The 57,671-nt window shown below is 49.5% G+C and carries 47 protein-coding genes and 1 pseudogene (2 of these 48 running past the window's edge); 24 read left to right on the top strand and 24 right to left on the bottom strand.

Annotated elements, in window-relative coordinates; genetic code table 11:
* The 3 genes in view from OO017_RS05320 to OO017_RS05310 are tightly spaced (at most 17 nt apart) and all read left to right on the top strand, a layout consistent with a single transcriptional unit that may run on beyond the window.
* A protein-coding gene (locus OO017_RS05320) for an RNA polymerase sigma factor (protein ID WP_266051419.1) crosses the window boundary here: on the top strand, positions 1-204 show its 3' end. 330 nt of this gene lie to the left of the window's left edge; the window shows 204 of its 534 coding nt (coding positions 331-534); the start codon falls outside the window, past its left edge; the stop codon is at positions 202-204.
* Between the two features lie 17 nt (positions 205-221).
* Positions 222-1,139, top strand: a complete 918-nt coding sequence (locus OO017_RS05315; RefSeq protein ID WP_266051418.1) for a hypothetical protein — start codon at positions 222-224, stop codon at positions 1,137-1,139.
* A gap of 10 nt (positions 1,140-1,149) precedes the next feature.
* Positions 1,150-2,283, top strand: a complete 1,134-nt coding sequence (locus OO017_RS05310) for an outer membrane beta-barrel protein (protein ID WP_266051417.1) — start codon at positions 1,150-1,152, stop codon at positions 2,281-2,283.
* 57 nt (positions 2,284-2,340) lie between these two features.
* Here the strand turns inward: OO017_RS05310 and OO017_RS05305 are convergent, their stop codons facing one another.
* A complete protein-coding gene (locus tag OO017_RS05305; RefSeq protein WP_266051416.1) occupies positions 2,341-3,087 on the bottom strand; it encodes a TrmH family RNA methyltransferase in 747 nt (248 codons plus the stop codon).
* A gap of 14 nt (positions 3,088-3,101) precedes the next feature.
* Here OO017_RS05305 and tamL point away from each other — a divergent pair, with 14 nt between their 5' ends.
* Positions 3,102-5,543 (top strand): translocation and assembly module lipoprotein TamL, encoded by a 2,442-nt coding sequence (tamL, locus tag OO017_RS05300; RefSeq protein WP_266051415.1) that lies wholly within the window; start codon positions 3,102-3,104, stop codon positions 5,541-5,543.
* A gap of 172 nt (positions 5,544-5,715) precedes the next feature.
* On the opposite strand, the gene OO017_RS05295 is transcribed toward tamL, so the two are convergent.
* Complete coding sequence (locus OO017_RS05295; protein WP_266051414.1) at positions 5,716-7,794, bottom strand: alpha-ketoacid dehydrogenase subunit alpha/beta; 2,079 nt, start codon at positions 7,792-7,794, stop codon at positions 5,716-5,718.
* Positions 7,795-8,084: 290 nt separating this feature from the next.
* On the opposite strand from OO017_RS05295, the gene hemF reads away from it, so the two are divergent.
* From hemF to OO017_RS05275, 4 genes are read left to right on the top strand one after another with little or no spacing between them, the layout of a single operon-like run.
* Complete coding sequence (hemF, locus tag OO017_RS05290) at positions 8,085-8,987, top strand: oxygen-dependent coproporphyrinogen oxidase (protein ID WP_266051413.1); 903 nt, start codon at positions 8,085-8,087, stop codon at positions 8,985-8,987.
* Complete coding sequence (locus OO017_RS05285; protein WP_266051412.1) at positions 8,987-9,562, top strand: phosphatase PAP2 family protein; 576 nt, start codon at positions 8,987-8,989, stop codon at positions 9,560-9,562. The genes hemF and OO017_RS05285 overlap by 1 nt, the downstream gene beginning before the upstream one ends.
* Before the next feature lie 48 nt (positions 9,563-9,610).
* Positions 9,611-11,983: a TonB-dependent receptor gene (locus OO017_RS05280; RefSeq protein ID WP_266051411.1), complete on the top strand. Its 2,373-nt coding sequence runs from the start codon at positions 9,611-9,613 to the stop codon at positions 11,981-11,983.
* Positions 11,984-11,985: 2 nt separating this feature from the next.
* Positions 11,986-12,924: a DUF4249 domain-containing protein gene (locus OO017_RS05275; RefSeq protein WP_266051410.1), complete on the top strand. Its 939-nt coding sequence runs from the start codon at positions 11,986-11,988 to the stop codon at positions 12,922-12,924.
* Here OO017_RS05275 and OO017_RS05270 read toward each other — a convergent pair.
* The 16 genes from OO017_RS05270 to OO017_RS05195 form a co-directional block, all read right to left on the bottom strand.
* Positions 12,914-13,747 carry an ion transporter gene (locus OO017_RS05270; RefSeq protein ID WP_266051409.1) on the bottom strand — a complete coding sequence of 278 codons (834 nt, stop codon included), beginning with the start codon at positions 13,745-13,747 and terminating at the stop codon, positions 12,914-12,916. The genes OO017_RS05275 and OO017_RS05270 overlap by 11 nt on opposite strands.
* 103 nt (positions 13,748-13,850) lie before the next feature.
* Positions 13,851-15,266: a TIGR00341 family protein gene (locus tag OO017_RS05265; protein WP_266051408.1), complete on the bottom strand. Its 1,416-nt coding sequence runs from the start codon at positions 15,264-15,266 to the stop codon at positions 13,851-13,853.
* A gap of 48 nt (positions 15,267-15,314) precedes the next feature.
* Entirely contained in the window at positions 15,315-16,655 is a 1,341-nt protein-coding gene (locus tag OO017_RS05260; protein WP_266051407.1) for a DUF2254 domain-containing protein, read from the bottom strand.
* Between the two features lie 130 nt (positions 16,656-16,785).
* Positions 16,786-17,151: a cyclic nucleotide-binding domain-containing protein gene (locus OO017_RS05255; RefSeq protein ID WP_266051406.1), complete on the bottom strand. Its 366-nt coding sequence runs from the start codon at positions 17,149-17,151 to the stop codon at positions 16,786-16,788.
* Between the two features lie 56 nt (positions 17,152-17,207).
* Entirely contained in the window at positions 17,208-18,140 is a 933-nt protein-coding gene (locus tag OO017_RS05250) for a universal stress protein (protein WP_266051405.1), read from the bottom strand.
* Between the two features lie 85 nt (positions 18,141-18,225).
* Positions 18,226-18,957, bottom strand: coding sequence for a sulfite exporter TauE/SafE family protein (locus tag OO017_RS05245; protein ID WP_266051404.1), 732 nt, complete (start codon positions 18,955-18,957; stop codon positions 18,226-18,228).
* A gap of 2 nt (positions 18,958-18,959) precedes the next feature.
* The gene (locus OO017_RS05240) at positions 18,960-19,430 is read right to left on the bottom strand and encodes a FixH family protein (protein ID WP_266051403.1); all 471 of its coding nucleotides are present in this window, start codon (positions 19,428-19,430) and stop codon (positions 18,960-18,962) included.
* A gap of 107 nt (positions 19,431-19,537) precedes the next feature.
* Positions 19,538-20,944, bottom strand: a complete 1,407-nt coding sequence (gene ccoG / locus OO017_RS05235) for a cytochrome c oxidase accessory protein CcoG (RefSeq protein WP_266051402.1) — start codon at positions 20,942-20,944, stop codon at positions 19,538-19,540.
* A gap of 263 nt (positions 20,945-21,207) precedes the next feature.
* A complete protein-coding gene (locus OO017_RS05230) occupies positions 21,208-22,398 on the bottom strand; it encodes a c-type cytochrome (RefSeq protein WP_266051400.1) in 1,191 nt (396 codons plus the stop codon).
* Between the two features lie 11 nt (positions 22,399-22,409).
* Positions 22,410-22,604, bottom strand: a complete 195-nt coding sequence (locus OO017_RS05225; RefSeq protein WP_266051399.1) for a hypothetical protein — start codon at positions 22,602-22,604, stop codon at positions 22,410-22,412.
* Between the two features lie 96 nt (positions 22,605-22,700).
* Positions 22,701-24,878, bottom strand: coding sequence for a cytochrome-c oxidase, cbb3-type subunit I (gene ccoN, locus OO017_RS05220; protein WP_266051398.1), 2,178 nt, complete (start codon positions 24,876-24,878; stop codon positions 22,701-22,703).
* 308 nt (positions 24,879-25,186) lie between these two features.
* On the bottom strand, positions 25,187-25,363 hold the full coding sequence (gene ccoS / locus OO017_RS05215; RefSeq protein WP_266051397.1) for a cbb3-type cytochrome oxidase assembly protein CcoS: 177 nt from the start codon (positions 25,361-25,363) through the stop codon (positions 25,187-25,189).
* Between the two features lie 55 nt (positions 25,364-25,418).
* Positions 25,419-27,830: a heavy metal translocating P-type ATPase gene (locus OO017_RS05210; RefSeq protein ID WP_266051396.1), complete on the bottom strand. Its 2,412-nt coding sequence runs from the start codon at positions 27,828-27,830 to the stop codon at positions 25,419-25,421.
* A gap of 447 nt (positions 27,831-28,277) precedes the next feature.
* Positions 28,278-28,949: a Crp/Fnr family transcriptional regulator gene (locus OO017_RS05205; RefSeq protein ID WP_266051395.1), complete on the bottom strand. Its 672-nt coding sequence runs from the start codon at positions 28,947-28,949 to the stop codon at positions 28,278-28,280.
* A 170-nt stretch (positions 28,950-29,119) separates the two neighbouring features.
* A complete protein-coding gene (locus OO017_RS05200) occupies positions 29,120-29,659 on the bottom strand; it encodes a plastocyanin/azurin family copper-binding protein (protein ID WP_266051394.1) in 540 nt (179 codons plus the stop codon).
* A gap of 52 nt (positions 29,660-29,711) precedes the next feature.
* Entirely contained in the window at positions 29,712-31,457 is a 1,746-nt protein-coding gene (locus OO017_RS05195; protein ID WP_266051393.1) for a L,D-transpeptidase family protein, read from the bottom strand.
* A gap of 340 nt (positions 31,458-31,797) precedes the next feature.
* Between OO017_RS05195 and OO017_RS05190 the strand changes: the two genes are divergently transcribed.
* Complete coding sequence (locus OO017_RS05190; protein ID WP_266051392.1) at positions 31,798-33,696, top strand: M1 family metallopeptidase; 1,899 nt, start codon at positions 31,798-31,800, stop codon at positions 33,694-33,696.
* 151 nt (positions 33,697-33,847) lie between these two features.
* Here the strand turns inward: OO017_RS05190 and OO017_RS05185 are convergent, their stop codons facing one another.
* Positions 33,848-34,339, bottom strand: a complete 492-nt coding sequence (locus tag OO017_RS05185; protein WP_266051391.1) for a YciE/YciF ferroxidase family protein — start codon at positions 34,337-34,339, stop codon at positions 33,848-33,850.
* Positions 34,340-34,664: 325 nt separating this feature from the next.
* Between OO017_RS05185 and OO017_RS05180 the strand changes: the two genes are divergently transcribed.
* Positions 34,665-35,558, top strand: a complete 894-nt coding sequence (locus OO017_RS05180) for a cyanophycinase (protein WP_266051390.1) — start codon at positions 34,665-34,667, stop codon at positions 35,556-35,558.
* A 77-nt stretch (positions 35,559-35,635) separates the two neighbouring features.
* A complete protein-coding gene (locus OO017_RS05175) occupies positions 35,636-36,268 on the top strand; it encodes an HAD family hydrolase (protein ID WP_266051388.1) in 633 nt (210 codons plus the stop codon).
* 10 nt (positions 36,269-36,278) lie between these two features.
* Here OO017_RS05175 and OO017_RS05170 read toward each other — a convergent pair whose 3' ends face one another.
* Complete coding sequence (locus tag OO017_RS05170; RefSeq protein ID WP_266051387.1) at positions 36,279-37,211, bottom strand: isoaspartyl peptidase/L-asparaginase family protein; 933 nt, start codon at positions 37,209-37,211, stop codon at positions 36,279-36,281.
* A 176-nt stretch (positions 37,212-37,387) separates the two neighbouring features.
* Between OO017_RS05170 and OO017_RS05165 the strand changes: the two genes are divergently transcribed.
* Together OO017_RS05165 and OO017_RS05160 are read left to right on the top strand one after the other, a co-directional pair.
* Complete coding sequence (locus tag OO017_RS05165) at positions 37,388-37,759, top strand: DUF3127 domain-containing protein (protein ID WP_266051386.1); 372 nt, start codon at positions 37,388-37,390, stop codon at positions 37,757-37,759.
* 200 nt (positions 37,760-37,959) lie between these two features.
* The gene (locus OO017_RS05160; protein ID WP_266051385.1) at positions 37,960-38,580 is read left to right on the top strand and encodes an AlbA family DNA-binding domain-containing protein; all 621 of its coding nucleotides are present in this window, start codon (positions 37,960-37,962) and stop codon (positions 38,578-38,580) included.
* Here the strand turns inward: OO017_RS05160 and OO017_RS05155 are convergent.
* On the bottom strand, positions 38,577-39,083 hold the full coding sequence (locus OO017_RS05155; RefSeq protein ID WP_266051384.1) for a toxin-antitoxin system YwqK family antitoxin: 507 nt from the start codon (positions 39,081-39,083) through the stop codon (positions 38,577-38,579). The two genes, OO017_RS05160 and OO017_RS05155, sit on opposite strands and share 4 nt — an antisense overlap.
* Positions 39,084-39,354: 271 nt before the next feature.
* On the opposite strand from OO017_RS05155, the gene OO017_RS05150 reads away from it, so the two are divergent.
* Positions 39,355-40,797: a PhoH family protein gene (locus OO017_RS05150; RefSeq protein WP_266051383.1), complete on the top strand. Its 1,443-nt coding sequence runs from the start codon at positions 39,355-39,357 to the stop codon at positions 40,795-40,797.
* A gap of 121 nt (positions 40,798-40,918) precedes the next feature.
* Here the strand turns inward: OO017_RS05150 and OO017_RS05145 are convergent, their stop codons facing one another.
* Positions 40,919-41,464 carry an SRPBCC family protein gene (locus OO017_RS05145; protein WP_266051382.1) on the bottom strand — a complete coding sequence of 182 codons (546 nt, stop codon included), beginning with the start codon at positions 41,462-41,464 and terminating at the stop codon, positions 40,919-40,921.
* A gap of 300 nt (positions 41,465-41,764) precedes the next feature.
* Here OO017_RS05145 and OO017_RS05140 point away from each other — a divergent pair, with 300 nt between their 5' ends.
* The 10 genes and pseudogenes from OO017_RS05140 (at position 41,765) to OO017_RS05095 (ending at position 54,896) form a co-directional block, all read left to right on the top strand.
* Positions 41,765-42,115, top strand: a complete 351-nt coding sequence (locus tag OO017_RS05140) for a YkvA family protein (protein ID WP_266051381.1) — start codon at positions 41,765-41,767, stop codon at positions 42,113-42,115.
* A gap of 229 nt (positions 42,116-42,344) precedes the next feature.
* A complete protein-coding gene (locus tag OO017_RS05135; RefSeq protein WP_266051380.1) occupies positions 42,345-44,624 on the top strand; it encodes a S46 family peptidase in 2,280 nt (759 codons plus the stop codon).
* A 104-nt stretch (positions 44,625-44,728) separates the two neighbouring features.
* Positions 44,729-45,535 (top strand): alpha/beta fold hydrolase, encoded by an 807-nt coding sequence (locus OO017_RS05130; protein ID WP_266051379.1) that lies wholly within the window; start codon positions 44,729-44,731, stop codon positions 45,533-45,535.
* 104 nt (positions 45,536-45,639) lie between these two features.
* Positions 45,640-46,827: a dipeptidase gene (locus OO017_RS05125; protein ID WP_266051378.1), complete on the top strand. Its 1,188-nt coding sequence runs from the start codon at positions 45,640-45,642 to the stop codon at positions 46,825-46,827.
* 25 nt (positions 46,828-46,852) lie between these two features.
* Complete coding sequence (locus tag OO017_RS05120; protein ID WP_266051377.1) at positions 46,853-47,590, top strand: class I SAM-dependent methyltransferase; 738 nt, start codon at positions 46,853-46,855, stop codon at positions 47,588-47,590.
* Positions 47,591-47,811: 221 nt separating this feature from the next.
* Positions 47,812-48,252, top strand: coding sequence for a hypothetical protein (locus tag OO017_RS05115; protein ID WP_266051376.1), 441 nt, complete (start codon positions 47,812-47,814; stop codon positions 48,250-48,252).
* A gap of 153 nt (positions 48,253-48,405) precedes the next feature.
* Positions 48,406-48,978 (top strand): TetR/AcrR family transcriptional regulator, encoded by a 573-nt coding sequence (locus tag OO017_RS05110; protein WP_266051375.1) that lies wholly within the window; start codon positions 48,406-48,408, stop codon positions 48,976-48,978.
* Between the two features lie 209 nt (positions 48,979-49,187).
* A complete protein-coding gene (locus OO017_RS05105; RefSeq protein WP_266051374.1) occupies positions 49,188-50,489 on the top strand; it encodes a TolC family protein in 1,302 nt (433 codons plus the stop codon).
* Positions 50,490-50,511: 22 nt separating this feature from the next.
* Entirely contained in the window at positions 50,512-51,657 is a 1,146-nt protein-coding gene (locus OO017_RS05100; protein WP_266051373.1) for an efflux RND transporter periplasmic adaptor subunit, read from the top strand.
* Between the two features lie 37 nt (positions 51,658-51,694).
* A pseudogene (locus tag OO017_RS05095) lies at positions 51,695-54,896 on the top strand (efflux RND transporter permease subunit).
* A 335-nt stretch (positions 54,897-55,231) separates the two neighbouring features.
* Here the strand turns inward: OO017_RS05095 and OO017_RS05090 are convergent.
* Together OO017_RS05090 and OO017_RS05085 are read right to left on the bottom strand one after the other, a co-directional pair.
* Positions 55,232-56,638, bottom strand: a complete 1,407-nt coding sequence (locus tag OO017_RS05090; protein ID WP_266051372.1) for a S8 family peptidase — start codon at positions 56,636-56,638, stop codon at positions 55,232-55,234.
* Between the two features lie 298 nt (positions 56,639-56,936).
* Positions 56,937-57,671 carry the 3' portion of an SDR family oxidoreductase gene (locus tag OO017_RS05085; RefSeq protein ID WP_266051371.1) on the bottom strand. The gene runs 141 nt beyond the window's last position, so 735 of the gene's 876 nt are visible here — the last part of the coding sequence; its start codon lies off the right edge, out of view; it ends in the stop codon at positions 56,937-56,939.

Here is a 57,671-nt window from a genome sequence, read left to right as displayed (position 1 = left end):
GCCGAAGGAGAGCTGCTGGAGCTGTTAAGAACTTTGCCCGCTGGCTACAGAGCGGTTTTTAACCTGTACGCCATTGAAGGATACGCACACAAGGAAATAGCCGAAATGCTCGGGATAACCGAGGGTACCTCAAAGTCGCAGTTGAGCAAGGCGCGCACTATGCTGCAACGCAGGCTGGAAGGACAAGAGGCTATAGCCCGTTAAAAATAGGAGGAAGAAAGATGAAACCAGAAGACATAGACAAGTTATTTAAGGAGCGGTTGGGCAACTCCTCTCCCACGCCTCCCGCTGACCTCTGGAGCCGCCTGCAGGAACGCATGGAGGAAGACCAGGAGAAGCCGCTCGTACTGCTGACGCCTGAGGCGGAGCAGAAGAAAGACGGGAAGCAGCGCTTTATGTGGATCTACTCCTCGGTGGCTGCTACGCTGTCGCTGCTGCTGGCTGTGGGAGTTGTATTTTACAACATTAACACTGGCACGCCGGAGGTTAGCGATACGCTCACAAAGTATGACAGCAAACTACCGCAGGAAATACCAGCCGTAGAGACTGTGCCCGAGGTAGAACAAGCGCCTGTTGCCACTGATCAAAGTATGATGGCGCAGACCGAAACACCGGAAGATATTTTACCCGCTGAAGAAAAAAATATTCCTACCCAGGCAACCGCCGAACCAAAGGCTGCATCTAACCTAACAAAGCAGCCAACAAAACAGAAGTTCATCGCCAAGGCAGAACCTAAAGCCTTACAGCAGGAAACCGCGGCTATAGCTACTGTAAGTAAAGCTACTAAAAAACCAGATGTGCAGACGGCCATCGCAGCTAACACAGCACCAGACGCGCCCGCCGTTGAGGTGGCACCGGTAACAAAGCCTGCAGCAGTTGCCGCCAATGCTAACCTGAACGCCGAGCCAGTGGAAATCACCATCAAGCGCGCCGTTGCCTCACAAACCGATGTGGCTATGGCAAGCAATGAGCCCACTGGCAACAGCAAAAAGCAGCTGGCCAAGAACATCTTTAAGCAGGTACGCAACCTGGCATCTGGAGATGGTGTGGAGCTGGAAGTACTGGGCATCCGTGCCGATCGGTTGGCCCTTGAAACACAGATCGGTAAGCAGAAAATCTCTAAAGTGATCAACCTCTAAACTCAACAACATGAAACGGATACTACTACTCGTCATGGCCATTTGCATGGCCGCCGCTACCGGTGTGTCTGCCAAAGGCGGCAACACCCTGAATGAGCGCTTACATTCTACCAGCCAGGATACCATTGTGGTGAAAATGGCCAACGGCGCCAAAATGATCCTGCACCTTGAGAACATTCAACAGCTGCAGGCTTTCCAGAACTACAGCCTCGACTCCCTGATGCGAGAATTGACTAAATACGTGGAGCGCGTAGACCAGATGGAAAACTCGAATCAGGAATCAAAGGAAATGACCGTGACTTTTAACAAGTCTGAAGCGCAGAATGGCAAAGCCGAGCAGGTGACCATTACAGTGGAGGAAGAAGACCCGCAGACCGGTGAAGTGAGGAAGGAGACGCACGAGGTAGTCATCAACAAGAAGTTTAAGATTAAAGTGGATGTGGAGGAAGATGGCGAAAACACCAAAGTGAACGTGGATGTGCCGTCTAAACATGAGCGTGACAGCATCCGCCATGCCAATGACATAAAAACGTATAAAGCTACGCGCACTGGTTTCGACATGGATCTTGGCTTTAACACCTTCACAGAGCAAGGGCAGCAAACGGCAGATCTAAGGCCATGGGGCTCCCGCTACGTTAGCCTTAACTTCCGCCTCAAGTCGCAGATTGGTGGCCAGAAAAGCCCTTTTCACCTGGTATCAGGGCTGGAGTTTGCCTTTAACAACTACATGTTTGAGGATGACATAGTGGTGCAGGACATCGATAACAGGACTTTTTTCACCGTGGATTCAGAAAGAAACTACGAAAAATCAAAGTTAACGCACTCTTCTATAAACCTGCCGCTGATGGCTACGCTGGAGTTTGAGCGCGAAAACGGAAAGGACGGTTTTAAGATAGGCGCTGGTCCGTTTGTAGGATACCGCCTGGGCAGCCATACCAAACTTAAGTATGAGGAAGATGGCAAAACAGAGAAAGACAAGACCCGCGACAGCTTTAACCTGAGCGATTTCCAGTACGGTGTGGAAGGTATAGTTGGCTACGGCGGCATAGACCTGTTTGCCAAGTATAACATGAACAACCTGTTCAAGAATAATCGTGGGCCGGAAGAAAACGTGCTGAGCTTTGGCTTCCGGTTTTTCTACTAAAGTATAAAGTGTTTGTTTAAGGTGAATAAAAAGAGGAGCTTAAGGGCTCCTCTTTTTTTAGCTGTTGCGCATAAAATTATCAATGATAATGGCCGTAGCCGTGGCTACATTCAGCGACTCAGCCCCTCCGAAAGCTGGGATCTTTATCAGTTGGTTTACCTGGTCCGCCACATTTGGCCGTATCCCATTTGCCTCGTTGCCTAGCACCACAATACCCTCTGGCTTCAGCTGCATGCGGTGCAGGTTCTCACCATTCAGGGCGGCGCCGTAAATTTTATACTTGCCCGTGTGCTGCTGCAGCCAGTTGGGCAGGTTAATATAGTATACATTGGTGCGCGTAAAGGAGCCCATTGTAGAAGAAATTACCTTCGGATTGTAAAAATCGGCGCAATTCTCGGAACAAACCACGTTCTTTATACCATACCAGTCGGCTATCCGGATAATGGTGCCCAAGTTACCGGGGTCGCGAATGTCATCAAGAGCGATAACCAGGTCGGTTGGCCGGACTTGCAGGGGCGGAAGTTGGCGCATACTGGCCACGGCCAGGGCGGCGTTATTGCTGGCAAAACTGCCTGCTTTTACCAGTTCTTCCTCCTTTACCACCTCGTATCTATAACCTTTGACAAGCATAGCGGTATGCTCACGCAGAAAGTCTTCGGTAACGAATAAGTGCTGCAACTGGAAATCGGACTGCAGTAATTCGAGCACACTTTTAGCTCCCTCCACCACAAAGGCTTGGTGTTGGTTGCGGTATTTTTTTACTTGCAATGATTTAATATACTTTACAACTGCTTTCGACAACATAGCTGGTTACACGTTTGAGATCACGATTATACATAGCCGCCCTGAGTTTTGCAATGCTGGGGCTGAACGCCTGCATCCCAACCCGCAACTTAGGCGAGAACGAGAAGCTGCTTGTAAGTATGGAACCCAAAGGGCTGGAATCGGTGGATCCCACTGCCATTCAGAACCTTTACCAGCAGGAGCCCAACCGCATGGTGCTTGGCTCCACCCCGTATCTGGCGCTCTACAATTTCGGCAAAAAGTTTTACGATCCGCAAAAGATTCAGCAACGGATAGAGAAACAGGAGAACCGGATGGCCCAAAAGATAACGCAGGCAGGCACTGACTCGGTTAAGATCAACAAGCTCCGGGAGAAGTATAACGACCGCATTGACCGCCTGGAAGCCAAGCTACAGGATGGAAACTTTGTAATGCAGCTCGGCGAGCCTCCGGCCATCTATGATTCCCTGCGCATGCAGGAAACCATGGACCAAATCGACATCTACTTAAACTCCAAAGGCTATTTTAACCACAGGGCGGCTTATACAAAAGAGGTTAAGAAGGACAAGCTTCTGTACATCGACGTTAACATTGAGGAAAATCAGCCTTACCTGTACTCTGAGCTAAGCTATGGCATTGCTGACCCGAGTGTCCTGCAGATAGTGAAAAGCACGGAGGCCCGGTCGTTGCTAAAGTTGCAGGAGCGATATGATGAGGAACAGCTTACGCAGGAGCGGGATCGATTGTACGAGTTGCTGAAGAACCGGGGCTATTACGATTTTGCCCGTGCATACATTGAGTTTGAGGTGGATACCAGCTATGCCAGGAACACTGTACGTGTCAAGACAATTATCGACAGCCCGGAGCAGGACTCCACACACAAAGTATATACCCTAAAGGATGTGTACTTTAAAACGGATGCTGATCGTTTTGGCATTCCCCGCGATACCATCACCTACAACGGCATCAAGTATGTGGCCTATGACCATAAGTACTCGCCGCTAATACTGGATAAGAAAGTAGATATTTACCCGGGGCAGCGTTACAGCCAGTTCCGTACCCTTACCACGCAGCGCAAACTGGCCGACCTGGATGTTTTCCAGTTTAATAACGTGTTCTATAACAAGGTGCAAAGCCCTACAGACTCAACCTATGAGTTAATAGCGCTTGTAAATGCCCTGCCGGCTAAGAAGTTCCAGGAAACGGCGGAGTTAGGTATGAACTTTACAGAGAAAAGGCCAGGCCCATTCTCCAGCCTGACGCTGCGGGTGAGAAACGTGTTCGGTGGTACCGAGAATCTGGACTTTGGGATCAGGGGTGGTATAGAATACCAGGCTAGTTTGTCCGACCCCGATGAGGCGGTTATGATCAGGGAGTTTGGGTTGAATACGTCTCTCTCTTTCCCGGTTATACTTTTGCCGTTCACAAACAAGAACCTGCTGTCGGAGTTTACCCCCCGCACGCGCTTTACTACCGGCTATAACAGCGAGAACCGGCAGGAGTACATCCGCTCTACCTACGAACTGGGCCTGGATTATATCTGGCAGCGTTCTCGCAACCCGTTGCAGCCGCCTGTTATGCAGTTTATACTTTCGCCAGTAAACTTTAATATTGTGCAGGGCGAGATAAAGGATGTTGGTTTCAGAAGCAGGTTGGAGAGCAACAGCACAGACAGCCGCTCGCTCTTGGGCAGTTTCGACGATGGTATCATCTCGTTCGTAGGCTTTAACTTCATCTACAACACCAACGACTTTACCCAGACTCGTAATGCCCGTTTTTTCAGGACCTTGGTAGAGGTAGGCGGATTATCTAAGGAGCTTGGCTTAAACATCAACATAAATAATTTGCGCACTTACCAGTATGCGCGTGTTAACCCGGATTACCGCCGGTATATACCTCTGGGCGGGCAGCGTTTTTTTGTGTACAGGTTTAACACGGGCGTGGCCTCTCCTATCCTGAGCGGTAATACGCTGCCTTATGATAAGTTTTTCTTCGGGGGCGGCGCCTCCAGTGTTCGGGCCTGGCAGTCCCGTAGGTTGGGCTTAGGTTCTTATGCCTCCCTTACGGTGCAGGAGGATGCCGAGGGCAATAAAATAATTGTGCGCGATTATAATATCGAGCAGCCGGGTGAGGTGTTAATAGAGGCGAATGTGGAATACCGCTTTAACATGTTCAGCTTTATAAACGGTGCTTTCTTTGTGGATGCAGGCAACGTGTGGCTTTTGGAGGCTGATGTCAACCGGCCAGGTGCTGATTTCCGGTTTAACCGGTTTTATAAAGAGCTGGCTGTGGGTACTGGCTTCGGACTGCGGTTTGATCTTTCGGTGTTAATTCTGCGGTTTGACTTCGCCACCAAAGTATACGACCCGGCTGTCTGGAAAGAAGACCGGTTTGTGTTGCCTAACTTTAACGTAACGGACTTTTTTACCCGCAACAACCAGAGCACACTGCAGATCGGTATTGGGTATCCTTTCTAGGTCAGGATCTGCAGGATGTAGTAATGATGAACAGGATTCAAATGAGATGATAACCATTTGGTGCTCCTAAATCTACAAGAGATCCTCCTCGTCCAGAAATCCTATAAATACTGATTCAGATAAAAAAGCCCCGCCAGTAACGGCGGGGCTCTCGTTTTATACTTGCTTATACTTAGTAATTTAGCAGTTCTTCCATCCGGGAGGCAACTTTGTCCGGGTTGGGCAGCATCATCTTCTCCAGTTCCACATTCAGCGGAATGGCAGGCAGGTTTGCGGCACCCAAAGTATAAACTGGCGCATCCAACTTCTGGAAACAATCTTTAGAAAGACGTCCGGCAAGCGACTCGGCAAAAGAGTTCATCAGCGGCTCTTCTGTGAGAACCAGTGCCTTGCCATGGCGTTCTACCGATGCTTTAACTGTTTCATAATCCAGCGGGTTAAGCGTGCGCAGGTCCACGATCTCTATACTTCCCGGGAAATTCTTTGCTGCTGTCTTGGCCCAATATACGCCCATGCCATAGGTGATGACGGTCATGCTGTTGCCCATTCGCAGTTCCTTCTCGTCAGCATGCTGCACAATGTTAGCTTTACCCAATGGCAGTACGTAGTGCTCGTCCGGCTCAATGGTTTTGGCATCCTCAGTGCCGGGCACCTTAGACCAGTAAATGCCTTTGTGCTCGAGCATCACAACCGGGTTCGGGTCCAGGAAAGCTGCCTTCATCAGGCCTTTCATGTCAGCTGCATTGCTCGGGAACACCACCTTAATGCCCCGGATGTTCAGCAGCGTAGATTCTATACTTCCGGAATGGTACGGCCCGCCGCCGCCGTATGCGCCTATCGGCACCCGGATAACGGATTGTATCGGAAACTTGCCATTACTCAGGTAGCAGCTCTTAGAAAGCTCCTCTACAAGTTGATTGATGCCCGGCCAGATATAATCCGCAAACTGTATCTCTACAATTGCTTTAGCCCCTACGGCTGACATACCTGCAGTAGAGCCAACTATGTAAGCTTCCTGTATCGGTGTGTTGAATACGCGGGCATCGCCATACTTCTTGGCCAGCAAGGCCGCCTCCCTGAAAACACCTCCCAGTTCTCCGCCCACATCCTGGCCATAAAACAAAGCCTCCGGGTATGTTTTCAGGATATCGTCCACGGCATGCAGGGCGGCATCCACCATAATGGCTTTATCTGCGCCGGCCGGGCTTCGTTCGCCTTTTTCCTCTGTTACAGGAGTTGGCGCAAACTCATGGGTGTCAAATGTCTTTGGATCCGGATTAGCGGCGTTCAAGGCACGTTCATAATCGTTGGCAACGGTATTCATGGCTTCCTGCTCCAGTAGCTTCACCTCGTCAACCGCGATGCCTGCCTCCAGCAGTACCTCACGAAGTTTTGGAATCGGATCGTCGATGCTGTGCTGCTGCAGGTTCTCGCCACGGTACCACTCCCGGCGAACTCCGGAAGTATGATGACCCAGCAACGGCACTTTGGCATGCACCAGTATCGGGCGGCGAACTTTGCGGGCATACTCTATGGCCACACGCATCCCCTCATACGACTCCTCAAAATCAGAGCCGTTCACGCGCAGGCGCTCCATTCCTTTAAAACCGGCGGCAAACTCAAAGGCATCCATAGCACGCATCTCTTTGCCGGTGGCCGAGATGCCCCAATCGTTGTCCTGTATCAGGTAAATGATCGGCAGCCCTTTTAGCACTGCCATTTGAAATGCCTCTGAAACCTCACCCTCGGTTACGGAGCCATCTCCTAAAGAGCAAATTACGATCGGTTTCTCCTCGACCTTCAGCAGCCCCTGCCCTTCCAGGTAAGCCAAACCATGCGCCATACCCGTCGCCGGAATGGCTTGCATGCCCGTGGCAGAGCTTTGGTGCGGGATGGTCGGGAAGCCTTCGCGCCTTAAAGAGGGGTGCCCATAGTAGGTACGGCCGCCACTGAAAGGATCGTCAGCCTTAGCCATCAGCTGCAGCATCAGCTCATAAGGCTGCAACCCCAAGCCAAGCAGCATGGAGTCGTCGCGGTAGTAGAGCGAGGCGTAGTCGTATGGCTTCAGCTGCAGGGCGGCGGCCAGTTGTATGGCTTCATGGCCGCGCGATGTGCTGTGCACATACTTGCTGCAGATCGCCTTGTTTTCTTCGTAAGTATCTGCCATGGTTTTGGCAGTAATCATCAGTCGGTAAGCCTTTTTGAGTAGTTCCAGATCGAGTTTAGTGGCCTCCAGGGTATGTTGTGACATAGGTTGTGCTAAGGTTTGCCCGAAGTTACAAATTTTCTGCTTTCAAGTAAAATTCTGAAGCGGTTCGGTAGAGAGGGTATAATTCGGTACTTTTGCAGCAGCTATACTTTGGCAGGGCACCAAGTCAACTTGTCTGCTACATCAGGCATCACCCGAAGTTTAATGGTTCCCTATTTGTATTATTATTGCCAGTTTATACTTGCCTGTAAAGTATAGCCGTAAGGAACGTCGAAGGAACTAGTACTAGAATTTTCCTTTGTCGGATGTCTAAATATCTTTTGTCGGAAACTATGTTCAGAGAAAAAGTTGAGGCGTTTATGCGCCAGTTTCAGTCAGACCTATGCTATGCCCTGGAGAATACCGATGGTGGCGCTACGTTTACATCCGATGAGTGGGTGCATGAAGGTGGCGGAGGTGGTGTCTCGCGTGTGATTGAGGGCGGTAATGTGCTGGAGAAAGGCGGTGTTAACTTTTCTGCTGTTCAGGGTGAACTGTCTCCCCAGTTCCTGAAGGCGCTGCAGATGCCCGATCCGAACTACTTTGCCACAGGCGTATCGGTGGTGATGCACCCTCATAGCCCGATGGTGCCGATCACGCACATGAACGTACGTTACTTCGAGGCCGGCAACGGGCAAGCCTGGTTCGGTGGCGGTATCGACCTGACACCTATATATGTGGACGTTAAGCAGGCCCGGGAGTTCCATGAGCAGATGAAGGCTGTGTGCGATAAGCACCACCCGGGCTATTACCCTGAGTTCAAAAAGTGGGCTGATGACTATTTCTTTAACGAGCACCGCGACGAGACCCGCGGCGTTGGTGGCATTTTCTTCGACAGACTGATGGAAACAGAGGAGATCAGCATGGAGGACCGCTTTGCCTTTGTGCGCGATGTGGCTTATGCCTTTATCCCTTTTTATACTTCCATCATGAACCAAAACCGCGACCTCCCTTACGGCGAGCGCGAAAAGCAGTGGCAACTTATCCGCCGTGGCCGCTATGTAGAGTTTAATCTTGTGTACGACCGTGGCACCAAGTTCGGACTTCTAACCAAAGGCCGGATAGAGTCTATCCTGATGAGCCTGCCGACGCATGCCTCCTGGGTATACAACTTTACACCTGAAGTCGGCAGCCCCGAAGAACAGACGCTGGACTACCTGAAAAAAGACATTGACTGGATTAACGAAGGCAAGTAATGGTGGAGGCGCTGGAGCAGCTGGATAAAGACATATTCATCTACCTGAACAACATGCACAGCCCTTTCTGGGATGCGATCATGGTGTTTGTGTCGGAGAAGCTGGTGTGGATCCCTTTTTACCTGGGGCTCATCGGTTACCTGGTGTGGCGCTACCGCCGCCAAAGTATACCTATGCTCGTGATGGTGCTCATTGCCATCGGCCTGGCTGATTTCGTAGCTTCAGGCATCATGAAACCATACTTTATGCGCCTCCGCCCCTGCCACGATCCTTCGCTCTCGGAGTTCATCAATATTGTGGAGGGCTGCGGCGGTAAGTTTGGGTTTATTTCCTCCCATGCCGCAAACACCTTTGCGCTGGCGGTTTTCTTTAACCTCATCCTCTCCGACCGCTACCTGATATTCAAGATTGTGCTGGTGGCCTGGGCCGTAGTAGTAACTTATAGCCGCATTTACCTGGGTGTTCACTTCCCAGCCGATGTGCTGCTTGGTGCTCTGTTAGGTTCAATTTTAGCCTTCCTGGCTTCGTTGGGTTATAATATTTTGCTGCGGCGCTACAGCTATTTCCAGCGCTAAACCTTTACCCTGAACTGCTGTTAAACCATAACTAAAACAGCAAACGGATTGCGCAGCTTCATTTATACTTTCATACTTCTGCTGGGATTACTGTGCCTGCAGCCAGTTCTGGCGCAGGCTGTTTATACTTTGTCGGGCCGTGTACTGGATGCCGAAACCGGTGACGCCTTGGTTGGCGCTGCCTTAGCGCTAAAAGAACGTCCTTCCGCCGGTGCCATAACCGATGCCGCCGGCAGGTATAGCTTTGCTGCACCTGAAGGCATGTATACGCTTGTGGTAAAGTATATTGGCTACCATGTGCAGGAGCTGCCGTTGCGTTTAAACCAACCTACAAGTATAAACATAAAACTTACGCCCACTGCTTACCAGGTGCAGGAAGTGGAGGTGCTGGCCGTGCGCAAGCCCCCAATTCACGAAACCCCGACCATGGGGCAACTGGAGCTGCCGCTGGAGACGGTAAAGGCCCTGCCTGTGCTGTTTGGCGAGGTGGATATCCTGAAAACAATACAACTGATGCCGGGTATAAAGTCGGCCGGGGAAGGCAGCACGGGCTTTTACGTGCGCGGCGGCGGGGCTGATCAGAACCTCGTTCTCCTTGACCGGGCAACGGTTTACAACCCAGGCCACCTGTTCAACTTTTTTTCCGTCTTCAACAGCGACGCCATAGACAACACCACGCTAATCAAAGGCAACATGCCCGCCCGTTACGGCGGCCGCCTCTCCTCCGTGCTGGACATCGGCATGAAAGAGGGTAGCTACAAAAATTACCAGGTAGATGGGGGTGTCGGGTTGATTTCTTCCAGGCTGTCGGTGCAGGGCCCGCTGGTGGAGGATAAAGCCTCTTTTATACTTTCTGGCAGGCGCACGTACGTGGACCTGCTCCTTAGCCCTTTCCTGAAAAACACGGAGCAGGGCGGCATCCCCTATTATTTTTACGACCTCAACGGAAAACTCAGCTTTATACTTTCTGACCAGGACAGGTTAAGCTTCAGTGGCTACTACGGGCGCGATGTGGGTGAGTTAACATTATCGGACGGGCGCTTCAAGGCAGATTTCTTTTGGGGCAACAGCAGCGCCACCGCCCGCTGGAGCCATACTTTCAGCGGCAACCTGGAGATGGATGTGTCCGGGGTATGGAGTAAGTATGATTTTGAGTTCAGCTGGGATTTCGGTGGCTTTAACACCGTGGCTGAGACGGGCGTAGAGGATTACAGCGCCAACCTGGATTTTAACTACAAATCAAATGCAAGGCACCACCTGCAGTATGGGCTGCAGTATACTTACCATAAGCTTCGCCCGCGTGCCGGAGAAGCCGAGAGCGCCAGCGGTGAGCTATTCGGCACTGACAGGATCCGTACCAAGTATGGGCATGAATACGCAGTTTACCTTTCCGATGATGTATACCTCACTGATAAATTGCTGCTTAGCTTAGGGCTTCGTAACAGTTACTTCACGCAGTCAGGTCCGTTTACCCTCTACCAGTTTGATGAAAATAACGTGCCTACAGACTCAACTTCTTATAGGCGCGGGGAAGGAGTTAAAACTTTCAGTGCCTGGGAGCCCCGGGTGTCAGTAAAGTATGATTTGGATAAAGCTTCCTCGGTGAAGGCGGCATTCAGCAAATCGGCACAGTACCTGCACCTGGTGTCTAATGCTTATACCACGCTTCCGCTGGATGTCTGGGTGCCAAGCTCGGCGCTCGTGGAGCCGCAACTGGCTTCACAGTATGCGCTGGGCTATTTCAGAAGCATGAAGGAAAACCAATATGAGGGATCCTTGGAAGTATACTTTAAGGATTTGGAGAATCAGCTGGAATACCGGCAGGGCTTCGCGCCCGGCCCCAGCAACCGCGACCTGGAGTATGAGTTTGTAACTGGCAGCGGCAGGTCTTACGGCATTGAACTGTTTCTGCGTAAGAACTATGGCAAACTGCAAGGCTGGTTTGGCTACACCCTCTCCCGCACCACGCGCACCTTCCCGGACCTGAACAATGGTCAGAAGTTCCCCGCCCGCTACGACCGCCGCCACGACTTATCTTTGGTTGCCAGCTACAAGTATAACGACCGCTGGACCTTTGCCGGCAGTTTTGTGTACGGCACCGGAGAGGCCACCACCATGCCTGTCCGACGGTATATTCTGGAGGGGACGGTTAATTACCAGTATGGTGACCGAAACAGCTTCCGGATGCAGCCTACCCACCGGCTCGACTTTTCTGCTACACTGGAGGGCAAGAAATGGAAGAACATCGAGAACAGCTGGACCTTCTCCATCTACAACGTGTACGGCCGCAGAAACCCCTACTTATACTACATCGACAACGAAGGAAACGGCTATGATTCCGCGGTGAAACTGCAGGCCAAAAAGGTATCCATCGTACCTTTCCCGCTGCCGTCTGTTACCTTAAACTTTAGCTGGAAATAACGATGTTAAGATCATACTTTATACTTGCCTCCATACTTTGTAGCCTGCTTCTTTTCGGTTGTGAGGAGGATATAACGGTGGACTTGCCCCAGGGTGAGGAGCAACTGGTAGTAGAAGGGCACATTGAGCAGGGTCTGCCGCCCGTGGTTATTCTTACACGCACAGTTCCTGTCTTTGCAGATGTGTCACCGGAGGTGCTGGAGCAGAGCTTTGTGCACAATGCTCAGGTTACGGTTATCGCAGAAGGGCAAAGCTATACTTTAAAAGAAGTGTCCTCCGTTGCTTTATCTGAAGATGTTAAGCAGGCAATAGCTTTGCAGTTCGGCTTGATTCCTGATATGCTTGCTGGCACCGGAAGTTTTGTCTTTTATGTGTATACTTCAGAGGAGTTGAAAGGCCGGCTTGGCAAGACATACGGGCTGCGCATCAGCCACGAAGGAAAAGTTTTAACCTCCTCTACCTCCATCCCACAGCTTAACCCCCTTGATTCTCTCTGGTCTGTTCCGCACCCTAACCCGGAGGAGGACAGCCTTCGCCAGCTATACTACAGGTACTCCGACCCGGATACCATCGGAAACTATGTCCGGTATTTTACTAAACGTAACAATGAGCCGTTTTACCCTGGCCTGTTTGCTTCGGTATTTTCGGACGAGTTTGTGAACGGAGCCACCATAGATTACCCCTTGGACCGGGGTGAGCCAAAAGGGCAGGCCGAAATAAACGAGGACTTGTATGGCTATTTCGGGAAGGGAGATACTGTTACTGTGCGTTGGGCAGCCATCGATATGCCGCATTACCGGTTTTGGTTTACCCTGGAGAACGAGCAGAACAACAACGGTAGCCCGATCAGCTCCCCAAATATCACTCAGTCTAACATAGAAGGCGGATTAGGCATTTGGGGAGGATATGCCGTTACCTACAACACCATTATCATGAAGTAGGTTTCACAAATTCTTCAAACTTGTAGCCGCAGTTGTAGCAGAACGAAGCATCTTCAAAATGGCCCTCGCGGTGGCAGTTGGGGCAAACTCGGGTTGGGGCAATCTTCTTATCAGACCTGGACATTTCTACTGTTACGATACCGGTAGGCACCGCAATGATGCCATAGCCCATAATCATGACAACACTTGCCAGCACCTGCCCCAGAGCAGACTGTGGCGCTATATCGCCGTACCCAACCGTGGTTAAGGTTACTACGGTCCAGTAAATACTGGTCGGGATGCTGGTAAAGCCGCTGGCTGCGCCTTCAATAATATACATCAAAGAACCGATAATGACGATGAGCAGCAGCACTGTGCCCAGGAAGACAGCTATTTTAGTAAAGCTAGCCCGCAGTGCCTTCGTTAAAACCTGCCCTTCGTTAATAAACCGCGTCAGCTTGAAAATTCTGGCCACGCGCAGCAGCCGGAGCACCCTTACCACCAGCAGATACTGTGAACCAAGTATAAACAAGCTCAGATACGTAGGGATTATAGCCAACAAATCTACAATGCCGAAGAAGGAGAAAACATACTTTAAGGGCTTTGGCGTTGTGTAGATGCGTAAAAAGTACTCTAACGTGAAAATGATCGTGAAGGTCCATTCCAGCACCTGGAAAACGGGTAAGAACTGGCGGCGCAGCGATACAACACTTTCAAGAGACACGACCACCACACTGCTCAGAATCAGCACCAGCAGCAACACATCAAATGCTTTGCCGGCAGGAGTTTCTGCCTCAAAAATGATTTTATAAAGTTTATGCCTGATTGTGCTTCTTTCTGCCATTCCGCCTTATTCTCTGTGGTTTTACCCTATACGTAAAAGCCTGGTAGTGGCTTAATCTAACAACTGTAAGGTTAATTTATACTTTAATGCTCTGCTCCTCTTCTCAGAAAGTAGAGATCACCTGCACAGAGTCGCGCTGTAGCTTTACGCTTAGAAACTGTTTGATCCGGCTTTCATACTCCTGCACCTGCTCCGCCTGCAGTGTCGGTTTTGGGGCAGGCGCAACCTCTTTGGTGTTTTTGACCTGTTTTGCCTCCTGTAGCGGCTGCTGTTTCTCTCTCCAGTCTATCATCACCTGGGTTATCGTATCAGGCTTTGTCGGGTTGGTGGTGGCCACCATATCTCCTACCTGCACTTTCTGTATCTCCGGAAACAGGATTTTGAGGTCACGGGTGGCGCTGCCGCTTAGTTCAAGCGCCTGCCGCCTGCGCAGGCTGTCGGAGTGATGCTCCTGCAGCTTCTGCAGCTCCAGCGTTTTCAGGAAATCCCGCGTCATGTTGTTTGTAATGTCATAGGCGATCTTCTGCACCTCCTCCGGTGACACATCCAGTTGCACCAGCTTTACCCTGTAGTTGCCCAGCTTATTCTGGGCCAGCACCTGGTCATAATGCTGCACCAGCTTTTCATCCACCTGCTTGCCCACGCTGTAGATCTTCACATACTTCAGGGAGTCCCCGGTCTGCATCTCCCATTTTATAATCTCGTTGTTGCGCTTCGTAAAATCACTGATCACGAGTTGCTCCACCTGCTTTTTCGTCTGGATGTCGCTGTAAATATTGTACAGGAAGTATACGCTTGGCAACACGACAATAACCAGCACCAGCACCATGGCCTGCGCCACGCGTTTCTGTTTGGCCTGATCAACGTACTCCTTCATATGGAAATGCAGGTATTTCACGATCATGTACGTAGCCAGGCTAATGAACACCGCATTGATGAAGAAGAGGTAAAATCCACCCAGGAAGAAATCATAACGGCCTACTGCCAGCCCGTACCCGGCCGTGCAGAGTGGTGGCATGAGTGCCGTGGCAATGGCCACACCAGGTATGGCGGTAGACTTATCGGAGCGGGAAATGGAGACTATACCGGCTACCCCACCAAAAAACGCCACCCCTACATCAAGCAAGGTTGGTGTGGTGCGCGCCAGCAGCTCATTGGTGGGCTCGCCGAGCGGCGTTACGCTGAAGTATAAAAAGCTTACCAGCAGGCCCGCAGCCGCCGCCAATGCCAAGTTTTTAATGGAGTCAATGAGCATTTCGCGGTCGTTGATACCGACCGACAGGCCCACGCCAAGTATAGGCGACATGAGCGGAGAAACTAACATGGCTCCAATAATCACAGCACCCGAACCGGTGTCCAGCCCGATGGAGGCCAGTACGGCCGAGCAGATGAGCATCCAGGTGTTATTGCCCCGGATCGGGATCTTATCATTTATCTCACGGATCGTTCCTTCTTCATCGGTTTCGTGCTGTATGTTCAGCACACTGTCGGCCAGATTTTTAAGGGATTGTAGCAGCATACTTGGGCGGTATAATGGCTACAAAATTAAGTAATTTAGCCAAAGCACCTAGTGGCTTATCGTCAGCAGGGGCAGTAACCGGTCTAGTTGGTGCATCTCATTTAGCTTGTTTAACAGGTGGTTTATCTTTTGCCGGTCGCCGGGGTTTTTTATACTTTCATCCGCATCGTGGAGCAGCAGCATAGCTTCGCTGTATAGCACAGGCTTCAGGTGCGCGTAAGGTTTTACTTTGTACAACAGGGCCTCCATGAGCATCAGCAGTTTCAGTACTACAATGATGTCAGACTTTCCATATAAACGGAGTGGGCTCAGGTTGAGCGAGAAAATATCTTCAAAGGTGTCATGCTTAAACCGGATGCGCCCGGCCCCGTCTTCATCATAAATCACTTTCTCATCGGTTAGCTGCATGCGCAACGCAAAGAGGGCTGTTAGGTAGTCAGTTGCCTTTAGGGCAGTTCCGGGGTCGTTAATACCCGGGCTAAGAGCCTTCACGGCGCTTTCTGTAATATGCTTGAACCCGAAAATGTAGTTAATGCCCGGCCGTTCTTCCCGGTAAAAGTACACATGGTCGAAAAGGCGGTCGGTGAACTTGTCCAGATCATCCAGCTTCTTGTTTACACGGGCGAAGGGCACCCCCTCTACCAAAAAACTGCCGAGCGGTTGCTCAAAATCCAGCACAACATCGAATTCCTGCAGGATAGGGATCACCGCATCCTCGTCCAGACTTTGCAGGTAGCCGGTATTAGGGCTTTTCAGGTATGTCCATTCGCCTTGTGTAAACACATTTGGCACAGCAGCGCCCTTGTCCCGTTCTATTTCCTCCTCCAGTTGCCTTTTCGTTACATGGTAAATTCCTTCCAGTATGCTGTCGATTTGTATGGACTCTGAAATAGAGTGAATAAAGTACACAAAGAAGCCCAGGCAGGCAATGGCGAAGCCCATCGCCAGAAATATTGCAAAGCCCGGTAGCGCCACGCTGTAGAACTCGGAACGCACATTCACCATCACAACTAACGTATAAATCAGGGTACCTAGGTAAAGTCCCGTTACACTTTGGTTCGATTTGTACGTGATGATACCCGGAATAACCCGCGGGGAGAAGTTAGAACTGGCCTGGTTTAACACCAGCATCACCATGGTAAAACTAAAAACAGTGAGCGAGATAATGCCTGTGGCGATGGTACTCAGGACAAGGCGCGCCGTTTCACCGTTGGTGATGATCATGAACGGTAGGTTCTCTTTCAGGGTCTGGCTGAGGCCAACGGTTTCGAGGTATAGCACCAGCAACGCCAGCACAAAAAAGCCCAACGAGATGAGCGTGGGCAAAAATCCAATGCTAGAAATAATGTATTGGTAAACAAATTTTATGCGACTGAGAATTCTATTCATATAGTGGAGCGGCAGCCAGTTGACTTTTGGCGGCTTCTTGCTCATACTGTTATTTTAAGGCTGAGGTTATAGCAAAACAGCCACCAGGTATAATACCAGGCGGCTGTTCCAAAGTATAAATCAATCGTCGTTACTCGTATGCCAGATAAGCCAGGTTAGGCTGTTGGCTCATCTCCCGGATAAGGTATAGCCGGAGCGGCGCAATGGTTTGTATAGACTTAAGGAGCTCCTGCTTTGATATTTCAAGGAGTATCGCTTCTTCGTCAAGTATGGCTGTGTGGCTAAACTGCTCTTGCATCAGGTCCTGCAGCCCCAGGATATGGCCCTGATGCACAAGCGTATCGTTTCTTAAACCAGGAATGCTAAGCAGAACGCTTCCTTGCAGCAGCATATAAAATGAATCTGTCGGTTGTCCGGCCCGGTAAAGGTAGGTGCCTGCGGCAAGTTTTCGAGTAGTTACCTGCAGTTGTCCCTCTTCTATCGCTTTCCTGAGCATACCCTCCTTTATATCTAGTTGTTATAAGTAGTGTTTTAATGCTCTGCTTTGGCTGCTTACTGCGCCTCACCGCCTACAATGTTTACGAGTTGTGGCTGTTGGTTTAGTGGCAGTTGGTTTAACTTACTCTTGCAGTTGGCGCAGCAGCCCGAACACGGCTTTCTTTTATGCTGCCTGTAGGTGAGGAGTGGGATCTGTGTGTGATAGGCCATGGTTTTGACATAGGCATTACTGAAGAGGCGCTGCATCAGGTAGTTGTCCTGGGTTGCCATCAGCAGCATGTCGGCTCCCTCCTGCTCAGCAAAGTCGCTGATTCCCTCCAGCATATCCTCCTCCTCCAGCAGCCTGACGTTTACTTTTTTGCTGCTCAGCAGCGCCTCCACCTCACGCATGGCATTGTTCATGGCGCTTAACTGTGGTTTGTCGGCCATAGTGTATACCTGCACCAGCGTTAACCTGGCACCTGCCTGTTTGGCAAAACGGTGGATACGCTGTAGCACGTTAGGTTCACGGTCCGTAAAATCTGTTACGAAAACGAGGTGCTTCAGCTTTTTGTAGCTTTTACCTACAGGCACCACCATCACCGGTATATCCAGTATCGTCATCAGTGTGGCGGCATGGTCTCCCTCAGAGGTAGTTTGTTCTGAGACTGGCACCGCATTCATCAGCACGAGGTCCACGGAATAATCCTGCACTACCGATTTTATACTTTGCTGCAGTGTTCCTGGGCGCACAACACACTCAAAGCCTTTTAAGCTTGCCTCATATTTTTGTTGCTTAGCCAACTGGTGTTCTGCCAAAGTACGGAGTGCCTGTATGAACCTGCTTTGCTGTGTAAAGGTTAACTCAGGGGTGCCTGTGTTGTAGAGCAGCAGCAGCTCGACACCCAAAGCTCTGGCCAAGGATCCTGCATAAGCCACTAAACGCTCGCTTTCCTCATCAAAACGTACAGGTACCAGAATTTGCTTTATAGATGTCGTCTCTGTCATGGTGTTATCAGTTTTATCTTCTTTAAAATTAAGTATCGGTTTTTTTTAAAGCAGTGAGTAAAGTCAGCCGCCCCGATGATTTTTATCATTTTTGTGCGGTCTGCTTTGGGTTAGTGCAGCAGGTTATTTCAGTAGTATTGTGCGTTGTATGTGTAATCTTTGGGCTCAGGTACGGAATACCCAGGCTCAGGCCCCGAAGTATAAAAAGGGTAGCCATCGCCACGCCGACAAAAGGCACAAAACGGTTAAAGGTGCCACGCAGCCTTAGGCTTATAAATTTACCGGACAGCGATACGATGTACATCAGTGGGAAAGTGCCCAGCCCGAACAACATCATGTAGAGCATGGCCCCCGGCACACCCGGTGCACTAATGGCACCTGCCAGTGCAATGTAAACAAAGCCACAGGGCAACAAACCATTCAACAGGCCTACCATAAACAGTGCCCCCAAGCTATCTCTGCCAAAGAAATACCCTAGTTTCTGCCGCACCCACATTACGGCCTTATCGGTGCCCAGCATGTTGCCGGCTTTGCCTTTTAGAGCCGCTGGCGCTACCAATAGAAAAAGTATAAGTAAACCAGACACTACAGAGACTACCTGTTGTAGTCCCGCCATCTGCAGTGAAGCCCCGAAGGCTCCTGCCAGCGCGCCCAAAAGGGAGTAGCTCACCAAGCGCCCCCCATTGTACAGGAGCCGGCCGGTATAATAACGCCAGCCGCTGCTCCTGCCAAATGGTAAGGCCATGGCTATCGGGCCGCACATCCCGACGCAATGGAAACTTCCTAGTAACCCAAATAAAAACCCAGCCCAGATCATGGCTACTTTATTTGAATCGTCTTTTCTGTATAAAACTCTTCATTGTCTGCGGTGAAGTGCACGCGCACCTTCCAAACACCGCTCTCCAGGTCCTGCACTTCAAGCAACTGGCTCTGGTCGCGGCCTAACTGCAGCGGCAACTGCTGGTCCAGTTGGTCGTCAGAGGGGCGGAACAGCGTGATGCTGCCTGCTAGGCTCTTGCCTTTGTAAGTAGCAGGCATCTGTAGCAGGATGGTGTTGTCGTCTTCGTTGTAATCCAGCATAACATCCCCGAGGGCCTGCGTGCGTTTCACTTTCTCTATCTGGTCCTGGTACTTAAGCTCCTGCTCGTAATAGTCTTTACTGACAAGGTCCACGTCCTGCCTCATGGCTTTGTACACAAACATGGCGATGTATCCCATAAACAGCACCATTGCTACAACTATGGCATAAGGCCAAAGAGTAAAGCTTTTATTTTTATCTGTATTGTTCATTTTTAAAGTCTCCTTCTTTTAGTATGCCATCATTGGCTTAGCTTAATTTTTAGTGCTTTTATACTTGCCGCACCGGCTCTCAGCCTAAGTAAAGGTGGCAACGGTAATTACTTTGCAGGCCCCAGAAATTTCGTTTCCTGTGTTGTGATCAGCTCATCCCCGTGGTACAAGCCAACCTCAATCTCGGAATTCATACTTTGTAGCTGTTCCGCGTCTATCTCGGTAAAGAAAACCCCTTCCACAATACCTTGTGCCGGTAGCACCAGCTTGTCGCTGCCAATCACTTTTATGGTTCCCTCTTTGTTCAGGAGCTTAAGTGTGACTGGCATTTCATGGTTGGTTTTATTGATGATAGAGATATTGTACAGGTTTTTAATATGCCCCTGCTGCGTTTTCTGGTACAGCTGCCCAGGGGTTCGAAGTATGGTGGCCTCGGCCTCGTCGCGGGTCAATAACAGTGTGGTAAGCGCTGTAAGAAGCACCGTTAGTACAGCCGTATAGCCCATTACGCGCGGCGTGAAGAAGGTCCACTTAGTACCTTTCTCTATCGCTTCTTCAGATTCGTAGCGTATCAAACCCTCCGGTTTGTCGATCATGCGCATAATGTCGTTACAGGCATCGATGCAGGCGGTACAGTTAATACATTCAAGTTGCTGTGCACTGTTTCGGATGTCAATGCCTGTCGGACAAACGTGTACGCACTGGTGGCAGTCAATGCAGTCGCCCTCGGTTCGCTCCTGCCCTTTTCTCAGTTTGCCACGGGGCTCTCCACGGCCATAATCGTACGCTACCACAACGGTTTTCTTATCCTGCATCACGCCTTGCAAGCGGCCGTATGGGCATACGATGGTGCAAACCTGCTCACGGAACCATGCGAAAACCCAGAAGAAAACGCCCGTGAAGGCAAGTATGGCTCCAAAACCGGCCTTGTGCTGCATCGGACCTTCAATGATAATCTTCTGCAGCTCATCTATGCCGATGATGTAAGCCAGGAAAATGTTAGAAATAAGAAAGGAGATGAAGGCGAAGATTGCCCATTTAGAACCTTTCTTCAGGATCTTCTCCGTGTTCCAGGGCATTTTATCCAGAGCGCGCTGTTTTGTGTAGTCCCCTTCTATGGCATACTCTATGCGTCTGAAAACCATTTCCATAAAAATGGTTTGCGGGCAGACCCAGCCGCAAAACACCCGGCCATAGACTACGGTAAAAAGTATGATGAAAACAACTATTGTTAGGAAAGCGAGCACCATCAGGAAGAAATCCTGGGGCCAGAATAGAACACCGAGGATCACAAACTTGCGCTCAATGATATTAAGCATGAGCAGCGGCAATCCGTTGATCTTGATGAATGGGCCGGCAAATAAGAGTGCCAACAAAACATAGCTGACATACTTGCGGTAATTATACAGTTTGCCTTTCGGCTTTTTAGGGTACACCCAAAGGCGCTTACCCTGCTCATCTATTGTTGAGATGTGATCCCGAAATTCATCGGTTGGTTTTGCTTTCGTTGCCATGGCAGTGGTAATTTGTGCGGATATTAGTCCTGCCTGTTAGTTAAAAGTGAAAATTAGAACTTAGTGATTGCTTTAATCTACTAGTACAAAATTCCACATTCGGGCTTAACTAAAAGATGACCAAAGTCATTTACCGAAGTGATTATCATCAACAATGGCAGCTGATTTGCAAAATATAGAAACAATAAAAGTTGCCGGCTCTCATACTTAAGCGCCGGCAACTTTGCAATTTCAATCAAGGCCTTGGATACCTTTTCTTAAAGTTACTCTTTCTCGCCCTGCGGCTCCTTTGCGTTGGCTGGGTTTGTGCCTTGCAAACTCAGGATATAGCTGGATACTTCCAGAATCTGATCCTTGGTCAGTTTACCCTGCCATGGCACCATGCCTTTTGCCGGGACACCGAATTTTATGGTTTTGAAGATGGCGTTTACATCACCACCGTGCAGCCAATACTCGTCCGTCAGGTTTGGTCCTACGGTGCCCTGGCCTTCCTGGCCGTGGCAGGCAGCACAGTTCGTGTTAAAAAGGGATTTGCCTGACTCCAGTGCAGATGCGTCTGTCAGTACCTCGTAGTTGGTTTCGGCATTCGGGTCATCAGCATTTTGGGCGGCGAACAGGGCAGCCTGCTCCATTTCCATTTCATACTCCTCAGTCTGCAAAGCACCGGTTCTGAACACATGGTAGTGCAGCATGTAGCCTACAGCAAACACAATGGTAACATAGAAAAGGGCTTTCCACCATGGCGGCAGGTCGTTATCGTATTCCTGAATACCGTCAAAATCGTGTGTGGAGTGGAGTTTATCCTTCGCCTCACCGGTCATCACAGTGGTATCGCCGCGCATCAGGAACAGCACTCTGCCTGCAAAAGACTTTCGGAAATCCATATCGTAGATCGAGTCGCCGAGCATGGTGGTAAACACACGGAACTGAACAACCACCGTTATGATGGTAAGCAGTACGATGATGCCTGCAAGTATAAAGATGATGTGCACGATCAGCGGAAGTTCCCCGAAAGACACTCCCTGCTCAGTTGCTGGAGGTGTTGTGGAAGCGTTCGTTTGATCAGTTACCGGTGCAACCGCTGCCTCAGCTGGCTTGCTGCTTTCCTCCTTGATGTAGGCAACCACATTGGTGATATCCTCCTCCGAAAGCGAACCCGCAAAAGCAGGCATCGGCACCTTGTTGAATTTCTCGAAAACCTCTACCGCATCTTTGTCGCCGGCTTTCACCAGTTCCTGTGAGTTCTGGATAAACTTTACCAGCCACTCATCGCCGCGGCGCTCGTGCACGTTCTTCAGGGCCGGGCCAACAACATCAGACTCTATACTATGGCAAACGTTACAGTTGGCATCGAACACCTTTTTGCCTTCCACGGCATCTTGCGCCTGCACTGCTGTTGCGCCCATCAGGTGCAGGCCTGTTGCCAGGGCCAGCCCGCTTAGTCTACGTTTCATGTTGTTCCAGATCATTGTCTTAACCCTCCTGTTGTGATTTCGTCTTCGTCATTTATGCATGGCACGCTACTCATGGCCTCCAGGTACTTTTTATCCATCAGAGCCACATACAGCAATAGCCCCAGGAAGAAAAGGAAGAAAATGCCAAATGAGATGAGCGGATATATCTCTATGCCGTCTATGGCTTGCAAAACGTTCTTATACATAGCTTCTTGAATTAGGACACTCGTATCACGTATCTCGAATCATGTATCACGACTTTTTGTCGTGTGTCGTGATACGTGATACTTGTGTCGATTTTATTACTCCTGTGTTTCTTTCACCTTAATATCAGTGCCCAGGCGCTGCAGGTAAGCTATCAGGGCTACGATCTCGGCCTCCGGTTTTATCTCGATGCCCTCCTTCGCCAGTTGGTCCGTGATCTCCGTAGCCTGCGCCATCAGGTCATCATTGGCATTGGCAATGTACTCATCCTCGTAAGGTACACCCAGCTGTTTAAGTGTTTCAAGTTTAGCCTGGGTAGTGCTTTGGTCTATCTCCTGCTCGAACAACCATGGGTAAGCTGGCATAATAGAGCCCGGCGACATAGAGGTTGGATCCATCATGTGGTGGTAGTGCCAGCTGTGCGGATACTTGCCTCCCACTCTGTGAAGGTCCGGACCGGTACGCTTAGAGCCCCACAGGAAGTTGTGGTCGTACACAAACTCACCTGCCTTGGAGTACTCGCCGTAACGCTCTGTCTCTGATCTGAACGGACGAACCATTTGCGTGTGGCAGTTAACGCAACCCTCTTTGATGTACAGGTCGCGGCCCTGCAGCTCCAGCGAAGTATAAGGCTTCACGCTGGCAATGGTCGGCACGTTGGATTTAATTACAAAGGCGGGAATAAACTCTACCAAACCACCTATCAAAATCGCAACAGTTGCCCAGATAGCCATTTGTGTAGGGCGCTTCTCAATCCAGGCATGCCAGTGGCTTGCGTTTGCGCTCTCTGTTTTAACTACCACAGGAGCTTCGGTACGCTCATTGGCAACCAGGCTACCAGATTTGGCAGTTTTGTACAGGTTGTACACCATCAGGAACACACCGGATAAGTATAACACACCGCCAATACCACGCAGGTAATACATCGGCACGATCTGCAGCACGGTCTCCAGGAAGTTAGAGTACTGCAGTGTGCCTTCTGCTGTGAACTGTTTCCACATTAAACCTTGGGTAAAGCCAGCCCAGTACATCGGAATAGCATAGAAAAGGATACCCAATGTGCCTAACCAGAAGTGGGCGTTTGCCATCTTCTTAGAGAATAGTTCCGTTTTATAAAGGCGTGGGAATAACCAATACAGCATGGCAAATGTCAGGAAGCCGTTCCAGCCAAGGGCGCCAACGTGTACGTGTGCCACGATCCAGTCAGTAAAGTGGGCAATGGCGTTCACGTTTTTCAGCGACAGCATCGGGCCTTCGAACGTTGCCATACCGTATGCCGTGATGGCCACCACCATGAACTTCAGGATCGGCTCTTCGCGCACCTTATCCCAGGCGCCACGCAGCGTTAGCAAACCGTTGATCATACCACCCCAGCTTGGAGCGATCAGCATCACAGAGAAAGCCACACCCAGCGATTGTGCCCAGTCAGGCAGTGATGTATAAAGCAAGTGGTGCGGGCCAGCCCAGATGTAGATAAAGATCAGCGACCAGAAGTGGATAATGGACAGGCGGTAAGAGTATACCGGACGGTTAGCGGCCTTCGGCAGGAAGTAGTACATCAGACCCAGGAACGGTGTGGTTAAGAAGAACGCAACCGCATTGTGGCCATACCACCACTGCACCAGCGCATCCTGCACACCAGCATAGCCAGAGTAGCTTTTCAGGAAGTTTACTGGCATCTCGTAAGAGTTCACGATGTGCAGCACGGCAACCGTCAGGAAAGTGGCGATATAGAACCAGATGGCAACGTACATGTGCTTTTCGCGGCGCCTGGCAATGGTACCGAACATGTTCCAGCCGAATACCACCCAGATCAGCGTAATAGCAATATCAATAGGCCACTCCAACTCGGCGTACTCTTTAGACGTGGTGATACCCAGCGGAAGCGTGATAACTGCCGAAACAATGATCAGCTGCCAGCCCCAGAAATTGAGTTTGCTGAGCAGATCTGAGTACATGCGTGTTTTACAAAGTCGCTGCAGCGAGTAATAAACCCCCATAAAGATGGCATTACCCACAAAGGCAAAAATCACAGCATTGGTGTGCAGCGGCCTTACACGACCAAATGTGGTATACTGGTTACCCATGTTCACATCTGGGTTTGCCAGCTGGAAAGCGATGATCACGCCTATCAGCATACCGGCAATGCCCCAGAACACGGTGGCTATACCAAAATCCCGAACGATCTTGTTGTCATAAAAAAACGTGTCTGTCCCGGCCCGGTCTATTGTCCGGGAGGGTGCGTTTTCTAAGACTTCTGCTACATTAGTCGACATGTGCGGTGTCCTCCATTTTAGTTAGTGTTATACTTTTGTTTGTTTGGCTTTTGTGTTATGCGGGGCCGAAACCCTTGCGAACCAGGAAGTATGCTCTGTCTTGATTCATGTTTCAAAATTGCTCAGGAATGCGTTTTTAAAAGATGACAAATGTCACTTCCAGAAGTGATTGATATCAGCTGCTGCTGTTTCCAGTAGCAGAAAAGGCTATACTTCTAAAGCCTCAGATGGGCATTTAAAAGTATAGCCTTTATTCTTTTATACTATTAAAGTATAAACAGTTCTCCCGTTGTATATAAAGCGTTGATTTATACTTGCTTCTGCTTTGTTTTGGTGGGTTTGCTTACCTCATTTTCAAAAAGCATGCGTACGGCTGGGGTGTAGTCATCCTCATACTGACCAGACTTCACCGCCCAGAGAAAAGCTGCTAAAAAACCGGAAGCTACGGTAACGCTAATACCAATCAAAAGAAAAATGATAAACATGGTGTAGTATGATTTAAAGGTTCGGATTATGAATTCAGCTTACCAGTGGCGCTTGTTAAAGCCCTGCTTTTTTAGCAGCATACCTCACGGAGAGTGTCGCGAAAACAATTACGCTGACGGAACTGATAGGCATAAGTATGGCAGAAACGATGGGCGTGAAAATTCCCTGTACCGCCATTGTCAGGCCCACCACGTTATACACCAATGAAACTGCAAAGCTCGCCAGGATAATGTTCATGCTCTTTTTAGAGAAGCCGATGAACTTACTCAGCTTGTTAAAAGCGGTGGCGTCCAGTATGGCGTCGCAGGATGGTGAGAAGTTAGTAACACTATTTGTCAGCGCTATACCTGCGTCGCTTTGCTTCAGTGCACCGGCATCGTTCAAACCATCTCCTACCATCAGCACATGACGGTTCTGGTTTTTAAGCTCTTTAATGTACTCCAGCTTCTGAACCGGGCTCTGGTTAAAGTTTAGCTCTGCCTCCTGCCCCAGCAACTCCCGTAGGCGCGCCTCTTCGTGGTTATTGTCACCTGACAAGACTGCAACTCGGCCGACCTCCAGCCCCTGAAGTACATCTTGTAATCCGGACCGGTAAACGTTCTGGAAAGTATAGTAACCGTACACTACACCGTCTATAGATACATATACGCGCGTTTTAAGTGTATCTTGAGATGTGTCTGCCTTAACGCCTAAGTATGAGGCCGATCCTAATCTTATGAAGTGGCCATTTACTTCCCCAACAAGTCCTTTTCCTGCAAACTCCTCAAAGCCATGCACCTCCTGCGCTTCGCCTGCAATAGCCTGGAAAATACGCTGGCTGAGCGGGTGTGTGGAGTGGCGGAGTACAGATTTCAAACTCTGCTCCTGCTCCGGTGTAAGTATCTTTCCTGAATAGCTTAGTTCTGCCGCGCTAGGCTCGGTTAAAGTGCCTGTCTTGTCAAAAACAACGGTGTCTATTTTGGCTAATGTTTCCACTACGCCTGTATTCTTTAAGAAAAACTTGTGCTTACCGAAAATGCGGAGTGTGTTGCCGTGTACAAAAGGTGTAGAGAGCGACAGCGCACACGGGCACGCTATAATCAAGACAGAAGTAAAGGCACGCATGGCCATACTTGTGTCACGCGGTACCCAGTAAATAAGGGCACCGGCAGCAACAAGAAGCGTAACGATGATAAACCACTTGCCGGCTACGTTGGCATAGGTTTCCATACTTTGCTCCTCATTCTTAGAGAAAACACTGTTGTTCCAAAGCTGTGTCAAATACCCTTGCGATACCTCTTTCACAACCTCCAGCTCTATACTTTCACCAGCCTGGCGGCCACCGGCGTATATTACCTCGCCCACCACTTTCTCAACCAGCTCAGATTCTCCGCTCACAAAGCTGTAGTCTACCATGGCAGTGCCGCGCAGCAGCATGGCATCAGCCGGTATAAGCTCCTGGTTTCGGATACGGATTCGGTCGCCTACTTTCAGGTTCCGAACTGCCACCGACTCTTCCTCACCGTTCTCTTTCAGCACCGTAACTGATACCGGGAAGTAGGAAGTATAGTCTCTGTCGAATGAGAGCGTATCGTATGTTTTCTGCTGGAAATACTTCCCGATCAGCATAAAGAAGACCAGACCCGTAAAGGAATCCAAGTAGCCGGGGCCTGTGGCAGAGATGATCTGGTAGGTACTGGTAATGAAAAGCGCCAGCAAACCGGTTGCAATCGGAAGGTCAATGTTGACCATGCGCTGCTGTATACCAGCCCAGGCTGATTCGAAAAAGCCACGGGCACTGTAAAACAGCACGGGCAGCGAGAGCAGTATACTCAGGTAGCCAAAAAACTTCCCGAAGTCACGCTGCACTTCTTCTCCCAGCGAAAGGTAGTCCGGAAAGGCCAGCAACATGACATTGCCGAAGCTGAAACCTGCTATTCCTAATTTATAGATGAGGGAGTAGTTTTTCTTCGTCTCCTTCTTGCCATCCGTATCAGCCAACGTAATAGACGGCTCATACCCGATGCGGGCAAGCAGGGTTACGACCTCTCGCAAGGTTGTTTTCTGATGAAAAAAGGTAACGGAGATTTCCTTCCGCAGGAAGTTAACGGTAGACTCCGAGATGCCGGGGTTAAGCTTGAACAGGTTTTCCAGCAGCCAGATACACGAACTGCAGTGCATCTGGGGCGCATAAAACGTTACTTTTGCGATGCTGTCGTTTTTAAAGTTGAGCAGCTGTGCCTCCACGCCTTCATCGTCCAGGTAGGCAAAACGAGCCTCGTTGGCTGGTTGATTACCGGTTATACCTGGGGTGCTGTCCAGCGAGTAATAGGTGCACAGGTTATTCTCCTCCAGCAGCTCGTAAACATTCTTGCAGCCGGTGCAGCAAAAGGTTTTGTCATTCGCCACAATCAACTCATCCACACACTTATCTCCACAGTGGTAGCAGGTTTGTATTTCAGTGCTTAAAGCAGCTTTAGTCGCCATAATTCCTCCTATCTAACTAATACAAAGGTAGTTTTGGCGGTTGCCCTAAAAGATGACTTTTATCATTTTAGAAGTTGACACTTATCAGTGTGTATGCAGATACAAAGCCGGACATTTGCTGCTGTCAAGTTTATCGAAGAGGCCTTAGGTGGCTGATTTGGTGACTTTATATATAAAGGAACAGTGCTTTGCAGTAGTTTAAGGTGAGATAGCTGCTTTTGCCAGAGCTGTGGCTGGGGTTAGAGAATGAGGTGTTTAGAGGATGATACTGACTTCAAACCAGCTTTGGCGCAAAGCCACTCTTTATTAAAGAAGTTTAGTGTTTAGTTAAGTATACATGGTGTTGGCGTGTCGTATAGACCATACGGACGCAAAAAGGCCGGCTGTTTTGCAGCCGGCCTTTTGTATTTTTTTGCACCTGTAAACGCAGGGCTTTTTATACTTTGCTTAGTCGTACAAATGGCAGATGCTGTAAAGTTTATCCGCATCCAGGATGGTAATGCTGCTGCCTTTTGTGGCAATGATCTGCTCGTCTTTGAACTCGGATAAAAGGCGAATGGTGGTTTCCTTGGCAGTGCCAACTATGGAAGCCAAGTCTTCGCGTGAAATAGCAATCGTGAAGTTTTCCTTATTCTCATCCTGTTGGTAAGTCTTCTGCAGCAGCAGCAGGGCCTCTGCCAAACGCTCGCGTACAGGTTTATAGGCCATCTGCGTCATGCGCTCTTCCGCCTCGCCAAGGGCCTTAGAGAGTAGTTTCATCAGGCCATTGGAGAAATCCATGTTCTCGTGGATGAGCTCCATGAACTGAGACTTTGGCACGTAGCACACCACGGCATCATCCATGGCCACCGCCGAAGCAGAATAGTTAGAGTCGGCCATAAGGGCCCGGTAGCCTATCACATCCCCCGGCTTAGCCAGGCGGATGATCTGCTCTTTGCCATCACTCCCCATTTTGCATACTTTCACTTTGCCCGAGTGCACACAGTGTAAGCCAGAGGGTTTAGAGCCCTCGTTAAAGATCACCTGCCCTTTTTTATACAGGCAGCTCGATTTGCTGGCAGAGAGTCCCTCCAGTTCATCGCCACGGCAACAGCTCAGCAGCGAGTTTTTTCTGCTCATACATTGTTGGCAATCCGGTGGTGTGAACTTCATGCTGGCTTCAGTGATTAGGGCGTAAAAATAGGCAATAGCGTATTAAACTCTATCGCTGGTAACATGCTTTTTTTCCATAACGTTCGGAATGATCATGCTTTTAGTGCATCTGCTACACTATAAACGCCATTTCAGGTCTACTTTACCACCAGCACGCCGTTCATTCTTTTCCAGTACCCCGGATAGGTGCACACGAAATCGTAAAGCCCTGGCTTAGTGGGAGCTGTAAACTCCATTTCAACTGTCTGCCCAGGCAATGCCATCGGTGATGCCGCAATTACTGCCTCGCTTTGCGGTATGTAGTTGCCTGAAGCGCCTACCCTGGCCCCCGCAAGTGCCACTTGTTTATACTTGCCCGGCGCGGTAAACACTACATTATGCACCATGGGCATATCCACGCCTTCGTTTATGAACTTTAGTTTTACCAGTGATCCTGCCTTCGTTTCAAGGGTATCTTTGCTGTACCTGATCTCTTCAATATTATTACCCAGCGCATGTAGTTCCAGGTGCTGTATATCCTGTAGAGTGGTGTCTTGCTCCTCTAGTATGGGCGCACTGGCGGCAGTGGCGGTATCCTTGGAGGTTTCCGTTGCCTCCGGGTCTCCCTCCACTTCAGGAGGGTTGCAGCTCCAAAGTAAAAGCATTAAGGGTAAAATGCTTAGAAATAGCTTTTTCATCTGCTATACTTTATAAAGCCCGGAGCAACCGCGATGGCTGCTCCGGCTTATGTTATCCAAAATATTCCTGCTTCAATTTCTTGTCATGGCCGTACAGGTCCTCACGGAAATGTACGTTTCCCTGATCATCCACCCAACTGGTGAAGTATACCAGGTAAACCTGCATCTTTTTAGGCAGCGTTACCCACTTTTCCTCTCCGCCATTCATGGTTTCTCTAATCCTTGACTCATCCCACTCCGGCATATCCTGAAGGATATACTTAGCCAGTTCCACAGGTTTCTCCAGGCGCACACAGCCGTGGCTGAAATTACGCTCAGTCTGGCTGAAAAGCGCGTCTGCAGGTGTGTCGTGCAGGTAAATGGCATGCTGATTCGGGAACAGGAATTTTAGCTGACCCAGGGAGTTTTTAGGTCCCGGCTTCTGACGCACCATGTACTGGAAGTTCTTCTCCGTCACGTTTTCCCAATCTATGGAGGATGGGGAGATAGGCTTCGGGTTCTTCTCTTTCGTCACGATCTCCATGTTCTGTGTGTCTAACCAGCCCGGGTTGGTCAGCATGTGGGGCTTTATCTCTTTCTCAACGATGCTGTTGGGTACGTTCCAATAGGGCGCCAGCACCACATACTCCATTTTCTCACTGAATATTGGCGTGGCGTTCATGGTTTTACCCACCACCACGCGCATGCTCATCACTTCTTCATAAGCTCTCTCGGCTTCCGGATCGTTGTTCGGGTCTTCGTAAATGTATAGTTTATACTCCGGGATGTTTACCCAAATATACTTTTGATCCAGGCTTTTGGGCACCATGCGTTTTGGTATCCAGCGCCAGCGCTCCATGTTTATCATGATCTGCTCGATACGGTCTTCCAGCGGCACGTTCATGGTGGCAAGGGTATTTCCACCCACTACCCCATCTTCTTTTAACCCGTGCAGCATCTGGAACTGTCTTACCTGCTTGTCAAGCTTTTCGTCAAAATACCACTGGCGCTTGTCGTTCACATCAATAGGCTGATTCGGGTTTAGACGTTTTCGGATAGTAGCTACCGCCTGGGCACTATCGCCTTTCTGCAGCGTTTTTTTTCCTCCCAGCTCCACTTTTGGCCAGCCCCCTTTTTCCTGTATCCTACGGTACTCCTGCAGGGCGTCGCGTAGCCTGGTATAGCCGGCATGCAAAGCGTCGAACTCATAGTAAGGATAGGTGCTTTCGCGCTCCTGCAGGATAGTTTGCAGGGCCTTATGCAGCTTGATCTTGTTCTTTTTAACAGACCAGTTCACGTTTTTCTGGGTAGTGGGGTCTACGCGGCCACGGTAAAAGTCGGAGGCGTAATTGAAGTACGAGGCTGTAAGCGCAATATCGATCTGCTGCTGTAAGTCAAGGCGGGCGGAGTCCTGTGGGTCCATCTGCTCATACTTCTGGAACATATCGTTAAACTTCACAAGTTTATACCTGTCCGGGTTGAGGCCCTCCACTGAGGAAGAATCAATCACGTTCAGGAATTTGTTTGCCTGCGGCACCAGCTCATTCTCCTTAAACCATGCCAGCTCATAGTTGCGGTCGCCGTAGAATTTATACATCAGCGCTTCGTGCTCCTTAAACTCCGGCTCCTGGGCAATGTATTTCTGAACGAAAAGGCTATCGGTGGTGGCTTGTGGCAGCTCCTTTTTCTTAAACAGATCTGCTACGCCATTTGATGATTCGCCTTCTTCGGAGTCGCCTTGGTTACAGCTTGTTATAGCCCCGAGGAGAAGCGGCGAAAGTATACTTAAAGCGAATAGCTTAAATTTATAAGGGATCATGTTTTCTCTATTTTAACCGGACATACTTCAGATACTAAAGCCAGCGGCTATTTTATTTTTATACTTGCCTGTGCTGATATTGCTTTAATACAATGCTGAAGTAGCCGAGTGGGTTTTTAATGCATTTCAGGCTTTAGTACTTCAAAAAGAGGTAAAATGTTTTAACGGCTCTTCTGCTTCCGCTTCTTTTTATACTTGTGGAGCGGGCTACTATACTTGTCACTCCCTAAAGTGCCATAAGTATGCCACAGTTAGAAAACTGGAAAGGTCTTTGCTGCATCCGTAGTTTTCAGGATTCGTACGGATTGCCTATCTTACGTCAAAATGTATCCCTAAACCTATGAAATTTTACAACCGTTATTTACTTGGGCTTGGACTGGCCGGTAGCCTTCAGCTTGCCTCCTGCTCAACCACTACTACAAACGATAACGAAACTATGACTGCAGAACAAAGCGCCATGGAGCAAACCCCTGGTGACGTTCATAGCTTTGCCAAAGCAGCTGAAGCCGTGGCAAAACACCTGGACCTGGACATTGAGGTGAACTTTGGTCAGAAAGTGCTCAACGGCACTGCCTCTTACCTGATCGAGAATAAAACAGGTACAGATCAAATTATCTTCGACACCAGGGGGCTTCAGATAGAGAAAGTATACCTGGGCGAAAGTATGGAGGAAACGACATTTGAGCTCGGCGAAGAGAAGGAGTTTCTGGGGCGGCCGTTGACCGTAAAGATCAAACCCGATACCAAAAAGGTAACCATCAAGTATAAAACCTCTCCGGATGCCGCCGCCCTGCAGTGGCTTAACCCGCAGCAGACAGCCGGCAAGAAATACCCTTTCCTGTTCACGCAGTCGCAGGCCATACTTGCCCGCACCTGGATTCCGATCCAGGACAGCCCGGGCATCCGCATTACGTACAGCGCCAAGGTAAAGGTGCCGAAAGAGCTGCTGGCTGTGATGAGTGCAGAGAACCCGGTAGAGAAGAATGATTCCGGCGTTTATACTTTCGAGATGAAGCAGCCGATCCCTTCTTACCTGATGGCTCTGTCGGTAGGCGATTTAGTATTCGAGAAAATAGGGCCGCAGACAGGTATCTATGCCGAGCCGGCTACTATTAAGGCAGCCACTTACGAGTTTGCCGAGATGGACAAAATGCTGGAAGCCGCTGAAACGATTTACGGAAAATACCGCTGGGATCGTTACGACCTGCTGGTGCTGCCGCCATCATTCCCGTTTGGAGGTATGGAAAACCCGCGCCTTACATTCGTGACGCCAACCGTGCTGGCTAAGGACCGCTCCCTTACAAGCCTGATCGCACACGAACTGGCGCATAGCTGGAGTGGCAACCTTGTTACGAACGGCACCTGGGATGATTTCTGGCTGAACGAAGGCTTTACCGTATACTTTGAGCGCCGCATTATGGAGGAGATCTATGGCAAGGAGTATGCTGCGATGCTGAACGTGCTGGGTTACCAGGATATGATGAATACCATTAACGATATTGGTGCTGAAAGCGAAGATACACGCCTGAAGTTGGACCTGGAAGGCCGCGATCCGGATGAGGGCCTGACGGATATTGCCTATGAGAAAGGTAACTTCTTCCTGCAGAATATCGAGAAGGCTGTTGGCCGTGAACGGTTTGATGCGTTCCTGAACAACTACTTCAACACGTTTGCGTTCCAGAGCACCGATACCGAAAAGTTTCTCAACTTCCTGCGCACGGAACTGATAAAGGGAGACGAAGAGTTGGCGGAGAAAATCAACATTGAGGGCTGGGTGTTCTCGCCGGGCTTGCCAGAAGGATTTGAAGCGCCTACCAGCAGCCGTTTTGCTAAAGTTGAGGAGGCTTTCCAAAGCTGGAAAAACGGTAAGCCAGCCGCGCAGCTAAACACTAAAGACTGGTCGAGCCATGAGTGGCTGCACTTTATACGAATGCTGCCTGAGAACATGAGCCAGCAGCAGATGGCTGAGCTGGATAAGGCTTTCAACTTCACCAACTCCGGTAACTCTGAAGTGCTGGCCGCTTGGTTCATTCACGCCATCCGCAATAAGTATACTACCGCAGATCAGGCGCTGGAGACATTCCTGACCAATGTAGGCCGCCGCAAGTTCCTGGTGCCTATCTACAAGGCGCTTACGGCCACACCGGAGGGCAAGAAAAAGGCCCTGGCTATCTATGCCAAGGCACGCCCTAACTACCATGCCGTGTCTACGGTAACGCTTGACGAGATGCTGAAATAACCGGTATCAGCTATACATAACAAAAGCGGCTGCCATACTTTGGCAGCCGCTTTTGTTTTACGGGTAGGTAAAAACGGAAGGCTCTGTAACCTTCTGACCTGCTTGGTGGAGCCAGGTGAAGGTACAGAGCCTTCCTGCGTTTCTTCAAAAGTTATTTTTCAGCTTTAATATTTATATGTTGCTCGGCAATCATGGTCAGTTGCTCGTCTGTTTGTTTCTCCTCCTCCAGAGTCTGGTGCAACAGGTCCAGCACATCTGTCATACCTAATTGCTTGGCATAGGTGCAAACTGTACCGTAGGCTGCAATCTCATAGTGCTCAACCCGCTGGGCGGAGGCGATCAATGCTGCATCCATCACATTGGCGTCGGCTTTCTCGCTCATCATAGAATCAGCTTCCCTGATGATGCCCTCCATGGCTTTGCACTTCTCCCCTTTTGCTTTCTCACCTATCAGGTCAAACACCTGCTCAAGGCGCTCAATCTGTTTTTCTGTTACGCTCAGGTGGTCTTCAAAAGCGCCTTTCAGCTGCTTGGAAGAGGTTGCTTTTATCATTTTGGGCAGTGCCTTCGTGATTTGCTGCTCTGCATTATAGATGTCTTTCAGTTCGTGGATCAGGAGATCCTTTAAGTTGTTTAATTTCATAGCTTGGAAAGGTTACGCGTTGTTGTAATTATGCTTTCGCTTGTTACAGACCTACTATACGGCCTGATGCAGGGTGGGTTTAGCTATATCATTTTTTATTTGTCAACATGCACAAAATGCTGGTTGTTGCTATGCTAAATATAATAAAACATATATAGCGGCATATGGTCCTTTGCATACTTGCTGTTTTAGTGTTGCACCAGGCATCATACTTTGTTTAAAGTGAAACGAAATTAGCTAAAAGCGGTACTCTTACTGTACAAGCATTGGTTTGCAATTTTGTTACAGAATAATTCTAAGAATAAATTAACCTATAAAATCACCCGTGAATACACCTAAAGGAAAACTGATTGCAGTAGGTGGTAACGAAGACAAAGGCAGTTACCCGAACCCAAAATCTAAGAAGAAGTACTACCTCGACTTTTTTGAGCTGGGCATACTGAAGCGTTTCCTGAAGGAGATTCCGGCCAAAAAACCGCACATCGAGGTGGTTACCACCGCCTCCATGATTCCCGAGGAAGTTGGGGAGCGCTATATGAGTGCCTTCGGCATCCTGGGGATTGAAAATGTGCAGCTCATGCATATCCGTACCGAAGAGGATGCCCTTAACCCGGAGTACATTAAGCGGGTGCGCGAGTGCGACGGCATTATGTTCAGTGGCGGTGACCAGTCGCGTATTACGCGCATGTTTCTGGATACCGAAATTCTGGAAATACTCAAGCAACGCTATCAAAACGAAGATTTTATAATTGCCGGTACCAGCGCGGGAGCCATGGCCATGTCTAAAGAGATGATAAAGGGCGGCAGCGCAACCGAATCACTACTGAAGGGAGCGATTAAGATGGGGCGAGGGCTACATTTTCTGGATGGTGTGATCATCGATACCCATTTTGTAATTAGGGGCAGGTTCGGACGCCTGATGGAAGCGGTGGTGACACACCCTAAAACGATTGGGGTTGGCCTTGGCGAGGATACGGGGGTATTGATAACCGAGGGCCATATGATTGAAACCATAGGCTCCAACCTGGTAGTGATTGTGGATGGCCATGAAGTAAAGTATACCAATATCAGGGACGTGGAGCCAGGCCGCCCGGTAGCCATAGACCATATGGTGATGCACGTATTGGCTAAAGGCAACCTCTTCGACATGAACGCCCGCATCTTTTACCAGAACGAAGAAGCCTACCACTATGCCCAACTGCAGGAGCTTAACCGCTAAAAAGTAAAAGAGCTTACCGCAGCCTGATTTATGCTTTGTTTCGTAATCATCATCCATAAAACACCACATATAAAAGCATGAGCATAAAAGCCCTCATACTAGACCTCGACAACACAGTCTTTCCCGTTCCTTCGATTGGAGATGAGCTATTTCAACCTCTTTTTGATTTGATCAGGGAAAGGAATGACTATGAGGGTGATTTTGAGGACATAAAGCGGGACATGATGCGGAAGCCATTCCAGAAAGTGGCCAAGGAGTATGCATTCAGCGAACAGCTTACAGAAAAGGGTGACAGGATATTGCAGGACCTGGTTTATGAGAAAGATATACCACCTTTCCCAGATTTTGCTGAAGTGAGAGCCTTACCTTATAAAAGATTCCTGGTGACAACAGGATATACCAAAATGCAGCAAAGCAAAGTTGAGAACCTTGGCATTAGAGAATATTTTGAGGAGGTGCACATTGTAGACCCCAGTAAAACTAATCAAACCAAAAAAGACATTTTCCAGAGTATTCTGGAGCGTTACAAGTATAAAACCACAGAAGTAATGGTTATCGGCGACGATCCGGAGTCGGAATTAAAAGCGGGCAGAGAGCTTGGCATTCGTACGGTACTGTACACCAAAGACGGAGCGTTTAGCTCCGGTGCCTCGCATAGCATAGTGGATTTCGGGCAGCTGAAAGAGCTGATCGCGCAAAACAAAGTATAACCGCATTGCTTTAGCGTTTATAGATACCGACGAAGGTTTCATCCTGCCCTCTCTTACTGGCACGGTACATCCCCTCGGAGTTAAAGGGTAAGGCAATCTCCCCGGTAGCTGTCACGGCTATAAGGCCTCCCTCACCACCGAATTGCACCAGTTTTTTCAGCACCACCTCATCACAAGCCTGTTGCAAAGTATAACCTTTGTACTCCATCAAACAAGAAACATCGTAGGCCACTACCGCTCGCATAAAGTATTCGCCATGGCCGGTGCAGGAGATGGCGCAGGTGCGGTTGTTGGCATAGGTGCCGGAGCCTATGATTGGCGTATCCCCGACGCGGTTGTAACGCTTGTTCGTCATGCCGCCCGTGGAGGTGGCAGCGGCTACATTGCCCGCCTTGTCTACAGCCACGGCTCCCACCGTCCCGAATTTCTCATCCCGTTGCTCCGTGTGGTCCAGCATAAAGATATCGGAGTCGCGCACCTCGCTCCATTGCTCATACCTATACTTGTCGAAGAAATATTTTTCCGGTGCAAACTCCAGCCCGTAAGCCAGTGCAAACTCCTCTGCGCCGTAGCCGCTTAGCATCACATGGTCCGAGTGCTGCATGATGGCAGCGGCAAGTTTAATGGGGTTTTTTATACTTCTGACACCAGCTATGGCACCGGCTTCCAGTGTTTTGCCGCACATAATGGCCGCGTCCATCTCATGCTTTCCCTCTTTGGTGAACACCGATCCCCTGCCCGCGTTAAACAAAGGCGAGTCCTCGAGGTGCACCACGGCCAGTTCCACCGCCTCTAGTGCCGTACCATCCTGCTCCAGCACGTTGCTTCCGGCTTCCACGGCCTCCTGTAAAGCTGCTCTGTAAGCTTTGTCCTGCTCTGCTGTTAAGGATGATTGCGTGATGGTTCCTGCCCCGCCATGTATGGCTATCGCTGTTTTCTGCATGTTTGTTTGCTGTTTATACTTTTGTAGCTACCCTCTACGCCGATTGTGCAGCGGCTGTTCAGGCGGCCTTTTTTATTACGAATTTTTTGTGCAATTGAGCCGAGGGTATGGACCTAAATCCGGGGAAAAACAGTTATCTTTGTCTATAGTAAAAACAACCAATTAACTTATTGATTATGTCTTTTGATATCCAAGGTAAGCTGTACGAAATCTTTGATGAGCAACAGATCAGCGACAAATTCAGAAAGCGCGAGTTTGTGCTGGAGATTCCGGATGGCTCTTACACGCAGTACGTGAAGTTTCAGCTGACGCAGGACAAATGCAGCCTGCTTGACTCCTATAAGAACGGTGATGAGGTGAAAGTTACCTTTAACCTGACAGGTAAGCCATTCACAAAGAACGGCCAGACCATGTACTTCACAAACCTGCAAGCCTGGAGAATGGAACCTGCCGGTAATGAGTTCGGTGGCGCCCCTGGTGCTGCTGCGCCTCAGCAAGACGCTCCTTCGTTCTACAGCAGCGACGCAGACAACGACCTTCCTTTCTAAAGTATAAACGGTAGCTTTTTTGCTGCAGATAAAGTATAAAGCGGGCCCAACAAGGCTCGCTTTTTGTTTTAGGTAAATGTATGCGTCTGATCAGGAAAAATCAGTATATTGATATAGAGTAAAGCTGCTTAGGCAGAACCCTGCAAGCGAAACAAACGCACTTATTCCTTGGTTATACTTACAGCACCCTACCTACTACTATGGACGAGCTACAGCGCCTTATCTGGGAAGGCGAAAATGACACCGTTGACTTTAAGCAGCGTATTACCAAACCCGAGAAAATCTCAAGAACACTGGTTTCTTTTGCCAATACACGTGGCGGAGTGATATTAGTGGGCGTTAAAGATAATGGCTACGTCTGCGGCGTGGATCCTGAAGAGGAAAAACATACCTTGCAGCTGGCAGCAGACTTTTACTGCGACCCACCGGTGCATTTGCTTTACGAGGAGATAGACCAGGACGACAGGGTGGTGCTGAAGGTAACGGTGCCGGAAAGTATGCACAAACCACACTTTGCCAAGCTGAAGGAGGATGACTGGCGCGGCTTCGTGCGCGTGAAAGACACCAGCGTGCAAACGAGTAAGATGGTGAATAAAGCCTTGCATCAGGCTCCGGAGCAGTTCGAGCCCCTCCCCCTCAACCGCCATGAGGAAACCTTGCTGGAGTACCTGCGGCTGCACCCGCGTATCACGGTAAGGCAGTTTATGAAGCTGGCCAACCTATCTGAGCGACGCGCCTACCGCACCTTGGTTAAACTTGTCATCCACGGTTACATCCTGCTCCACGATAAAGAAAAAGAAGACTTTTATACTTTGGTTTAATCTCTGACCTCTTTACTCCCTTTGGTGCTGCTAACCAGGTTTCCGCTTTTATAGGTTTCGGTGTGGGAGAAGCTGCCCGATTCGTCATACACCTGCCACTCCCCGAACCAGAAGTAGTGATCCCTGGTGGGGGTTCTTATCAATCGGGCAGTACCTTTTCGGGCTAGGTTACCGTTTTCATGGAACTTTTCCACTAGTATTATATTGTTCCGGCGGTTATACTTCTCAAGCATGTAAGGGGTGCCGTCCGGGTAGTAATACTTCCACTTGCCAACCTCCACGCCATGTCTGAAGCGCCCGTTCCGGATCACTTGCTCATCCTCCCCAAAGTATACTTTCCAGCGACCATGGTATTTCCCCTCCTTATCGAACCGGTTAATCCTGAAGAATAAGAAGCCATGTTTCTTTGGTTTCTCCTCTGCAAAAACCTTTTCCTGTCCGTTTACTGCTAAAGGCCACAGCGAAAGCAGCAGGAAAAGGAAAGCGTAGTATACCAACTTCATAAAGTATGATTAAAGTCCCTAATGTATCCTTTACGGAGCAATGTATAAAATTTTTACGTATAACTAAATATTTAGTTATCCACCTCTCTCAAGTATAATTTATTAAGAACCAACACTATATAGTAAAGTGTAAATTTATAGCGGCTGAAGCACTTAAAAAGCTGAGGAAGTGTGGGACGCGGAATTCAGCCATGCTTGTAATTAAAACGTAAACAGGAGCATCAGCGCAATACAGCTTCTAAATCAAGGTTTCACCCAAACCCCCACGCTTATGCCTAAAGCATCGCCCGAAACCAGTATAGCTGGCACCACCAGCAAAACTACCCGTAAAGCAGCCGGCAGTAACAATAAACCCGCAAAAGTCTCTGCTGCTAAACTACCACCGCTAGACAATCACAGCAAGAAAATTTTTGTGTTGGACACCTCCGTCATTCTCTACGACCACAGCGCCGTGAAGAACTTTCAGGAGCATGACGTGGCCATACCCATTACGGTTTTAGAGGAGCTGGATAACTTTAAGAAAGGCAACGACATCAAGAACTTCGAGGCGCGTGAGTTTATCCGCTTCATCGACAAACTATCCTCAGAGCATAAGTTGCAGGATTGGATCCCTTTGAACGGGAGGAACAAAGGCAGTTTTAAAGTACTGATGAACAACACTATCTCCGGGGTCGATGCTATCAATATCTTTGGAGATAAGAACGACCACCACATCCTCAACTCAGCTCTAAAACTACAGCAGGACAAGCCCGGCAATAAAGTCGTGCTGGTCACGAAAGACATTAACCTGCGTCTTAAGGCCCGTTCCCTGAACATAATTTCCGAAGATTATGAGACCGGCAAGATACAGGATGTGGCTGACCTGTATACCGGCTGCGACACCCTGGAAGACGTGGCTGCCGGAGCGGTGAACGAACTCTATGAGCATGGCTTCTGCGATGCGGAGAAAGTGCTGCCTGCACCACCTACTGACAATCACTTCTTTGTGTTGAAGAGCTTTAAAAATTCTGTACTTGCCTTTTACAACATTGCAGAGAAGCGGCTGGAGCGGGTGGACAAACAAACGGCCTATGGTATAAAGCCCCGTAACGCGGAGCAGGCCTTTGCCCTGCATGCGCTCACCAACCCGCACATAAAGCTAATCAGTGTGCAGGGAGTAGCCGGTACAGGCAAAACGCTGCTGGCCCTGGCCAGCGCCCTCGAGCAACGCCGTGAGTACAAGCAGATTTACCTGGCGCGACCCGTCGTGCCCCTCAGCAACAAGGACATTGGTTACTTGCCTGGCGATATCAAATCGAAGCTGAACCCCTACATGGAGCCGCTTTGGGATAACCTGAAGTACATACAGAACCAGTACCCGGAAACGAGCAAGGAATACCAGCGGCTGCGTGAGATGGTAGAGTTGGAGAAACTGATGATCACACCGCTGGCTTATATTCGCGGGCGTAGCCTGTCCAACATTTTCTTTATAGTGGATGAGGCGCAGAACCTGACGCCGCATGAGGTAAAAACAATTATTTCCAGGGCCGGAGAGAACACCAAGATCATTTTTACAGGCGATATTTACCAGATAGACACACCCTACCTCGATTCGCAGAGTAACGGCCTTTCCTACCTGATAGACCGCGCTCGCAACCACCCACTCTATGCGCATATTACCCTGCAAAAAGGCGAACGCTCGGAGCTGGCAAATCTTGCCAATGAACTGTTATAAGTTTAGGAGTTTGTGGGTTATAGAGTTTAGGAGTTACTGAGTTTGTAACAAAGCCATCGTAGGTGAGAGCATTCAGCAGTGGTTGTTTTAAAAAAAACCGTCGAAGTTTTATATAGATTCTCTAACTCTTTAACCCTTTAACTCCCAATAGCTTCTGTAGCCCCTGCAATCCCTGTTCGGCCTCCTGCTTCATTTTATACTTCCGGAGCACACCATGCAGCTTGGCCAGAGAAGATTGCGGCAAAACCGTTTGCTGCCGCCATACTACGTTTGTGCCGCCTTTGGTTGGTATAAGTATAAAAGTGCCAAGTATGGCGGATGCATTATCCGGTGCTGACTGTCGGTATGCTATGGTGTTGGGCTGGGTGCTTTCGGTCAGGAGGATCTGTCCGTTGCCTACTTTGTCGCCGCTCCACTCAAGTCGAGCGCCTTTGCCCTGCATTGGTCCGCCGTAGAGATGAATCATACTTGGGTCATTTTCCTTATTCAGCAGGCTCCACTCCTGCCACTTGGCGGGGTTGTTCAGGTAGGGATACACCTCCTCCGCCGGAAGCTGCAGGTAAACAGCCTGTTGCACCTCAATCTCAGTTGGCAGAAAGTAGGAAGCACCATAAATGGCAGCTGCACCAAGCGGCAGCGCAATCAGCACATATCTGAGCAATTTCATAAAATCTGGTTGAAAGTATAGGCTTGTATTATAAGCAGGCAATTATGCATCAATTTTAAGGAGCATTCCTGACCAAAACAAGCGTTTAAGGTTTAATTATTTATCATAATTTTATGCAGCAACAACAGCCTGCCTGCCAAGAGGCAGCTTTTAACAGGCGATACACGTACAGTGGATTAAAAGATATTAAATAGAAGATGCTATATGCTACAAGATTGGATACAGAAAGGATATAAGTACTCCCAGAACCCTATTTTCAAGAGGTTTGCAGGCAAAGCCGGGGCGTTACTTTCCAAGCCCATGAAAATTGGGCTTCTGCTTACAACAGCGTACAATAAACTGGTGGATGTAAACGACACCGAATCGGGGTTTCAGCAGCTAAAGAACCTCATGATGACCTTCATGCGGATGGTCAGGGCCTATGTGCGGGGCGATTACAGGGACATCTCAAAAAAATCGATGGTAATCGGGGTGGCCGTGCTGCTCTATCTGGTTACACCCCTCGACATTATCCCGGATTTTATACCTGTTATTGGCCTGATGGATGACATAAGCCTAATGGCCTGGTTTGTGGATGCCTTTAGCAAGGAAATAACGAAGTACCGCGAATGGGAAGTCCATACAAGCTACGAGAACATCGGCCGTTTCTGACCAGTTTTTCAACTTAACAACTATTACACGTTTAAAGAGGCATCCTGAGCAACCAGGATGCCTCTTTAATTAAATCTCGCTCGGTTTATAAGTACAAAACAGCTTCTTCCAGAACTAAGCATGCCGTCTCTCCTGCTCCTATAATCACTTTTAATGCCTGCCCATACATCATCGGCTAAAAATGGTTAACTTTAAGGGTTAAAAACAAAAACCAATCTATACTTATCACATGATCAGTAAACGCATATTATCTTTTTTTGCGGCTGCTTTACTGAGCATTGGCATAACTACCGCTCGCCCGGATGAGGGCATGTGGCTGCCGATGCTGTTGAAACAGCTGAACGAAGCAGAGATGCAGAACAAGGGCATGAAGCTCACGGCCGATGACATTTACAATGTCAACCAGTCGAGCCTGAAAGATGCAATCGTTTCTTTCGGAGGCTTTTGCACCGGCGAAATGATCTCACCAGAGGGCCTGCTGCTAACCAACCACCACTGCGGCTACGGCCAGGTGCAGCAGCACAGCACCGTGGAGAACGACTACCTGACAGAGGGCTTCTGGGCCATGAATCGGGAGCAGGAGCTGCCGAACCCTGGTCTTACCGCCACTTTTATCGTGCGTATGGAAGATGTGACCAAGCAGGTAATGGCAGGCACAGAAGGTGCTAAAACCGAGGCGGAGCGCGAATCCATTATCCAGCGCAACATGTCCAAGGTAAGCAAGGAGGCCACTGCCGGCACACATTACAACGCCGTGATCAAGCCGTTCTTCTATGGCAACGAGTACTATATGTACGTCACCGAGACGTTTAAGGACGTGCGCCTGGTGGGGGCACCGCCATCATCTATCGGAAAGTTCGGTGGTGATACGGATAACTGGATGTGGCCTCGCCATACCGGCGACTTCTCCCTGTTCCGTGTATACGCCGGCCCTAACAACGAGCCAGCAGAGTATTCTCCTGAGAACAAGCCTTACAAGCCAAAGCATCACCTGCCAATCTCCCTGAATGGGGTTAAGGAAGGTGACTTTACCATGGTGTTCGGCTTCCCGGGGCGTACGAACGAGTACCTGACGTCACAGGCCGTGAGGGAGATTTACGAGGTATCTAACCCTGCCAAGATCAACATCCGCGAGACCAAGCTGAATATCCTGGACAAGGACATGAAAGCCTCTGATGAGGTGCGCATTAAGTATGCCGCCAAGTATGCCAGCATCGCCAACTACTGGAAAAAGTGGATCGGTGAGAACCGCGGTATACAGAAGGCAAACGCCATAGCCGAAAAGGAGGAGTTGGAGCAGCAATTCGCGCAGTGGGTGGCTACCGACGCATCGCGCCAACAGAAGTATGGCAACCTGCTAGCTGAGTTCGACAAGAACTACAAGGCGCTGGAAGGCATCACTATCTCTCGCGATTACATCAACGAAGCCGTATATGGTGTTGAGATCGTGAAACTGGCCAACAACTTTACCACGCTGCAGAGCATGCTGGCTAAAAAAGCGCCTCAGAGCGATATTGACGCACAGGTGGTGAAGCTGGAGAAGTATGCAGCGGATTTCTTTAAAGACTACAATGCCCCGTCAGACAAGAAGGTGTTTGCCGCCCTGCTGAGTCTGTACTACAACAACATCGACCAGAAACTGCACCCGGAGATCTTTAACATGGTGCGCAGCAAGTATAAAGGCGACTTCGCCAAGTATGCGGAGGATGTATTCGCCAAGTCTGCCTTTGCCTCAGAGGCTGGCGTGAAGAGCGTTTTGGCAGATGCGAAGAAAGGGAAAGACGCCATTAAGAACGACCCGGCTTTTGCGCTGGCCAGCAGTGTGGCAGATTATTACCGCGTTAATGTAATGCCAACGTATACTTCTGTGAACGATAACTTGAGCCTGCTGTACCGCACGTATGTAGCGGGGCTCCGCGAGATGCAGCAGGACAAGACGTTTTACCCGGATGCCAATTCTACCTTGCGCGTAGCTTACGGTAAAGTGGAGCCTTACAACCCGATCGATGGGGTGCATTATACTTACTACACTACCCTGGAAGGCGTGATGGAGAAAGCCGCCTCCGGCATAGCCGAGGATTATGCCATCCCGGCCAGGCTGCGTGAACTATACGAGAAGAAGGATTACGGCCGCTATGGTGTGAACGGCAAAATGCCAGTGGCTTTCATCGCGTCTAACCATACTACAGGTGGTAACTCCGGCTCACCTGTAATCAACGCCAACGGACAGCTGATCGGCACCAACTTCGACCGTAACTGGGAAGGGACTATGAGCGACATCGTGTACAACCCGGACCAGGTGCGTAACATTTCGGTGGATGTGCGCTACATGCTGTTCATCGTGGACAAATTTGCCGGCGCCGGTCACCTGATAGAGGAAATGACGCTGGTGACGGATGATACATCCGGCCTGCCGCAGGTGGATGCACGCAAAAAGGAGCCATCCCAAAAAGACAAGAAGAAAGACCGTAAGAAGAAGAAAAAAGAAAAGGCCGAAGCTACTATCTAAGCTAGCGGCAAGTATAAAATCCCCATTCGGTTTTCCGGGTGGGGATTTTTGTTTTAGCACATCCAGGTGCTAATTTCAGGTTCTATTACCATACTTATACTTTTATGCCGCAAAAATCCCTCTCAACCAAAGAAGAAAGTATACTTATAGAAAAGGCCACCCTGCATCTGAAGTGGCTTTACCCGGGTGCTAAGGCAGTGGCAGATAAGCCTGTACTGGTATTCCTGCACGACTCGCTGGGCTGCATCAAACTATGGCGCGATTTCCCGGAGCAATTGGCGAAGGCAACAGGCTGTTCCGCACTTGTGTACGACAGGCAGGGTTATGGTGAATCGTCCCCTTTCCAAAGTATAAAACGTGGGCAGGATTACCTTGAGCGAGAGGCGGATGTGCTGGAGCAATTACTGGAGCAGCTTCAGGTAACCAAAGCCATACTTTTCGGCCACTCCGATGGCGGAAGTATAGCCCTGATAGCGGCGGCAAAATATAAATCCCGTATTGCAGGCATCATCACCGAAGGGGCGCATGTATTTGTGGAGGAAGTGACCTTAGCAGGGATTCGGGCAGCCGTTACTGCTTACCAAACCACCAACCTGCCGGAGAAGCTGCAGAAATACCATGGCGACAAAACGGATGACGTATTCCACGCCTGGGCCGATACGTGGCTTTCAGAAAATTTCAGGAACTGGAACATCGAGCATTACCTGCCATCCATACGTTGCCCGGTGCTGGTGATCCAGGGAGAGGCTGATGAGTATGGGACCCAAGCCCAGGTTGAAGCAATTGAGACGCAAGTGCAGGGGCCGGCGCAGCAGCTCCTTATTCCGGAAATCGGCCATTCTCCTCACCGCGAAGCCAAGTATGTAGTATTAAGTCAGTCCGCCGCTTTCATCAAGGCCATACTTCTATAAATCCTTCATTTCGAATTTTCCGGCAAAAAAAGTATATTTAAGAAACTAAAGACTGGTAGAGCAGGCATACTGCTGGTGTCGTTTATACTTTATTCTTCAGATACATGAAAAAGCCCCACGCATACTTAAGCATCGCTGCAGCCATTGGCCTGACACTTGGCAGCCATACTTTACTGGCACAGGAACAGGATTACAAGCAACTGCACAAAGAAGCCATTCTTATTGATACCCATAACGATGTGCTTATCTCGGTGATGGAGGGGCTGGATATTTCTCTGGACCTCCGCGGAAAAACGCACTCCGACCTGGCGCGCTTTAAGGAAGGTGGTGTGGATGCGCAGTTTTTTTCTGTATGGAGTGATGAAACCGGCACATTTAAGTATGCCAACCAGCAGATAGACTCCCTGCAGGCCATAGTGAAGCGCCACCCTGACAAAATGATGCTGGCCAACAACACCCAGGACATAAAGCAGGCGGTACAGGAGGGCAAATTAGCATCTTTGATAGGTGTGGAAGGCGGCCACATGATTGAAAGCGACCTGAAAAAGCTGGAACAGCTGCACAAGCGGGGTGCCCGTTACCTGACCCTCACCTGGAACAACTCCACGCCCTGGGCCACCTCTGCCCTGGACGAAAGCTCCGGGAAATTGCCCAACTCCAAAAAAGGCCTGACCAAATTCGGGCAAAAAGTGGTGCACCGCATGAACGAGCTGGGCATGATGGTGGACGTGAGCCACGTAGGGGAGAAAACCTTCTGGGACGTAATGGCTGTCACCAAAAAACCTGTGCTGGTATCGCACAGCTGTGTTCACGACATTAACCCCGTATTCCGCAACCTGACAGATGAGCAGATCAAAGCAGTAGCAAAGAATGGCGGCGTTGTGCACCTCAACTTCTTTTCCGGTTTCCTGGATCCTGAGTTTACCAACCGCATCGATAACTTCGGGAAAGAGCACAAGAGCGAGATCGACTCGCTGAAGAATGAGGGATGGAAGAACGATGCCATCATGGATTTTCTGGCGGAAAACTACCCGGTTGCTGTCCAGGACCTGCGCCCTCCCCTCTCCCTGCTCCTGGACCACCTGGATCACATCGTGAAGCTGGTAGGCGTGGATTACGTTGGCCTCGGCTCCGACTTTGACGGCATCTCCTCTTCCCCGAAACAGCTGGACGGTGTGCAGGATTTCCCGGTAATCACCAAAGAACTGCTGGCTCGCGGCTACAGCGAAGAAGACATCAAAAAGATTCTCGGTGCGAATTTCCTGCGAGTTTTCAAAGCCAATGCAGGCTGATCTATACTTTTAGAAAGGATGGGCAATGAAGGATAATTTCTCTGTACAGGCTGCCGCTTATGCCGCTTTTAGGCCGCATTACCCGCAGGAGCTGTATGATTTCCTTTACAGCCTGCCCATACCAAAAGACACAGCCTGGGACTGCGCCACCGGCAACGGGCAGGTGGCGGCAGTGCTGGCAAAAGTGTATAAAAAAGTATACGCATCTGACATCAGCGCGGCGCAGCTGCAGCATGCGCCTAAACTACCCAATATCTCCTACCTCACCTGTCCCGCTGAAAGCACACCCATACCCGACAAAAGTATAGATCTGGTTACAGTGGCCCAGGCGGTGCACTGGTTCCAGTTCGACAAGTTTAACCAGGAAGTGCGACGTATGTTAAGACCTCATGGTTGGCTGGCGATCTGGGGCTATGGCCTGCTGCAAACGGATGATGAGGGGCTAAATAACTTGATTCAGCAGTTCTACGCGCATACGTTAGGTCCGTACTGGGATGCGGAGCGTCGTTACATCGACGAAAAGTATACCTCCATTCCTTTCCCATTTAAAGAAACTACAACTCCTGAATTAAATATAGCGGTGGACTGGACGCGGCAGCAGTTTTTAGGCTACCTAAGTTCGTGGTCCAGCGTACAGCATTACCTGCGGCAGAACGGTGAATCGCCTATACCTGCTTTCGAAGGGCTGTTACAAAACCGGTGGCCATCCGATAAGAGCATAGGCCTCCGCTTCCCAGTATTTATGCAGCTTGGGCAAGTATGATCAGAAGCTTAGCCACACTGTCTGTAGCTGCTGTTAGCCTGAATCCTTTTGCTCTTCGTCTGGCTCTTGCCACTTTTCGTCTTATAAATTATCCCTAGGACCGTTTTAGAAGCTTAAATTATTTACTTTTGCCAAACTGTTGTAGCTACAATTAAACCTGTTGCTTCAGCATCCATCCTAAAGTATAAAATACATTGAGCAGCAACAACCAGGTTAAGGCAATGGCCATTTATCAGATCTTGGGTGGCCTGTTGGGCCTTGTACTCACCATTTTGGTCATGTTGAACGGCGATATAACCGTGACCCAGCAGGTGTTGCGCATGGGGGTGTTTGCCGGTTTGCTGTATGTGTTTTCCATACTTTGCGGACGCGTACTTTTCCGTAACCGAAAGCGGGGACTGCGACTTTCCCTTGTAAATCAGGTGCTACAGGTGCTGTATTTCTCTTTTGGGTCTATTAGTTTCCAGTATGTGGCCGGCCTCAGGGTTGGCATAGGCATGGATCTGGTTGGCAGCTGGATCTTTAAGTTCAGGATAGCCCTATCCTCTTTTCATTTCAGCATAGAGACTGATCTGGGACAGAAATATATTGGGATAAACCTAGTCGCGCTTTTTCTGATTTTCTGGATAGAGCGCCTACAGGAAAAACAACCTGCTACGTAATTTTACAATAGCTTAAACATTTTAGGCTTCAGAAGATTTAACCAAAGTATAAAAGGGTGCAGCTGCTCCTACGCTAAATAATGTATTCTTTTGGCACTTAAACGAGCCGCTATATCTTTGCAAACCGAATGAACATTCAATTAACAACCATACATGGAACCCATAGCAGATAAGAAGAGAGCAATTTTTGAAAGTATGCTGGAGCTGGTCAAAGAGAAAGGATTCCATGGCACCCCTATGAGCATGGTTGCCAAAAGAGCGGGTGTGGCGGCAGGCACCATCTACCATTATTTCGACAGCAAGGAAAAGCTAATCTGTGAGCTCTACCACTACATACAGCAGCAGGTTATCGAAATCGTTAAGCACGAGGACTGCACCGACATCTCCTTTAAAGAGTGCTTTTTTAATCTATGGTACGCCCTCTTTACCTACTACACTGAAAAGCCTAGTATACTGCGTTTCTTTGAGCAGTTTGTTAACTCGCCTTATAACACCAATAAAGATGAGTTTGGGAAAGATGAATTTCACCGGCTGCTTTTCCGCTTTTTTGAGCGTGGCATCAAAGAAGGCCATCTCAGACCAGTTAGCCCGAAGATTCTCGGAACTCTGGCCCATAGCAACATCATCTCCACCGTAAAGATACAGGCCTCGGGCAGGCTTACACTTCAGGATGGTGAGCTGGAGCAGATCCCGCTTATACTATGGGACGGCATGCGAAACAGGTAAACATTGCTTCACAATACGCGAGACTCCCCATTTACATTCAATTTGTTTTTTAACTCTTAAATCAGCATGATCAACCACTATGAGAAAACCGGCATGGCAGACACCTTTACATTTCTACTCGATAGAGGCTGCTTAGGATAAAAGCATATTTGCAACACCAAGTATATCAATTTTATAGAATGAAATTCATAAAACGTTTTAGGCCCTGGATGCTAGGATTTCTGTTTAGTCCTGGCCTCGCGCTAGGACAGGCAGCGACCCCGCCGACAGCTGAAAGCCTGACACTGGAGCAGTGCGTAGACTATGCGCTGGAGAACAGGGCCGCCGTGGAGCAGGCCCTGCTGGATGAGGCCATAGGCGACCGGGAGATAAAAGCAAACCTTTCGGGCTGGTTCCCGCAGTTAAACGCTACTTATGGTGGCACCCACAACATAAAGCTGCAGCAGCAGCCCTTCGGAGACCAGATCATTACGCTGGGCCAGAAGTATACGTCTAATGTGCTGTTGGAGGCGAATCAGACCTTGTACAGCAGTGAGTTGTTACTAGCATCCAAAGCCGCACGTTTCAGCAGGCTGCAACTGGACCAGCAAACCCTCAACACCAAGATTAACACGGTGGTAGAGGTAAGCAAGGCCTTCTATGATGTACTGCTTACGCAGGAGCAGCTCCGGATTCTGAACGTGAATCTGGCCCGCCAGGAAAAGCAGTATAACGATGCCAAAAGCAGGTATGAAGTGGGTCTGGTGGATAAAACCGATTATCAGCGGGCCGCCATTACCCTGGCTAACATCCGCAGCGACATAAAGCGGGCTCAGGAGGGGATTAAGGCAAAAGTTGCATACCTGAAGCAGCTGATGGGGTTGCCAATAGAGCAGGAAGTAGAGTTGGTGTATGCCTATGATAAAATGGAGCAGGCTGTATTGGTGGATACATCAGAGGTGATTGAGTTCGCGAACAGGGTTGAGTTGCAGCAACTGCAAACACAGCAGCAACTGCTACAGCTAAACACCGCCTACAACAAATGGAGCTTCCTGCCTACGGTTTCAGCTTTCGGCAACTATAACTGGCTCTTCTTTAACGATCAGTTCTCTAAACTCTACTCCCAGTCATACCCCACCTCAGCCGTTGGTTTAAGGGTTTCTGTCCCTATTTTCCAGGGCACCCGAAGAATTCAAAACCTGAGGATTGCGCAGCTGCAGGAAGATCGGCTTGATATTGAGATCGAGAATACCCGAAAAGCCATTAACACTGAATACCAAACTGCGCTGGCCAACTATAAGAGCGATTATACAGAGTGGCGCACCTTGCAGACAAATCTGGAAATGGCGCAAGAGGTGTACGATATCATCAAGCTGCAGTACGATGAGGGAGTAAAGGCTTATGTTGACCTCATCGTGGCGGAATCGGAGCTGCGCACCACGCAACTGAATTACTACAATTCGCTTTACAACGTGCTGGCAAGCAAGCTCGATTACCAAAGAGCGCTGGGCAACATCGACATCAACCCATAACATCATCACAGAAACAAAGAGAATGAAAAATAGAAACGCTTGGCTGCTTTCAGCCATACTCGGCTCAACTATACTTACATCCTGCGGAGGAGATAATGCCGGTCAGCAGCAGATGAACCCAGCAGCCATGGCCGTGCCAGTAACCACCTATAAAGTTGCTGCTGAAAATGTTACGGGCCAAGATACTTACCCGGCAACAGTTGTACCGCTACAGGAGGTAGAACTGCGCCCACAGGTGGCCGGATACATTACGAATATTTATGTGCAGGACGGGCAGCGCGTAAAGAAAGGCCAGAAGCTCTATGAAATAGACCAGAGCAAGTACCGGGCGGGCCTGCAGCAGGCGCAGGCAAACCTTCAAAGCGCTAAAGCTAACCTTGCCCGCGTGCAAAAAGACCTGGAGCGCTACGAAAGACTTGCCGAGAAAGACGCTATTGCGAAGCAGCAGTTAGATTACGCCCGCACAGAGGTACAGACGGCAAAAGCTCAGGTTGCGTCTGCAGAGGCACAGGTACAAAGCGCCTCTACCGATATCGGTTATGCCGTTATTAATGCTCCGTTTAGTGGTGTAATAGGTATATCTCAGGTTAGGGTTGGTGCACAGGTATCTCCGGGCCAGCCCTTGCTTAACACCATCTCTTCTGTGGATCCTATCGCGGTGGACTTTGCCATCAACGAACAGGAAATAGCCCGCTTCAGTAAATTTCAGAGAGGTGATCAGCCAGACTCTCTCTTTACCATTACGCTCAACAGCGGCGAAACCTATCCACACTCTGGTAAACTGTTGGCCATAGACAGGGCTATCGGGCGCCAGTCGGGCACAACTACGGTAAGGGTGCAATTCCCGAATCCTGACGAGGAGCTGATACCGGGCATGACGGTTAACCTCAACGTGCTGAATCAGGACATAGGCAACCAGATCGTGATTCCGTACAAGGCCGTTTCGGAGCAGCTCGGGGAGTTCTTTGTCTACGTGGTGCAGGGCGACTCGGCTGTGCAACAGAACGTGGAGCTTGGCACCAGATTTAATAGCAACATTGTAGTACGCGAGGGTCTTAAAGAAGGCCAACAGATTGTAGTGGAGGGTATTCAGAGGCTTCGCCAGGGTGCCAAAGTACAGGTAGGCGCTCCGGAAGGGGACCAGCCGAAGGCCACAGGCAAGAAGTAATTTCTAATTAACCTGCTAACGAATTTATTAAAGAAACATGATTTCAGATGTATTTATAAGAAGGCCCGTCCTCCATCGTGATCTCCATCGTGATCGTGCTGGTGGGTGTGCTGGCCATGTTAAACCTGCCCGTTACGCAGTACCCGGATATCTCCCCTCCTACGGTATCTGTTTCTGCAAACTATACTGGTGCAGATGCGCAGACGGTGGAACAGACCTTGGCCACTCCTGTTGAGACACAGATCAACGGTACGCCTGGCATGGCCTATATCACGTCTACCAATACCAGTACCGGCCAAATGAGTATGTCAGTAACCTTTGAGATTGGCACTGACATAGATATTGCCACCCTTGATGTGCAGAACCGAGCCAGTATTGCAGAGCCCAGCCTACCGGAAGAGGTAAGAAGATTGGGCGTAACTGTTCGCAAGCGTAACCCAAGCATCATGATGGTGATCGGTATATACTCGCCGAACCGCACGCACGATGTGCAGTTCCTGGATAACTACACGAATATTTATGTAAAAGATGCCCTGATGCGTGTAAAGGGCGTGGGTGATATTTTCTCCATAGGCCAGGATTTTAGTATGCGCCTGTGGCTACAGCCGGATAAGCTGGCGCAGTATAACATTGGAGTAAGCGAGGTTACTGCATCCATACAGGAGCAGAACCTGCAGGTGGCTGCCGGAACAGTGGGTGGTGCACCGCAATACAGCTCGCAGGCTTTCCAGTACCCGATTACAGTGACCGGGCGCCTGCAGACCCAGGAAGAGTTTGGGAATATTATTGTTCGAACTAATCCGGTTGATGGCTCTATAGTATACCTGCGCGACGTGGCCAGGATTGAGTTTGGCCAGTTCGACTATGGCAGATCAGCCCGTATCAACGGTAACCCTGCCACGATGCTGCTCCTCTACCAGGCACCGGGCAGTAATGCCCTCGACACAGCAGAAGGTATTTATGCCGCACTGGATGAACTGAAAGAATCCTTCCCTGCCGATGTAGACTATATTGTTTCTTTTGAGACTGTATCGGTTGTAGAGGCATCTATTAACGAGGTGGTACGAACGCTGGTGGAGGCGCTTATACTTGTTATTATCGTTGTATTCCTGTTCCTGCAGAGCTGGCGAGCCACCCTGGTGCCTATCCTGGCAATCCCGGTGTCTATTATCGGTACATTCGTGTTCTTTATACCGCTGGGCTTTACCATCAACACGCTCACCCTGTTCGGTTTCGTACTCTCGATCGGTATCGTGGTGGATGATGCCATTGTGGTGGTAGAGGCTGTACAGCACTACATCGACCATGAGCGGATTTCGGCCCGGGAGGCAACGCGCAAAGCCATGAAAGACATTACGGCACCTGTAATTGCCATTGCGCTTATACTTGCGGCAGTATTTATTCCGGTAGGTTTTATACCTGGTATCGTAGGCCGGCTGTATCAGCAGTTCGCGATCACCATTGCCATTTCGGTACTTATCTCCGCTTTCGTGGCCCTTACGCTTACGCCTGCCTTGTGCTCGCTCATGCTGAAGCCGATGAACGTGAACAAGAACTCGAAAGGTATTAACAGGTTCTTCTACCGATTTAACAGCTGGTTTGCCCGCACTACGGAATCTTATTCTGCGGGTGTACGCAGAAGTATAAAAGCTACGCCGCTGGTGCTTATCCTGCTTGCCTGCCTTTATGTGGGTACAACAGGCCTGTTTATGAATAAACCAACCGGTTTTATACCTACTGAGGACGAAGGCCGCATGTTTGTTTCCATGGAGTTACCGGAAGGTGCCTCAAAGTCCAGATCAGAGGCGATACTGCAGCAGATGGGTGAGATTATGGAAACAGTGCCTGCTATAAGAAACTACACTGCCATCTCCGGCTTGAACGCCATTAACTTCTCCTTTAAGTCAAACAGTGGCACCATCTTCCTGCAGCTGGAGCCGTGGGACCAGCGGCAGGAGAAAGCTGACCAGTTAGAGGGAGTGATGGCTGCGCTGCAGCAGAAATTCGCTGTGATCAAAGAGGCAAATATCATTGTGGTAGCTCCTCCGGCCATACCTGGTCTCGGCCAGTCCGGTGGTTTCAGCTTTGTGCTGCAGCAGCGCCAGGCTGGTGATGTAAAAGCATTGGAGCAGGTAATGGGCCAGTTCCTGGCAGCCGCCAACCAACGCCCGGAGATTGCCATGGCCTACAGCTTCTTTACGGCCAAAACCCCCGGCTACCACGTGGAGGTGGATCGGGAGAAAGCCAAAAGACTGGGCGTGAATATAGCGGATGTGTATGCCACCATGTCAACGTTTATGGGTAGCCGCTATGTAAACGACTTTACCCGCTACGGACGAAACTTTAGAGTGGTGGCCCAGGCCGACACCTCTTTCAGGATGAATATCGAAAGCCTGAAGCAATTCTATGTAATGAACAGGCAAGGCGAATCGGTTCCGTTAAGTGCGTTGGTAACGACAGAAGTAGAGGAACGAGCCCCGGTGATTTCACACTATAACCTGTTCCGCTCCGTGGATATTAACGGTAGCGCAGCCCCTGGCTACAGCAGTGGCCAGGCTTTACAGGCCCTGGAAGAAGTGGCAGAGCTGGTATTACCGGCAGGCTATGGCTACGAATTTACCGGCCTCAGCCGCGAAGAACTTGCCGCCGGCAGTAGCACGATCTATATTTTCTCGCTATCCATCCTGCTGGTGTTGCTGTTGCTGGCGGCCCTTTATGAAAGCTGGTCGGTGCCGTTCTCCATCCTGTTTGCCATACCTTTAGGAATGTTTGGTGCTATCCTGGCCTTAACCCTGCTGCCTAAACTGGATAACAACGTGTATGCACAGGTGGGTATGATCACACTGATCGGTTTGGCCGCCAAAAACGCCATTCTGATCGTGGAGTTTGCCAAAGAGCGCGTGGACCGGGGGATGGAGTTGATAGAGGCGACGATAGAAGCCGTTAAGTTGCGTCTGCGCCCGATCATCATGACCTCCCTTGCCTTTATACTTGGTGTGGTTCCGTTGGTGCTGGCCTCAGGTGCAGGTGCCGTGTCGCGGCAAACAATTGGCTGGGTGGTAATTGGTGGCATGTTAGCCGCTACGTTTCTGGCTATCTTTGTGGTGCCGGTACTATTTGTGGTCATCACCAGGCTGGCCTATGGTAAAAAAGGTTTGGCCGCGCTACAGGCACAAGGCAATACCTCACCTGACGAAGACGAAGGAGGAGATCCTGCCTATGTCAATCCGCACCAATAAACTACCAGAATAACCTATTTAAATTGTTAAGCAGCCCTGCCTTACTGAGGTGGGGCTGTTTTTTTTCTCCTCCTTTGTTAAACTCAGTTTTGATTGTACATGCTACCTCATATCGCTGTATTCCAACAAACTTTATACTTCAGGTAATATAATGACCTACCCTGAACGAACATATAAGGGCCAATCTGCTACCTCCAGCCTTTCCGCCATGTCGGATAAGGGCATGTAAGACTGCTTAGCGCTGTTACCTTTAGCTACAAGTCAAAGAATAAAAAAAGCCGCTCCTTAACTTAAGGAACGGCTTTTGAAGTATAAATTACTTTTAACCTAAGCTATTAAAAGCCACTTACATTCAGTCTTCCGCCAGATACACATTTACCGGATAAAGATGAGGTAGGCACTGCGCTGCTCATGATAGCGCTCTTAATGGCAGCAGCAGAAGAACCAGGGTGTGATGAAGCATAAAGCGCCACGCCACCGGTTACATGCGGAGTTGCCATGGAAGTACCATTGTAAGACGAATACGAGTTAAAGGCTGTGGTTGAGTAAATAGCAGAACCCGGGGCGCCAATGTCTACAGTAGTAGCACCATAGTTAGAGAAGGAGGACTTCGCGCCTGAAGAGGTTATAGCCGCAACAGCTATAATGTTGTCCAGCGTGTAATTAGACGGGTAGCTAGCTACTGCATCATTGTCATCGCCTACGCCATCGCTGCCACCGTTGCCAGCTGCAGCCACAAACAGGATATCATTGGCCTGAGCACGTTCTATGGCATCGTAAAGCGCCTGAGAGAAGCCGCCGCCACCCCATGAGTTATTGCTGGCTACGATGTTCATGCCATGGCGATTCTTCAGGTCAGTCAGGTAATCGACTGCTTTGATCGCGTTGGCAGTAGAGCCGCCTCTGCGACCCAGGAATTTGCATGAGATCATGGCCACGTTCCAGTTTACACCCACCACGCCAGCACCATCGTTTTTGGCACCAATAGTACCTGCTACGTGTGTGCCATGGTCGTCAAGGCTTCCTCTGTTGCCACCGTCGTATACTTCGTTGTCGTTGCCATCAAAGTCCCAGCCATGAGTGTCATCAACATAGCCATTACCATCATTATCTACTCCATCAACCGGATCATAAGGGTTTGTCCATACCTGGCCCTGCAGGTCCGGGTGGGAATACTGAATACCTTCATCTATAATACCCACTACTACAGAGGCAGAACCTGTGCTGCCACTTGCCCAAGCCTCGGCTGCCTGGCTGCCAAACTGGTTGGCAGGCGAAGATGCATCGCCGTACATACCCCAAAGCGAACCGTTGGTAAAGTATGGATCTGACGAAGTTGCATTATGTGTGTAAATGTAATTTGGTTCCGCATACTCAATCTCTGCCGAACCTTTAATTTTACCGATAGCCTCTAGAGCTGCCATTGGGGTGTACACAAGGTGCAAACCTTCCTTGTCGCCGAAACGCTCCATCGTTTTGGTCAGAATTCGCTCCTTCACCTTACCATTGATGCGCGTTAACACTGCTGCTTTTACATCGTTTGATGTCCCTGCTTTGAATTTTACCAGCACTTCGTTTGCCACCATTTGCTGGCCAATAGCACCCTTTGCCTGTGCCTCATCAGTCGCGGCAAACGCGTCATCCTCTAAAACCGATTCTTTGTCGCAGCTGGTCAGAAACATAGCCGACACAACAGCTAAAGCAAGAGCAGGCTTACCTACTCTGAAATAATTTTTCTTCATGTACTTAATTTTTAGGTGAGATATTTTAATAATCTAAATAGAAGAAATATTATTGCTGTTCTCAAGGAAATGTTTGCCACTAAAGTAACATAGCATAAACTACTTGATTACACCTCTTTACTAGGCTGTAATTCACTTGTTACTAGTAATTCACGCATTATTCACGGGTTAATAAATGCCAAAAGTAACATAGGGTAAATCCATTGATATTTCAATAAACATGAAAAGTTAAAGATAGCCATAACACAAGAGCCCCTGCCATAACAGCAGAGGCTCTTGTGTTAGCGAATGCTTTATACTATTGGCCTTTGCCGCGCATCTGCTTCTCCATGGCATCCCACATTTCCTGTGGTATCTGGTCGAACGAATTGAATTCCCCGGCACCATAAAGCCACTCCCCTCCGTCTATGGTTACCACCTCTCCATTCACAAAGGCTGCATAATCAGAGACTAAGTATGCCGCTAGGTTAGCCAATTCCTGGTGCTCCCCGAAACGACCTACAGGAATTCTTTTTACGGGGTCCAGCTTTTCGGCGAGTTGTTTTGGGAATAGGCGTGTCCAGGCACCTTCGGTCGGGAAAGGGCCAGGCGCAATGGCATTGGAACGGATACCATACTTGGCCCACTCCGATGCCAGCGAGCGTGTCATGGCCAGCACACCGGCTTTGGCGCAGGCTGAAGGCACTACATACCCTGAGCCGGTCCAGGCATAGGTGGTTACAATGTTAAGTATGGCTGCTTCCTGCTTCTGCTCAATCCAATGCTTGCCAAGGGCCAGGGTGCAATTATAACTACCCTTCAGCACGATGTCCGTGATCACGTCAAAAGCTTTATGGCTCAGGCGCTCGGTGGGGCTGACAAAGTTGCCGGCGGCGTTGTTCACCAGCACATCTACGCTGCCGAAGCGGTCGATGGTTGCTTTCAGCATCGCTTCTATCTCGCCATACTTGCGCACATCGCAGGCGATGGGCAAAACAGTGCCACCTGTCTCCTCCTCCAGCTCTTTGGCTGTCTGCTCGAGCACTTCCAGCTT

Origin of the sequence: Pontibacter anaerobius, assembly GCF_026241195.1 — a bacterium.
GTDB lineage: Bacteria > Bacteroidota > Bacteroidia > Cytophagales > Hymenobacteraceae > Pontibacter > Pontibacter anaerobius.
The sequence above is the reverse complement of the archived record's forward strand: the minus strand, read 5'-3'. Positions and strand labels throughout refer to the sequence as shown.

What these genes read in the sequence shown, in the direction of transcription:
- OO017_RS05135 (WP_266051380.1), top strand. Translation starts at nt 42,345, where the DNA reads ATGATCAGTAAACGCATATTATCTTTTTTTGCGGCTGCTTTACTGAGC.
- OO017_RS05200 (WP_266051394.1), bottom strand. Translation starts at nt 29,659, where the DNA reads ATGAAAAAGCTATTTCTAAGCATTTTACCCTTAATGCTTTTACTTTGG.
- OO017_RS05205 (WP_266051395.1), bottom strand. Translation starts at nt 28,949, where the DNA reads ATGAGCAGAAAAAACTCGCTGCTGAGCTGTTGCCGTGGCGATGAACTG.
- OO017_RS05225 (WP_266051399.1), bottom strand. Translation starts at nt 22,604, where the DNA reads ATGTATAAGAACGTTTTGCAAGCCATAGACGGCATAGAGATATATCCG.
- OO017_RS05175 (WP_266051388.1), top strand. Translation starts at nt 35,636, where the DNA reads ATGAGCATAAAAGCCCTCATACTAGACCTCGACAACACAGTCTTTCCC.
- OO017_RS05165 (WP_266051386.1), top strand. Translation starts at nt 37,388, where the DNA reads ATGTCTTTTGATATCCAAGGTAAGCTGTACGAAATCTTTGATGAGCAA.
- ccoG (WP_266051402.1), bottom strand. Translation starts at nt 20,944, where the DNA reads ATGGCAACGAAAGCAAAACCAACCGATGAATTTCGGGATCACATCTCA.
- OO017_RS05115 (WP_266051376.1), top strand. Translation starts at nt 47,812, where the DNA reads ATGGCCATTTATCAGATCTTGGGTGGCCTGTTGGGCCTTGTACTCACC.
- OO017_RS05195 (WP_266051393.1), bottom strand. Translation starts at nt 31,457, where the DNA reads ATGATCCCTTATAAATTTAAGCTATTCGCTTTAAGTATACTTTCGCCG.
- OO017_RS05140 (WP_266051381.1), top strand. Translation starts at nt 41,765, where the DNA reads ATGAAAATTGGGCTTCTGCTTACAACAGCGTACAATAAACTGGTGGAT.
- OO017_RS05125 (WP_266051378.1), top strand. Translation starts at nt 45,640, where the DNA reads ATGAAAAAGCCCCACGCATACTTAAGCATCGCTGCAGCCATTGGCCTG.
- hemF (WP_266051413.1), top strand. Translation starts at nt 8,085, where the DNA reads ATGTTCAGAGAAAAAGTTGAGGCGTTTATGCGCCAGTTTCAGTCAGAC.
- OO017_RS05145 (WP_266051382.1), bottom strand. Translation starts at nt 41,464, where the DNA reads ATGAAATTGCTCAGATATGTGCTGATTGCGCTGCCGCTTGGTGCAGCT.
- OO017_RS05185 (WP_266051391.1), bottom strand. Translation starts at nt 34,339, where the DNA reads ATGAAATTAAACAACTTAAAGGATCTCCTGATCCACGAACTGAAAGAC.
- OO017_RS05285 (WP_266051412.1), top strand. Translation starts at nt 8,987, where the DNA reads ATGGTGGAGGCGCTGGAGCAGCTGGATAAAGACATATTCATCTACCTG.
- ccoS (WP_266051397.1), bottom strand. Translation starts at nt 25,363, where the DNA reads ATGTTTATCATTTTTCTTTTGATTGGTATTAGCGTTACCGTAGCTTCC.
- OO017_RS05190 (WP_266051392.1), top strand. Translation starts at nt 31,798, where the DNA reads ATGAAATTTTACAACCGTTATTTACTTGGGCTTGGACTGGCCGGTAGC.
- OO017_RS05150 (WP_266051383.1), top strand. Translation starts at nt 39,355, where the DNA reads ATGCCTAAAGCATCGCCCGAAACCAGTATAGCTGGCACCACCAGCAAA.
- OO017_RS05245 (WP_266051404.1), bottom strand. Translation starts at nt 18,957, where the DNA reads ATGATCTGGGCTGGGTTTTTATTTGGGTTACTAGGAAGTTTCCATTGC.
- OO017_RS05105 (WP_266051374.1), top strand. Translation starts at nt 49,188, where the DNA reads ATGCTAGGATTTCTGTTTAGTCCTGGCCTCGCGCTAGGACAGGCAGCG.
- OO017_RS05170 (WP_266051387.1), bottom strand. Translation starts at nt 37,211, where the DNA reads ATGCAGAAAACAGCGATAGCCATACATGGCGGGGCAGGAACCATCACG.
- ccoN (WP_266051398.1), bottom strand. Translation starts at nt 24,878, where the DNA reads ATGTCGACTAATGTAGCAGAAGTCTTAGAAAACGCACCCTCCCGGACA.
- OO017_RS05240 (WP_266051403.1), bottom strand. Translation starts at nt 19,430, where the DNA reads ATGAACAATACAGATAAAAATAAAAGCTTTACTCTTTGGCCTTATGCC.
- OO017_RS05155 (WP_266051384.1), bottom strand. Translation starts at nt 39,083, where the DNA reads ATGAAGTTGGTATACTACGCTTTCCTTTTCCTGCTGCTTTCGCTGTGG.
- OO017_RS05250 (WP_266051405.1), bottom strand. Translation starts at nt 18,140, where the DNA reads ATGACAGAGACGACATCTATAAAGCAAATTCTGGTACCTGTACGTTTT.
- OO017_RS05260 (WP_266051407.1), bottom strand. Translation starts at nt 16,655, where the DNA reads ATGAATAGAATTCTCAGTCGCATAAAATTTGTTTACCAATACATTATT.
- OO017_RS05110 (WP_266051375.1), top strand. Translation starts at nt 48,406, where the DNA reads ATGGAACCCATAGCAGATAAGAAGAGAGCAATTTTTGAAAGTATGCTG.
- OO017_RS05120 (WP_266051377.1), top strand. Translation starts at nt 46,853, where the DNA reads ATGAAGGATAATTTCTCTGTACAGGCTGCCGCTTATGCCGCTTTTAGG.
- OO017_RS05270 (WP_266051409.1), bottom strand. Translation starts at nt 13,747, where the DNA reads ATGGCAGAAAGAAGCACAATCAGGCATAAACTTTATAAAATCATTTTT.
- OO017_RS05275 (WP_266051410.1), top strand. Translation starts at nt 11,986, where the DNA reads ATGTTAAGATCATACTTTATACTTGCCTCCATACTTTGTAGCCTGCTT.
- OO017_RS05230 (WP_266051400.1), bottom strand. Translation starts at nt 22,398, where the DNA reads ATGAAACGTAGACTAAGCGGGCTGGCCCTGGCAACAGGCCTGCACCTG.
- OO017_RS05315 (WP_266051418.1), top strand. Translation starts at nt 222, where the DNA reads ATGAAACCAGAAGACATAGACAAGTTATTTAAGGAGCGGTTGGGCAAC.
- OO017_RS05100 (WP_266051373.1), top strand. Translation starts at nt 50,512, where the DNA reads ATGAAAAATAGAAACGCTTGGCTGCTTTCAGCCATACTCGGCTCAACT.
- OO017_RS05305 (WP_266051416.1), bottom strand. Translation starts at nt 3,087, where the DNA reads ATGTTGTCGAAAGCAGTTGTAAAGTATATTAAATCATTGCAAGTAAAA.
- OO017_RS05295 (WP_266051414.1), bottom strand. Translation starts at nt 7,794, where the DNA reads ATGTCACAACATACCCTGGAGGCCACTAAACTCGATCTGGAACTACTC.
- OO017_RS05265 (WP_266051408.1), bottom strand. Translation starts at nt 15,266, where the DNA reads ATGCTGCTACAATCCCTTAAAAATCTGGCCGACAGTGTGCTGAACATA.
- OO017_RS05160 (WP_266051385.1), top strand. Translation starts at nt 37,960, where the DNA reads ATGGACGAGCTACAGCGCCTTATCTGGGAAGGCGAAAATGACACCGTT.
- OO017_RS05255 (WP_266051406.1), bottom strand. Translation starts at nt 17,151, where the DNA reads ATGCTCAGGAAAGCGATAGAAGAGGGACAACTGCAGGTAACTACTCGA.
- OO017_RS05090 (WP_266051372.1), bottom strand. Translation starts at nt 56,638, where the DNA reads ATGAAGAAAAATTATTTCAGAGTAGGTAAGCCTGCTCTTGCTTTAGCT.
- OO017_RS05130 (WP_266051379.1), top strand. Translation starts at nt 44,729, where the DNA reads ATGCCGCAAAAATCCCTCTCAACCAAAGAAGAAAGTATACTTATAGAA.
- OO017_RS05210 (WP_266051396.1), bottom strand. Translation starts at nt 27,830, where the DNA reads ATGGCGACTAAAGCTGCTTTAAGCACTGAAATACAAACCTGCTACCAC.
- OO017_RS05310 (WP_266051417.1), top strand. Translation starts at nt 1,150, where the DNA reads ATGAAACGGATACTACTACTCGTCATGGCCATTTGCATGGCCGCCGCT.